Annotated in this window: 48 protein-coding genes, 2 tRNA genes and 1 pseudogene (2 of these 51 only partly in view); 25 read left to right on the top strand and 26 right to left on the bottom strand. The window is 72.4% G+C overall.

Going from position 1 to position 56,202, the window contains the following annotated elements; all coding sequences use genetic code 11:
* The 11 genes from HNQ79_RS16040 to cqsA all read right to left on the bottom strand — a co-directional run.
* On the bottom strand, positions 1–674 hold the 5' portion of the coding sequence (locus HNQ79_RS16040) for a DUF4232 domain-containing protein (protein WP_185031529.1). Its footprint begins 40 nt before the window's first position; only the first 674 of its 714 coding nucleotides appear in the window; its start codon is at positions 672–674; the stop codon falls past the left edge of the window.
* 220 nt (positions 675–894) lie between these two features.
* Positions 895–1,167 carry a WhiB family transcriptional regulator gene (locus tag HNQ79_RS16035; RefSeq protein ID WP_185031527.1) on the bottom strand — a complete coding sequence of 91 codons (273 nt, stop codon included), beginning with the start codon at positions 1,165–1,167 and terminating at the stop codon, positions 895–897.
* 129 nt (positions 1,168–1,296) lie between these two features.
* Positions 1,297–1,995, bottom strand: a complete 699-nt coding sequence (locus HNQ79_RS16030; RefSeq protein ID WP_185031525.1) for an HAD family hydrolase — start codon at positions 1,993–1,995, stop codon at positions 1,297–1,299.
* Between the two features lie 98 nt (positions 1,996–2,093).
* A complete protein-coding gene (locus HNQ79_RS16025; RefSeq protein WP_185031522.1) occupies positions 2,094–2,510 on the bottom strand; it encodes a CBS domain-containing protein in 417 nt (138 codons plus the stop codon).
* 138 nt (positions 2,511–2,648) lie between these two features.
* Positions 2,649–2,996, bottom strand: a complete 348-nt coding sequence (locus tag HNQ79_RS16020) for a hypothetical protein (RefSeq protein WP_185031520.1) — start codon at positions 2,994–2,996, stop codon at positions 2,649–2,651.
* A 115-nt stretch (positions 2,997–3,111) separates the two neighbouring features.
* Complete coding sequence (locus tag HNQ79_RS16015) at positions 3,112–4,785, bottom strand: phytoene desaturase family protein (protein WP_185031518.1); 1,674 nt, start codon at positions 4,783–4,785, stop codon at positions 3,112–3,114.
* Positions 4,769–5,521, bottom strand: coding sequence for a 3-oxoacyl-ACP reductase FabG (gene fabG / locus HNQ79_RS16010; protein ID WP_185031516.1), 753 nt, complete (start codon positions 5,519–5,521; stop codon positions 4,769–4,771). The genes HNQ79_RS16015 and fabG overlap by 17 nt, the downstream gene beginning before the upstream one ends.
* Entirely contained in the window at positions 5,521–6,633 is a 1,113-nt protein-coding gene (locus tag HNQ79_RS16005) for a beta-ketoacyl synthase N-terminal-like domain-containing protein (RefSeq protein WP_185031513.1), read from the bottom strand. Before HNQ79_RS16005 ends, fabG begins: the two co-directional genes overlap by 1 nt.
* On the bottom strand, positions 6,630–8,111 hold the full coding sequence (locus HNQ79_RS16000; RefSeq protein WP_185031511.1) for a beta-ketoacyl-[acyl-carrier-protein] synthase family protein: 1,482 nt from the start codon (positions 8,109–8,111) through the stop codon (positions 6,630–6,632). The genes HNQ79_RS16005 and HNQ79_RS16000 overlap by 4 nt, the downstream gene beginning before the upstream one ends.
* 8 nt (positions 8,112–8,119) lie before the next feature.
* A complete protein-coding gene (locus HNQ79_RS15995; RefSeq protein WP_185031510.1) occupies positions 8,120–8,416 on the bottom strand; it encodes an acyl carrier protein in 297 nt (98 codons plus the stop codon).
* Positions 8,417–8,444: 28 nt separating this feature from the next.
* A complete protein-coding gene (gene cqsA, locus HNQ79_RS15990) occupies positions 8,445–9,653 on the bottom strand; it encodes an alpha-hydroxyketone-type quorum-sensing autoinducer synthase (protein ID WP_221507782.1) in 1,209 nt (402 codons plus the stop codon).
* Between the two features lie 347 nt (positions 9,654–10,000).
* On the opposite strand from cqsA, the gene HNQ79_RS15985 reads away from it, so the two are divergent.
* The 3 genes from HNQ79_RS15985 to HNQ79_RS15975 all read left to right on the top strand — a co-directional run bounded on the left by HNQ79_RS15985 (position 10,001) and on the right by HNQ79_RS15975 (position 13,358).
* Positions 10,001–10,405: a TOBE domain-containing protein gene (locus HNQ79_RS15985; RefSeq protein WP_185031505.1), complete on the top strand. Its 405-nt coding sequence runs from the start codon at positions 10,001–10,003 to the stop codon at positions 10,403–10,405.
* Between the two features lie 79 nt (positions 10,406–10,484).
* Complete coding sequence (modA, locus tag HNQ79_RS15980) at positions 10,485–11,267, top strand: molybdate ABC transporter substrate-binding protein (protein WP_185031503.1); 783 nt, start codon at positions 10,485–10,487, stop codon at positions 11,265–11,267.
* A 138-nt stretch (positions 11,268–11,405) separates the two neighbouring features.
* The gene (locus HNQ79_RS15975; protein ID WP_185031501.1) at positions 11,406–13,358 is read left to right on the top strand and encodes an ABC transporter permease; all 1,953 of its coding nucleotides are present in this window, start codon (positions 11,406–11,408) and stop codon (positions 13,356–13,358) included.
* Between the two features lie 30 nt (positions 13,359–13,388).
* Here HNQ79_RS15975 and HNQ79_RS15970 read toward each other — a convergent pair whose 3' ends face one another.
* Positions 13,389–14,237, bottom strand: coding sequence for an ATP-grasp domain-containing protein (locus HNQ79_RS15970; RefSeq protein WP_185031492.1), 849 nt, complete (start codon positions 14,235–14,237; stop codon positions 13,389–13,391).
* Between the two features lie 275 nt (positions 14,238–14,512).
* Here HNQ79_RS15970 and HNQ79_RS15965 point away from each other — a divergent pair, with 275 nt between their 5' ends.
* On the top strand, positions 14,513–15,592 hold the full coding sequence (locus tag HNQ79_RS15965; protein ID WP_185031490.1) for a serine hydrolase domain-containing protein: 1,080 nt from the start codon (positions 14,513–14,515) through the stop codon (positions 15,590–15,592).
* Positions 15,593–15,620: 28 nt separating this feature from the next.
* Here HNQ79_RS15965 and HNQ79_RS15960 read toward each other — a convergent pair whose 3' ends face one another.
* Both HNQ79_RS15960 and HNQ79_RS15955 read right to left on the bottom strand, forming a co-directional pair.
* Entirely contained in the window at positions 15,621–16,772 is a 1,152-nt protein-coding gene (locus HNQ79_RS15960; RefSeq protein WP_185031629.1) for a methyltransferase, read from the bottom strand.
* A gap of 290 nt (positions 16,773–17,062) precedes the next feature.
* The gene (locus tag HNQ79_RS15955; RefSeq protein ID WP_185031488.1) at positions 17,063–18,316 is read right to left on the bottom strand and encodes a metallophosphoesterase; all 1,254 of its coding nucleotides are present in this window, start codon (positions 18,314–18,316) and stop codon (positions 17,063–17,065) included.
* Positions 18,317–18,524: 208 nt separating this feature from the next.
* Between HNQ79_RS15955 and HNQ79_RS15950 the strand changes: the two genes are divergently transcribed.
* Positions 18,525–19,169, top strand: a complete 645-nt coding sequence (locus tag HNQ79_RS15950; RefSeq protein ID WP_185031486.1) for an ArsR/SmtB family transcription factor — start codon at positions 18,525–18,527, stop codon at positions 19,167–19,169.
* Positions 19,166–20,485, top strand: coding sequence for an MFS transporter (locus HNQ79_RS15945; RefSeq protein ID WP_185031484.1), 1,320 nt, complete (start codon positions 19,166–19,168; stop codon positions 20,483–20,485). The genes HNQ79_RS15950 and HNQ79_RS15945 overlap by 4 nt, the downstream gene beginning before the upstream one ends.
* A gap of 3 nt (positions 20,486–20,488) precedes the next feature.
* On the opposite strand, the gene HNQ79_RS15940 is transcribed toward HNQ79_RS15945, so the two are convergent.
* The gene (locus HNQ79_RS15940; RefSeq protein ID WP_185031482.1) at positions 20,489–21,067 is read right to left on the bottom strand and encodes a GNAT family N-acetyltransferase; all 579 of its coding nucleotides are present in this window, start codon (positions 21,065–21,067) and stop codon (positions 20,489–20,491) included.
* A gap of 319 nt (positions 21,068–21,386) precedes the next feature.
* On the opposite strand from HNQ79_RS15940, the gene HNQ79_RS15935 reads away from it, so the two are divergent.
* From HNQ79_RS15935 to HNQ79_RS15925, 3 genes are all read left to right on the top strand, one after another.
* Positions 21,387–22,493: a mechanosensitive ion channel family protein gene (locus HNQ79_RS15935; protein WP_185031480.1), complete on the top strand. Its 1,107-nt coding sequence runs from the start codon at positions 21,387–21,389 to the stop codon at positions 22,491–22,493.
* A 138-nt stretch (positions 22,494–22,631) separates the two neighbouring features.
* Positions 22,632–22,708, top strand: a tRNA-Pro gene (locus HNQ79_RS15930).
* Between the two features lie 73 nt (positions 22,709–22,781).
* On the top strand, positions 22,782–23,291 hold the full coding sequence (locus HNQ79_RS15925) for a DUF309 domain-containing protein (RefSeq protein WP_185031477.1): 510 nt from the start codon (positions 22,782–22,784) through the stop codon (positions 23,289–23,291).
* Positions 23,292–23,338: 47 nt separating this feature from the next.
* On the opposite strand, the gene HNQ79_RS15920 is transcribed toward HNQ79_RS15925, so the two are convergent.
* From HNQ79_RS15920 to HNQ79_RS15910, 3 genes are all read right to left on the bottom strand, one after another.
* A complete protein-coding gene (locus HNQ79_RS15920; protein WP_185031627.1) occupies positions 23,339–23,953 on the bottom strand; it encodes a LutC/YkgG family protein in 615 nt (204 codons plus the stop codon).
* Positions 23,954–24,162: 209 nt separating this feature from the next.
* The gene (locus HNQ79_RS15915; protein WP_185031475.1) at positions 24,163–25,593 is read right to left on the bottom strand and encodes a LutB/LldF family L-lactate oxidation iron-sulfur protein; all 1,431 of its coding nucleotides are present in this window, start codon (positions 25,591–25,593) and stop codon (positions 24,163–24,165) included.
* Positions 25,590–26,345 (bottom strand): (Fe-S)-binding protein, encoded by a 756-nt coding sequence (locus tag HNQ79_RS15910; RefSeq protein WP_185031473.1) that lies wholly within the window; start codon positions 26,343–26,345, stop codon positions 25,590–25,592. The genes HNQ79_RS15915 and HNQ79_RS15910 overlap by 4 nt, the downstream gene beginning before the upstream one ends.
* 517 nt (positions 26,346–26,862) lie before the next feature.
* Here HNQ79_RS15910 and HNQ79_RS15905 point away from each other — a divergent pair.
* The 7 genes from HNQ79_RS15905 (at position 26,863) to HNQ79_RS15875 (ending at position 34,798) form a co-directional block, all read left to right on the top strand.
* Positions 26,863–28,398, top strand: a complete 1,536-nt coding sequence (locus tag HNQ79_RS15905; RefSeq protein ID WP_268253575.1) for an RNA polymerase sigma factor — start codon at positions 26,863–26,865, stop codon at positions 28,396–28,398.
* Positions 28,399–28,650: 252 nt separating this feature from the next.
* Complete coding sequence (locus HNQ79_RS15900) at positions 28,651–29,073, top strand: DUF350 domain-containing protein (protein WP_185031471.1); 423 nt, start codon at positions 28,651–28,653, stop codon at positions 29,071–29,073.
* Between the two features lie 1,007 nt (positions 29,074–30,080).
* The gene (locus HNQ79_RS15895) at positions 30,081–31,769 is read left to right on the top strand and encodes an ATP-binding protein (protein ID WP_229923630.1); all 1,689 of its coding nucleotides are present in this window, start codon (positions 30,081–30,083) and stop codon (positions 31,767–31,769) included.
* Positions 31,766–32,176 (top strand): roadblock/LC7 domain-containing protein, encoded by a 411-nt coding sequence (locus HNQ79_RS15890; RefSeq protein WP_185031469.1) that lies wholly within the window; start codon positions 31,766–31,768, stop codon positions 32,174–32,176. Before HNQ79_RS15895 ends, HNQ79_RS15890 begins: the two co-directional genes overlap by 4 nt.
* Positions 32,173–32,601 (top strand): DUF742 domain-containing protein, encoded by a 429-nt coding sequence (locus tag HNQ79_RS15885; RefSeq protein WP_185031466.1) that lies wholly within the window; start codon positions 32,173–32,175, stop codon positions 32,599–32,601. The genes HNQ79_RS15890 and HNQ79_RS15885 overlap by 4 nt, the downstream gene beginning before the upstream one ends.
* Positions 32,582–33,196, top strand: coding sequence for a GTP-binding protein (locus tag HNQ79_RS15880; RefSeq protein WP_185031464.1), 615 nt, complete (start codon positions 32,582–32,584; stop codon positions 33,194–33,196). Before HNQ79_RS15885 ends, HNQ79_RS15880 begins: the two co-directional genes overlap by 20 nt.
* Before the next feature lie 36 nt (positions 33,197–33,232).
* Positions 33,233–34,798, top strand: coding sequence for a cytochrome P450 (locus HNQ79_RS15875; RefSeq protein ID WP_185031462.1), 1,566 nt, complete (start codon positions 33,233–33,235; stop codon positions 34,796–34,798).
* A gap of 79 nt (positions 34,799–34,877) precedes the next feature.
* Here the strand turns inward: HNQ79_RS15875 and HNQ79_RS15870 are convergent, their stop codons facing one another.
* Positions 34,878–35,987 carry a terpene synthase family protein gene (locus HNQ79_RS15870; protein ID WP_185031460.1) on the bottom strand — a complete coding sequence of 370 codons (1,110 nt, stop codon included), beginning with the start codon at positions 35,985–35,987 and terminating at the stop codon, positions 34,878–34,880.
* 695 nt (positions 35,988–36,682) lie between these two features.
* The gene (locus tag HNQ79_RS15865) at positions 36,683–37,606 is read right to left on the bottom strand and encodes a phosphotransferase family protein (protein ID WP_185031458.1); all 924 of its coding nucleotides are present in this window, start codon (positions 37,604–37,606) and stop codon (positions 36,683–36,685) included.
* Positions 37,607–37,800: 194 nt separating this feature from the next.
* Here HNQ79_RS15865 and HNQ79_RS15860 point away from each other — a divergent pair, with 194 nt between their 5' ends.
* Positions 37,801–38,703, top strand: a complete 903-nt coding sequence (locus HNQ79_RS15860; protein ID WP_185031456.1) for an LLM class flavin-dependent oxidoreductase — start codon at positions 37,801–37,803, stop codon at positions 38,701–38,703.
* A 123-nt stretch (positions 38,704–38,826) separates the two neighbouring features.
* Here HNQ79_RS15860 and HNQ79_RS15855 read toward each other — a convergent pair whose 3' ends face one another.
* Together HNQ79_RS15855 and HNQ79_RS15850 are read right to left on the bottom strand one after the other, a co-directional pair.
* Positions 38,827–40,248, bottom strand: coding sequence for an NAD(P)/FAD-dependent oxidoreductase (locus tag HNQ79_RS15855; protein WP_185031454.1), 1,422 nt, complete (start codon positions 40,246–40,248; stop codon positions 38,827–38,829).
* Positions 40,249–40,498: 250 nt separating this feature from the next.
* Entirely contained in the window at positions 40,499–41,953 is a 1,455-nt protein-coding gene (locus tag HNQ79_RS15850; protein ID WP_185031443.1) for an FGGY family carbohydrate kinase, read from the bottom strand.
* A 267-nt stretch (positions 41,954–42,220) separates the two neighbouring features.
* Between HNQ79_RS15850 and HNQ79_RS15845 the strand changes: the two genes are divergently transcribed.
* Complete coding sequence (locus tag HNQ79_RS15845) at positions 42,221–43,213, top strand: hypothetical protein (RefSeq protein ID WP_185031441.1); 993 nt, start codon at positions 42,221–42,223, stop codon at positions 43,211–43,213.
* Between the two features lie 63 nt (positions 43,214–43,276).
* Positions 43,277–44,812 (top strand): amino acid permease, encoded by a 1,536-nt coding sequence (locus tag HNQ79_RS15840; protein WP_185031439.1) that lies wholly within the window; start codon positions 43,277–43,279, stop codon positions 44,810–44,812.
* A 360-nt stretch (positions 44,813–45,172) separates the two neighbouring features.
* Here HNQ79_RS15840 and HNQ79_RS33755 read toward each other — a convergent pair whose 3' ends face one another.
* Complete coding sequence (locus HNQ79_RS33755) at positions 45,173–45,817, bottom strand: LuxR C-terminal-related transcriptional regulator (RefSeq protein ID WP_506005063.1); 645 nt, start codon at positions 45,815–45,817, stop codon at positions 45,173–45,175.
* Entirely contained in the window at positions 45,808–47,352 is a 1,545-nt protein-coding gene (locus tag HNQ79_RS34520) for a sensor histidine kinase (RefSeq protein WP_229923629.1), read from the bottom strand. The genes HNQ79_RS33755 and HNQ79_RS34520 overlap by 10 nt, the downstream gene beginning before the upstream one ends.
* Positions 47,353–47,834: 482 nt before the next feature.
* Between HNQ79_RS34520 and HNQ79_RS15825 the strand changes: the two genes are divergently transcribed.
* The 5 genes from HNQ79_RS15825 (at position 47,835) to HNQ79_RS15805 (ending at position 55,222) form a co-directional block, all read left to right on the top strand.
* Positions 47,835–49,235: an APC family permease gene (locus HNQ79_RS15825; RefSeq protein WP_185031437.1), complete on the top strand. Its 1,401-nt coding sequence runs from the start codon at positions 47,835–47,837 to the stop codon at positions 49,233–49,235.
* Between the two features lie 81 nt (positions 49,236–49,316).
* On the top strand, positions 49,317–50,393 hold the full coding sequence (locus HNQ79_RS15820; protein ID WP_185031435.1) for an MBL fold metallo-hydrolase: 1,077 nt from the start codon (positions 49,317–49,319) through the stop codon (positions 50,391–50,393).
* 78 nt (positions 50,394–50,471) lie between these two features.
* A complete protein-coding gene (locus HNQ79_RS15815; RefSeq protein ID WP_185031433.1) occupies positions 50,472–51,377 on the top strand; it encodes a carbohydrate kinase family protein in 906 nt (301 codons plus the stop codon).
* A 113-nt stretch (positions 51,378–51,490) separates the two neighbouring features.
* Entirely contained in the window at positions 51,491–53,554 is a 2,064-nt protein-coding gene (locus HNQ79_RS15810; protein ID WP_185031431.1) for a hypothetical protein, read from the top strand.
* A 90-nt stretch (positions 53,555–53,644) separates the two neighbouring features.
* The gene (locus HNQ79_RS15805) at positions 53,645–55,222 is read left to right on the top strand and encodes a type 1 periplasmic-binding domain-containing protein (RefSeq protein ID WP_185031429.1); all 1,578 of its coding nucleotides are present in this window, start codon (positions 53,645–53,647) and stop codon (positions 55,220–55,222) included.
* Between the two features lie 96 nt (positions 55,223–55,318).
* Here the strand turns inward: HNQ79_RS15805 and HNQ79_RS15800 are convergent.
* Positions 55,319–55,392: transfer RNA gene (locus HNQ79_RS15800), tRNA-Pro, on the bottom strand.
* Between the two features lie 122 nt (positions 55,393–55,514).
* On the opposite strand from HNQ79_RS15800, the pseudogene HNQ79_RS15795 reads away from it, so the two are divergent.
* A pseudogene (locus tag HNQ79_RS15795) lies at positions 55,515–55,766 on the top strand (transketolase); the annotation flags it as partial.
* A gap of 25 nt (positions 55,767–55,791) precedes the next feature.
* Here HNQ79_RS15795 and HNQ79_RS15790 read toward each other — a convergent pair.
* Positions 55,792–56,202, bottom strand: the end of a protein-coding gene (locus HNQ79_RS15790) for an alpha/beta fold hydrolase (RefSeq protein ID WP_185031427.1). It continues 516 nt past the right edge of the window; only the last 411 of its 927 coding nucleotides appear in the window; its start codon lies off the right edge, out of view — the gene reads right to left on this strand; its stop codon occupies positions 55,792–55,794.

Here is a 56,202-nt window from a genome sequence, read left to right as displayed (position 1 = left end):
TAGCCGGTCTTCGCCACGGCGTCGTCGACCGCGATGCCGCCCGGCACGGTGATGGTCCTGCTGCCCTCGGCGGGGCCGTCGGTCGCGAAGAGGTTCACGTAGAAGCTGGTGACGGCGCGGTTCTTCTCGTCGACGCCGCCGTTGTTGATGTGCACGGCTGCGTAGGCGGGGGCGCCGGGCTCCAGCACGACGGGGACACCCGGCTGGCTCTTGGCGACGGCCGGCACGTCCTTGGCGGTCTGGATCCCGCCGAACGCGAGCAGCGGGTACTTGACCATGGTGCAGGCGCGGCCCGAGGTGTTCTTCGCGGTCAGGGTGATGCGGGTGGTGGGCACGCCCTCCTTGGCCGCGGTGATCCTGACGTCGTTGACGGTGCAGGCCGGGGCCTTGCCGCCGGTCTTCTTCGGTGAGGTGGTGCCCGTCTGCGTACCGGTGGTGCCGGCCGTTCCGTTGGCGGGGCCCGCGGCACCGGCGTCCTTGCCCGCGTCGGCCGGCTCGCCCGCGGCCTTGTCCTCCGCCTCCGGGCTCGCGGCGGAGGCCTTGGCTGCCGAGGACGGCGCCTTGGACTCCTCGCTCCTCGCACCGGTGCCGTCGCTGCAGGCGGTGAGGGTCAGGCTCAGGGCGGCGAAGGCGGTCGCGGCGAGGACGGCGGGGCGGCGGATGGAGGTACGCATGTGAGGGCTCCCGTGGAACGAGTCGTTGCGGTCGATGCCTGGTGCAGGCATCTGGTCTGCCTTCAGCTTCGGGCTCCGCCTTGTCGTTCCACTCACGTTCCGCTAACGCTTCAGTGCTGCGGCCTTCTCGCAGGTCAGCACGGACTCCGTGATCCCACGAGGGTTCTGCCCGCTCCGGTACGGCTGAGCGGTCGGCGCCCCGCCGCAGGGCGCCGACCGCTCAGCGGGACGGGGAGGAGAGGAGCCTGGTCCTGGCGCGGGAGACCTCGCGGCGACGGATCGCCGCGCGTTCCTTCTCCCCGGTGCCGCCCCAGATTCCGGACACCTGATCGGTGTCCAGTGCCCAGCGCAGGCAGGTGGCCTGGACGGGGCAGCGGGCGCAGACTTCCTTGGCCCGCTGGGTCTGTGCCGCTCCCGGGCCCTGGCTGCTGACCGGGAAGAACAGTTCGGGGTCCTCCTCCGCGCACGCCGCTTGCTCTGTCCACCGCTCCATGATCAGCGCTCCTTCTCGGGTCGTCGTCCTGGGCCTACGAGCCCCGGCGGGGCCTGCCGGGCGTTGTTGCCCTGTGCGAAGCGAGTGACCGGAGGGTCGGAATTCAAACGGACGGCAGGTCAATTCCGGTCATTCCGTGCGGGCTTCGGTGCTCTTCTCCATACGCGCGACGACGCTGTCGTCGAGTTGGCGCAGCAGGTCGGCCGGGTGGTCGTACACCGCGGCGGCACCGGCCTCCTCCAGATCGGCGCGCGGGATGCCGCCCGACAGGAGGGCGACGGTATGCACACCCGCCCGGGCGCCGGCCTGCATGTCCCAGACCGTGTCGCCGACGAACACCGCGTTCTGCGGCTCGACTTCGGCGATCTCCAGGGCCTGGTGCACGGGGTCGGGAGCCGGTTTGCCGGCCTCGACGTCGTCGGCGCTGGCGATGCCCGCGATGACGTCGTCGGCGTCGATGGCGCGTCGCAGTGCCGTGAGTTCGGGACCGCCCGCCGAGGTCGCGAGGACGATGCGCCAGCCTCTGTCGTGCAGGGTGTGCAGGAGTGCGCTCGCCCCCGGCAGGGCGGGCAGGCGCGCGAAGTACGTGCCGTAGAGGGCCGTGTGGGCGGCGCTGAGCTGCTCGTCCTGGTCCTTGTCACGGTCCTCGCCCAGCAGATGGGCGATGAGGTCGTCCGAGCCGAGGCCGACCGCGTGGTGGATGTCGTGCATCGTCACGTCGTGACCGGCCTGGCGGAAAGCCTCCCACCAGGTGACGACGTGCAGGTGGTTGGTGTCGGCGAGGGTTCCGTCGACGTCGAAGAGCGCCGCGCGCCCCTGTCGCTTCATCGTGTGCATGGTTCCTTTTACTCGACCCTGCTGCCGGGACGTGGCTGCCCGGGGCCCGTGTCGGGTCCCAGGCAGTCTGTGGCCTGTCGGCAGCGGGTTCAGTCGGTGGAGAGGGCTTCCACGAGCTGGCCGGCCTTGGGGTCGGACAGGGCCCGGGCCGCATCCGCCAGGGCGACCACCCCCACCAGGGTGTGGCCGTCGATCACGGGCAGGCGACGGACCTTGTGCGAGGTCATGGTCGCGAAGACCTCGTCCGCGCTGTCGTCGGCGCCGATGGTGACGGCCTCGCCCTGGGCGAGGTCTCCGGCCTTGACAGTGGCCGGGTCCTTGTCCGCGCCGAGCACCTTCACCACGATGTCCCGGTCGGTCAGCATCCCCTTGAGCCGCTCGTCCGTTCCGCAGATCGGCAGGGCACCGACGCCGAGCTGGGTGAGCTTGCGGGCTGCGTCCAGGACGGTCTCCTGTGCGCCGATGCACTCGGCGCCGCCGGTCATGATGTCGCGTGCGGTGGTCATGCGGTTTCCTCCTGTCGGAAGGTTCCTGGTCGGTGTACGGGGTGTGCGCGCCGTCGGGCGGCGCACAATTCGAGTGCCCTCGTCCCGTCGGCGATAACACCCGCGGGCCGCCTCTTCCGCCGTGCCGAACCGCACGGGTCAGCCCCAGCCGCGTACTTTCGCCGCTCCCAGCGGCTCCGGCAGCGCGGGCACCAGGTGGAACGCCGCGTGCAGGTCGGTCAGCCGGAGCACCTTCAGCGCGAGGGGGTGGCGCACCAGCAGGCTCAGTGAGCGGCCCTCGTCGTTGACGACGCCCTGGAAGGCGAAGAGCATGTGCAGGGCGGTCGAAGTCAGCAGCGGGCTGCGCACGTCCGCCACCACCGACCGGTGCTCGCCGGTTCGGGCGACCGCGCACATCCACCGTTGCACCTCGTGCACGTTGCCGATGTCGACCACGTCCTCCAGCACGACGACGAGGTGGGGGGTCAGACGGTAGTGGTGGTTCATGGCGGTGACCTCGTCAGGGCAGGCGTTCCCGTAGCGGCCTCTTCCTGACCGCTGCTGCGTCTACCCAGCCGGTCCGGGTGTACCCCCGGCCGTTCCGTCCCGGCGGGTCGTCGCCTCAGCCGATGCCGGCCAGGCCCCGCGCGTCCCTGCGCGCCCGGCCCCGGGAGATCCGCAGCGGGTCGAAGCCCTCCGTGCGGTGCGGGAACCGCGCCGGGTCGGCCAGGACCGCTCCGGCGCAGACTTCGGCGAGCAGCGGTCTTTGCAGGATGCGGCCGGCGGCGGAGATGCCGCTGAGGGCGGTGCCCAGGATGCCGGCGCCGAAGCTGGAGTTGGCGCCGACCGCGTACAGCCCGCGTACGCCGGTACGGATGCTGGGGCGGCGGCCGTGCCCGCCCCAGTCGTCGAAGCCGTACGGGGTGCCCGATCCGCCCTGGATGTAGCGGTGGTTGGTGTGGGCGGTGGCCGTCTCCAGGTGGGTGATGCGGCTGCGGAACGGGCCGAGCGCCTGCTCGGCGATGTCGACCAGTGCATCGCGCAGGCGCGCCTTGCCCCTCTCGTACGAGGGGTCGCGGCGGTAGCGGCCCGGGGGGCCGCCGAGGGGTGGGACCAGGGTCATGACCTGGAAGTTGCTGTGTCCCGGCGGACAGACGGTACGGCTGCCGGGGTCCTTGAGGGAGCCGAAGGAGAGGAAGGCGAAGGTGGGGTCCGAACCCTTCCGGGCCGCCGCATAGGCCTGCTCGATGTCCGTGTGGGCCCACCACCAGATGTTGGTGTTGGGCATGTCGAGCGGCCGGTCGAGGGCGATGTACGCGGTGGCGACAGCGGCGCGCATGGTGGCCCGGCGGGTGCGTTCGACGACGGCCGGCGAGAATCCGCGACCGCCGCAGAGGCCGAGGACGGTACGGCGGTAGTCGGCGTTGGAGACGACGAGCGGGGCGCGGACCGTTTCGCCTCCGGCGAGGCGCACCCCTGCCACCTGCCGGTCGTCCCCGACGAGGATCTCTTCGACGGGACAGCGGGTGCGGACCTGACCTCCGTACGCCTCGATGACCTCGACCAGCGTGGCGATCATGGTCTGGCCGGAGCCGACGGGGGCGTACGCGCCGCGCAGGTAGTGGTCGAGCATGGTGGCGTGGGTGGAGGTCAGGGTGGTGGAGGGCGGAGTTCCGTAGTTGCCGGACTGGGCGGCGACGAGGGTGCGGGCGGCGGGTCCCAGTGCGCAGTGGTCGTACAGGTCGCCGAGGGGACGCCCGCCCCAGGTCGTCAACACCGCCGACATGGGAACCCGTTGAGCGCCCGGGGGGTGGGTCATGCCGCCTCGCAGATCGGCTGCGACGGCACGCAGGACGCCGACGCAGCGGGTGAGGCCGGTGCGTTCGGCGGGCAGGGCCGCGCAGAGTCTGCTCAGGTAGCGGTCCCAGCCGACGGGCACGTCGACCGTGACGCCGGGAAGGAGGATGCGGTCGAAGCCGTCGGGGTCGAGGGGGCGGAAGGGGACCCGGTCGGGGCCGATGCCGAGGCCCGAGAGGATCGCGGGGAGCAGGCCGTCGGGGCCGCAGTCGCCGACGTAGTGCATGCCGACGTCGAACTCGTAGGCGCGGCGGCGGCGGAAGACCTGGGCGTTGCCGCCGGTCACGTCGTGCTGCTCGGCGAGCAGGACGCGGCGGCCCGAGACGGCGAGGTAGGCGGCGCAGACGAGGCCCCCGATGCCGCCGCCGACGACGACGGTGTCGTACCCGCCGCCCGGAGGGGCGCCGGCGGGAAGGCCGGTGTCAGAGGGCGATGCCACCGTGCACCTCCAGGACGCTGCCGGTGATGTACGAGGCGCGCTGCGACACCAGGAAGGCGACGAGGTCGGCGACCTCGGCCGCGGTGCCGAAGCGGCGCAGCGCGACCACGCCGAGGAGGCGGTCGCGCTCGCGGTCGGGCAGCGCGCCGGTCATGTCGGTGTCGATGAGGCCGGGGGCTACGACGTTGGCGCGGATGCCGTGGGCGCCTACCTCCTTGGCGAGTGCCTTGGTGAAGCCGATGACTCCGGCTTTGGCGGCGCTGTAGTTGGTCTGCCCGGCGTTGCCGTGGATTCCGGCGACCGAGGACAGGGTGACGACGCAGCCGGTGCGGCGCTTGAGCATCGGGAAGACGGCGGCGCGGCAGGTGTGGAAGACGCCGTCGAGGCCGGTGCCGACGACCTGGTGCCAGTCGTCGTCGGACATCAGTGCCAGGGCGCGGTCGCGGGTGACGCCCGCATTGGCCACGACGGCGCCCAGGGGCCCGAGTTCGTCCTCGGTGCGGGTCACCCACGCCTTGGCCTGGCCGGCGTCCGCCACGTCGGCGCGGACCGCGAGCACCCGTACGCCGAGTTCCGTCGCCTCCTTCTCGATCCGCAGGGCGGCATCCTCGTCGGCGCGGTAGCAGAATCCGACGTCCCAGCCGTCCCGGGCCAGGCGCAGCACGACAGCGGCGCCGATGCCCCGGGAGCCGCCGCTGACCAGCGCGACCTTGGCCGCCTCGTTCTCGTCGGGCATCAGACGCCTTCTCCCATGCGCAGGACGGCGGCCGCCGCCACTCCCTGTCCGTCCACCGAGGTGATCACCGCGTGCCCGCCGGGGGCCTGGCCCGCGGAGGCGACCACGGCGGCCAGCTGAAGGGCTGCGGAGGCGGCACCTGTGTCCCCCAGCAGCAGCCCCAGAGTGGGGAGTTGTCCGCAGACCTGCCGGGAGAAGAGCGCGTCCAGGGCTCGGGTCTCCGCCGGGTCCAGGCCGGTCCCGGTGGCCGCCCATACGTCGTCGGCGGCGACGCCGGAGCGGGCCAGCGCTTCGGTGACGGTCGCCCGTACTGTCGCCGCCGGGTCCGTTCCCTCCGGGGTGTGGCGGGTCTCTACGGCGAGGACGGTGGCCAGCGGCGGGGCCGCGGTCGTCATGTCCGCCGGGGTCAGCCGCAGGACCGCGGCGCCTTCGCCGAGCAGGGCGAAGGCTGCGGCGGACGGCGGTGGACCTTCCCCGGGCAGCCGGGGTGCTCCGGCCGGCGGAGGGGGCGTCGCGGCGCGGCTGCGTGCCTCCAGCCAGGCGCGAGCCGTCGTGTATTCCTCCGCGCCGCCGCACAGGACGCTGCGGGCGCGACCCGCGCGCAACAGCCGCCGGGCGTAGAGCAGCCCGAGAAGGGCGGCGGTCCTGCCCGCGGCGAGGGTGGTGTTGGGTCCCTGGATGCGGTGGCGGATGGCGCACTGTGCGGCGGCGCAGTTCATGACGCTGTTGGGGATGACGCCGGGTTCGACGTCGTAGGGGCGCTCGCCGGTGAGCGAGGAGCGGGTGAAGTCCGTCATCGACTGGACGCTGCCGGTGGTCGTGCCGAGGACGAGGGCGGTGTCGAGTCCGCGCTGGCCCCCGCCTTCCGTATGGTCCAGATGGTCCAGGACGGCTCCGACGGCGGTGACGGCGAGGGCGGTGACGCGGTTCATGTGCCGGGTGCCCTTCCTGCCGAGGGCGGTACGAGGCTCGAACAGCGGTACCAGGCAGCCGAGTTGGCCGTGGGCGCCGGGTACGGGTGCCGCGGTGGCGCGCCGCTGGCGAACCCCCGTCGTGAAGTCGGCGGCGGTGTGCCCGTACGGGGAGAGCGCCGACCAGGCGGTGATGTTCACAGTTCCCTTCCTTCGTAACGGCCCAGTACCACGGCGGCGTTGTTGCCGCCGAAGGCGAGACCGTTGTTCTGGACGATGCGCAGGTCCGCGTCGACCGCCTGGTTGGGCACGCAGTCCACCGCGCATTCGGGGTCGGTGGTGCGGTGGTTGATGGTGGGGGGAATGAAGCCGTGGGTGATCGCCAGGGAGCAGGCGATGGCGCCGAGGGCGCTCGCCGCCCCCATGGTGTGGCCGAGCATCGATTTGAGGGAGATGGTGCGGGGCGGGCTGTCGCCGTAGACCCGGCGGACGGCGCGGCTCTCGGTGACGTCGTTGGCCCTGGTGCCGGTGCCGTGCGCGGAGATGAGGTCGACCTCTTCGTGTTTCACTCCCGCGTCGTCCAGGGCGAGTTGGAGGCAGCGGGCGACGCTTTCCTCCTCTGGGGCGACCGGGTGGTGGGCGTCGCAGTTGAGGCCGTAGCCGAGGACTTCCGCGTAGATGCGGGCGCCGCGGGCGAGTGCCGAGTCGAGGCTTTCGAGCAGGAGCAGGCCGGCGCCTTCGCCGGTGAGGATGCCCTGCCGCCGGGTGTCGAAGGGGCGGCAGCAGTCGGGGGCGATGGTGCCCAGGCGGTAGAACGCGGCGAAGGTCTTGCGGCAGAAGGCGTCCGCGCCGCCGCACAGGGCGAAGTCGGCGTCGCCCTGCCGGATGGCGTCGAGGCCGTTGCCGATCGAGTAGTTGCCGGCTGAGCAGGCGGTGCCGATGGTGAGGATCTCGACGTCCGCCAGGCCGAGTTCGCGGGCGACGGCGATGCCGAGACGGGCGGCGGGGATGCGGCGGGCGGCCTGCGCGGTGACCGCGGAGGGTCCGCGGTGCAGATGGGTTTCGGTGATGCGGTCCAGGTCGTACGACTCGCCGTCGGTGGTGCCGACGGAGATCTGGCAGCGTACGCGCCGCAGGTCGCCGGGGGACAGTCCGGCGTCGACGACCGCCATCCGGGCCGCGGCGGCCGAGAACTGGGCGGCCCGGCCGTACTCGGCGGGGTCGATGCGGCGCAGCAGCCGGTGCGGGTCGAAGTCGGGGACCTGGCAGCCGTTGGCGTGGGCGAAGCCTGCGGTGTCGAAGGCCGTGATGGGGCTGACACCGCTGCGCCCGGCGCGCAGACCGGCGGTGAAGTCCGCGGTGCCGGTACCGATGCTGGACAGGGCGCCGAGTCCGGTGACGACGACACGGCGGGGCTCGGGGCGGCCCGCGGGGAACGTCGGAGAAGAGCCCGCGGAGAACCGCGGGGGGCGGCGTCGGAGAGCCCGGGGCGAACCGCCGGGAACGGAGGCGGGGGAGTTGACCGGCGGAGGACCGGGCGGGTACGACGGGCGCGAATCGGAAGGACCGCCCCCGGGGCGACGGGGCGGACGGGACGGCAGCGGACTGGGCGGGTGGGAGGTATCGGGCCTTCGGGGGCGGGACCCCGCGGGCGGGGTCCCCTCACTGCTGGAGGTCATGGATGCGGCTACCAGCCCGCCGTCTCGGCCAGCACCTGCCGCACACCCGCCAGGTGCGCCATCCGCGGCATCTCGTTCTGGTCGATGGTGACCCTGAACTCCTTCTCCAGGGCGGCGAGTACGCCGATGAGGGCCAGGGAGTCCGCACCGTGCTCCTCGACGAACCGGTCCGTTTCGGCGATCTCGCCGGGCTCGATCTCCAGGCGGTCGCACACGATCTCGGTGATGCGGTCGTCGCGCACACCCGTGACGCGGTGGTCGCGCGTGCGGGTGCTGTGGTCGTCGCGAAGGTCGGTTGTCTGCATGGCGGTTGGCCTTTCGTGGGTCTGGGGGTCAGTGGTGGACGGCGGCCGTGCGGCGGGTGGGCAGGCGACGGGTGGACCGCCACTCCCGCAGACCGACTTCGTCCCGTACGGCCGCACACGCGTCGAGCACCCGGTCCAGGTCGGCGGGGGCGAGTTCGCTGTGCACGGACAGCCGGTGCACGCAGCGACGGACGGGCACGGAGGGCGGCACGAAGGCCGCGCCGAACACGCCCCGCGCGTCCAGCGCCTGTTGCAGGCGGCGCACGCCGGGCTCGGTGCCGGGCTGCAGCGGGATGATCTGGCTCTCGCTCGGGGCGATGTGGTAGCCGAGCGCGGTGAGGCCGTCCCGCAGGTGGCGACTGTGCTGTTCCAGGCGCTCCCTGCGGTCGTCGGCGGTACGGAGCACGCCGAGAGCGGCGCTCAGTCCCGCCACGTCGTGCGGCAGAAGGGTGGAGCTGAAGACCGCGCCGAGGGAGTGGTACGGCAGGTAGCCCGCGACCTCCGGCGAGCAGGCGATCAGCCCGGCGCGGCCGGCGAAGGCCTTGGCCAGGCTGGCCGTCCGGTAGGCGACCGCGTCGGTGAGGCCGAGGGAGGGAACGAGTCCGCCTCCCTGGGGGCCGAGGACTCCGAGGGTGTGGGACTCGTCGGCGATGAGGTCGCAGCCCGTGCGGCGGGCCACGGCGGTCAGGTCGGGAAGGGGGCAGAGGTCGCCGGTGACGCTGTAGAGCGTGTCGAAGGCGATGAGTCCGGGCCCGTGCTGACGGATGGTGCGTTCGAGGTGCTCGGTGTCGTTGTGGGCGAAGGGGCGGGCGACGGCGTGGGCGGCGGAGATCCCCTCCCAGAGCGAGGCGTGGGCGAGTTCGTCGACGTAGACGCTGCCGCCGGCGGGGCAGACGGCCTGGATGAGGCCGACGTTGGCGGACCAGCCGGACTGACTGAGCATGACCGAGGGTGCGCCCAGCCAGTGGGCGAGGTCTGCTTCGAGACGGCGCAGCGGGTCGCTGTCACCGGTGAAGACCCCGGACATCAGGGCGCCGTTGCCCTGCGCGCGGAGGCTGCGCACCTGTGCGTCGAGGACGGCGGGGTGGCCGCCGATCGCCAGGTAGTCGTTGGACATGAGGGTGAGGTCGGTGTTCCGGGGAGTCGGCCTGCCGCGGTAGAGGGGGCCGCCCCAGCTCGCCTGCCGGGCATTCCACGCCTGCAACCGCTCCTGGAGGAAGGAGAGTTCGCCTGACACGACACCTCGCACGAGTAGACGGGTCCACTGCCGCCGAGAGCACCACCCGCAGGGGGCAGTGAGGGCGGAGTGATTGACGGGGACGGCAAGACTTTAGGGGCGAAAAGGATTACGGCTGCACCAAGGAATCCTTCGGACATATGTCCAAATCGCCGTTTGAAGCAAGATCATCGCAGCTCAGGGCAGTCGGTGCAGAATCGTTCCTGTTCCGCAGAGGCGTCTGCATTTCACCCCCTTGGGGGCGCAAGCCCATCCCTTTGGGTGTTCCTCCGACGAATCCTGCAACTGCCCAGGCGAATCGCACAGACCTTTGCATCTGCGTTCGAAAGTGGCCTATCTTGCCGCACATGCAGTCCTACACCATCGGTCAGGCAGCGCGGCTGCTCGGCGTCAGCGCGGACACCGCACGCCGCTGGGCGGACGCCGGGCGGCTCGCGACCCACCGCGACGACAGCGGCCGGCGCCTCGTCGACGGCCGCGACCTGGCGGCCTTCTGTGTCGAGGTGGCGCAGGGCGCCCCACAGCACGGTCCTGAGGACGACACCCCGTACAGCTCGGCCCGCAACGCCTTCCCCGGCATCGTCACCGCGGTCAAGCTCGGCGACGTGGCGGCGCAGGTGGAAATACAGGCGGGGCCGCACCGGCTCGTCTCGCTGCTGACCCGCGAGGCCGTGGAGGAGCTGGGTCTGGAGGTCGGCATGCAGGCCACCGCCCGTGTGAAGTCCACCAGCGTGCACATCGACCGCACCTGACCGCTGTCCCGCGACCCGGGCCACCGCGCGTTCGCGGGTACGGACCCCTTCTCCCACCCATCGCCAGGAGCCCGCCCGTATGAAGTCCTCGTCCAGCAGACGCCGTCGCGCCGCGGCCGTCCTGTCCGCCGCTCTGCTCGCCCCGTCGGCCGCCGCGTGCGGAGGCGGCGGGCAGCAGAGCACCGGTGGCGATTCCTCGGTCGCCCTGACCGTGCTCGCCGCCGCCTCCCTCACTGACGTCTTCAGGACGGCGGGCACCGCGTACGAGAAGGCGCACCCCGGCACGAAGGTGACGTTCTCCTTCGCCGGTTCGCAGGAACTGGCCGCGCAGGTCCGGCAGGGTGCCCCCGCCGACGTGCTGGTCACCGCGGACACCAGGACGATGGACGACCTTCGCGAGGACACGGCCGCCCCCACCGTTATCGCCAGGAACCGCCTGGTCATCGCCACCGGTGAGGGCAACCCGAGGAAGATCGGCGCCTTGCGGGACCTCGCGGACAGCAAGCTGAAGGTGGTCCTCGCGGCGCCCGAGGTGCCGGTGGGCAGGTACAGCAAGAAGGTCCTGGACGCGCAGAAGGCCGAGGTGAAGCCGGTCTCGCAGGAGCCCAACGTGCGGGCCGTCCTCAGCAAGGTCGAACTGGGTGAGGCGGACGCCGGGCTGGTCTACCGTACGGACGCGGCGTCGGCGTCCGGCAAGGTCGACGCCGTGGACATCCCGGACGGCCAGAACGCGATCGCCTCCTACCCCGCCGCCGCACTCAGGACGTCGAAGAACGGGGAGGCCGCCGCGACGTTCGTGAAGTGGCTCTCCGGCCCCGACGCGCAGAAGATCCTCGCGGACGCGGGCTTCCAGAAGCCGTAGCGGCGACTCGCCCCGCCCGGTGCCGGCACGCGTGTCCGCTGTCCGGCACCCGATGTCTGGTGTACGACGTACGACACATGATGTACGGACCGGTTCCGCGCGTCATCCGCTGCACGACGGTCGAATCCGGGAAACGCCATGAAACAGCTTCGCCCCCGCCCCGCGTCCCGGCCCCGCACGTCCGGAACCCGTGCCCCCCTGGCGCTGGCGGTCCCCGCGCTGCTGGCCGTCGCCTTCCTGCTGCTGCCGCTGATCGGGATTCTCACCCGTACGTCCTGGGGCGAGCTGGGTACGCACCTGTCCAGCCCCGGGGTCGTCGAGGCGCTCGAACTGTCGCTGGTCGTGTCGTTCTGGTCGCTCGGGCTCTCTCTCCTGCTGGGCGTTCCGCTGGCCTGGCTGCTGGCCAGGACCCAGTTCCCCGGGAAGGCGTTCGTGCGCTCACTGGTACTGCTGCCGATGGTGCTGCCGCCGACCGTGGGCGGGGTGGCGCTGCTGCTGGCGTTCGGGCGGCGCGGGGTGCTCGGGCCGTGGCTGGAGAGCACCTTCGGGCTCACGCTGCCGTTCCACACCACGGGCGCGGTCGTCGCGGCGACGTTCGTCGCGATGCCCTTTCTGGTGATCAGCCTGGAAGGTGCCCTGGGCGGGCTGCGTCCCCGGTACGAGGAGACGGCCGCCTCGCTGGGGGCGTCGCCGGTACGGGTGTTCCTCACCGTCACCCTGCCGATGGTGGCCCCCGGTCTGATCGCCGGGGCGGCGCTGACGTGGGCGCGGGCGCTCGGCGAGTTCGGTGCCACCATCACGTTCGCGGGCAATCTGCCGGGCACCACGCAGACCCTGCCGCTGCAGGTGTATCTCCTCCTCCAGGACCGGCCCGAGGCGGCGACCTCCGTCTCCCTCCTCCTGCTGGTCATCGCGATGGCGGTACTGATCGGACTGCGCGGACGGTGGACCGGAAGCCCGCGCCCCGCCGCCGCGCCCGGCGCCGCTCCCCCGGAATCCGAGCCCTCGGCCGCGGAGACCGCCGCCCGCGTTCCGGCCCCGGACCCCGCCGGGGAGCGGTGGGCGCTGCACGCCCAGGTCACCGGTTTCAACGACCTCACCCTGACCGCCTCCCCCGGCACCACCATCGCCGTCGTCGGCCCCAACGGCGCCGGCAAGACCACCCTCCTGCGCGCCCTGCTCGGCCTCACCCCCCGCGCGCACGCCGCCCTCACACTGGGCGGTTCCGACGTCAGCGGGCTGCCTCCGCACCGCCGGGGCGTGGCCTGGGTGCCGCAGGACGGTGCGCTCTTCCCGCACCTGAGCGCCCTGGGCAACACCGCGTACGGCCTGCGCGCCCGGGGCGTTCCGCGCGCGCAGGCCCGGCGCAGCGCACAGCAGTGGCTGGACCGGCTGGGCGTCGGCACGCTCGCGCAGCGCAAACCCGCCGAGGTGTCCGGCGGGCAGGCCCAGCGCATCGCCCTGGCGAGGGCGTTGGCGTCCCGCCCCCGTCTCCTCCTCCTGGACGAACCGCTCTCCGCCCTCGACCAGACGACCAGGGCCCGTGTCCGGCACACCCTGCGCGCGCACCTGGAGGGCTTCGGCGGTGTGTGCCTGATCGTCACGCACGATCCGGTCGAGGCGGTGTCGCTCGCCGACCGGGTGCTGGTCCTGGACGGGGGCAGGGCGCTGCAGGACGCCCCGCCCGCCGAGGTCACCCGGCATCCGCGCTCCCCGTGGGTGGCGCGCATGCTGGGCCGCAACGCCTGGCCCGGCAGGGCGGCCGAGGGCGGGCTGCGGCTCGCGGGCGGCGGCCTGCTCGTCGTGGCGGATCCGCTGCCGGACGCCGCGGAGGCGCTCGCGATCATCGCGCCGGAGTCCGTCTCCGTGCACCGGGAGAGGCCCGGCGGCAGCCCGCGCAACGTCTGGCCGGGCACGGTCCGTGAGATCACCTCCAGCGGCAGCCGGCTGCGGCTGCTGATCACCTCCGACGAGGCCCCCGACCTGATCGCCGAGGTCACCCCGCAGGCCGCCGCCGAACTGGGTCTGGCCGACGGCACACCGGTCTGGACGAGCGTGAAGGCGACCGAGGTGACGGTCGTGGCACTGTGAACACCCACACCGGGCGTGGGGGTTGGGCGGTCACCCGGTGAGGAAGCGGTCCAGGGAGCGGGTCAGAGCGGCTGCGAAGCTCTCGCGGGCCGCGTCGTCGGGGAGCCTGTCCAGGGACAGGTACGGGTTGAGATCCTCCAGTTCGACCAGGAGGAGTTCCCCGTCCCGGGTGCGGCAGGCGTCGACGCGCTGGATGCCGTGGTCGAGGGTGTTCCAGTCGATGAAGCGCCGCGCGAAGTCGAGGTCGGCCGCGGTGGGCTCGTACGGCTCCAGCACCCAGCGGCGGTCCGGGTGCGGGGCGTACAGGGCGTACTGGAAGACGTCGTCGACGTAGACGAAGGACACCTCGTGACGGAAGTCGACGCACGGCTGGACGAGGAGGTCGCCGTCGGCGAGGCCATCGAGGGCGGCGAGGCTCTCGTACGGCAGGAACCGCAGACCCACCGAGTCCGCCCCGGTCTTGGGCTTGACCGCGTACAGGTCGGCGGCGGGCAGCGTGTGCAGGTCCTCGGCGCGGTCGACGGTGGGGATGGCCGGGAATCCGGACCGGGGGAGATCGAGCAGGTACTGCTTGCCCGCCATGTCGGCGCGCCCGTTCAGCGGGTTGTAGACGCGCGTCCCCTCGTGCAGGGCGCGGGCGCGGAATGCTTCGTACGCCTGCTGGTAGTGCAGGACGGGGCCGCTGTTGCGGACCACGACCGCATCGAAGCCACCCATCAGCCCAGCGGCGTCCAGCGGGTGGCACAGCGCGAGGTCGAAGTCCTCGCGCAGCCGGCCGGACAGGTGGATGTCCTCGTCGCAGTAGCGCCGCCCGCGGGCCTGGTAGGCGAGGTCGGTGACGTAGAGCAGGCGGGGGCGGGGGCCGGGGCGGCTGGGCACTGCGGAACTCCTCGGTGGTAAAAGAGCACCGTAACGGGGTGGGGCGTCCCGCCGTCCGGGGGGGGTTCGGCCTTCCCCTGGAGGCAAGCCTCAGGAGCTGGGATCGCCGGCGTGCGGGGTGTTGGCCAGGAGGACGGTTCGCGGCCCGGGGCGAGTGCCGTCCCGGGCGCAACAGCCAACTGCCTCTACCCGGTACGTATTGGCCCGCCCGAAAGCCCCCGTACGTCGTGAGTGAGGATGATCCAACCGATCTCTGACGCGAGGAGTGCGCACACATGAAGGACACCGGGGACCAGGCAGTCCGATGGGCTCCTGAACGGGAGAGCGGAGATCCGGAGTTGGCGGAACGCGTCCGGCGGGCGGCGGGGGCGGCCGGCAGCTTCCACACCCTGTCCGTGGCGCTGCTGGACTCCGACGGCATACGCTTCGCGGGGCTGGGCGCGGACCGCGCCGACACGTCCGGTCCCGCGACCGCCGACACGGCGTTCGAGATCGGGTCGGTCACCAAGGTCCTCACCGGCATGCTGCTCGCCGCACGCGTCGACGCCGGGGCGGTGTCCCTGCAGCAGCCGGTGTCCACGCTGTCGGCGGGTCCCGGGTTCGCGAACGCCGAGACGGCTTCGGTCACCCTGGACGAACTCGCCTCGCACCGCTCGGGATTACCGCGGCTGCACCGGCGCATCCCCGTGCTGGGCAACCTGCGGGACGCGCTCACCATCCTGAGGGGCCGGGATCCGTACCGGGGTCTGGGGCTGGAGAAGTTCCTCGCGGGCGCGAGAGCCGTCGCGCCCACGGGTCCGCGCGGCAGCTTCGCGTACTCGAACCTGGGGGCGGCCCTACTGGGCCATGTGCTCACCGGGGCCTCGGGCGGAACCGCCGCGGACCGCTATCCGGTTCTGCTGGAACGCGAGTTGCTCGCTCCGCTCGGCATGGCATCGACGTGGGTACGGGAGAACCCGGCCGATCCGCTCACCGCCTCGTGCGCCGTGCCGCATGCGCAGGACGGCCGTAGGGTCGCGCCGTGGGTCTCGGCGGGATACGCACCCGCCGGGATCGGCGTGTGGTCGACGGCTCGGGATCTCGCACGGCTCCTCGCCGCCCTGCTCGACGGCAGCGCCCCCGGTGCGGCTGCCGCACTCCCGCGTCACGAGGCGGACGGGCCGAACCGGATCGGCCTCGGCTGGATGACCCTGAACCGGGACGGCGAGGCAATGACCTGGCACAACGGGGCGACAGGAGGTTCCCGTTCCTTCGTCGGCTTCCACCGGGCGCGGGGGTGTGCCGTGGCTGTGCTGTCGAACACGGACCACGACGTCGATGTCCTCGGTGCGCGCCTCGTGTTCGGCGAGGACTGACCCCGGGCCCGGTCCGCGGCCGTTGCGGTCAGGCAGGCGTCAGACGCCACAGCGAGGTGGTCTCCGCGGCGCGCGCCCGGTGGAGGGGATCGGTGGTGTCCCTGGTGCGGGGGTGGCGGGGGCTGGTGTCGAGTCGGTCGCGGACGCGCAGTCCGGCGGATTCGACGGCGGCGAGGAGTTCGCCGCGGGTGCGCAGGCCGAGATGTTCGGCCAGGTCGGAGAGGACGAGCCAGCCTTCGCCGCCGGGGTTCAGGTGGGCGCTCAGCCCGTTCAGGAAGTCGTGGAGCATGGTGCTCCCCGGGTCGTAGACGCCCTGTTCCACGGCGGAGGTGGGGCGCGCCGGGATCCAGGGCGGGTTGCAGACCACCAGGTCGGCACGGGCGTCCGGGAAGAGCGACGGGGCAGTGGTGACGTCGACGCGGTCGGAAAGGCGCAACCGGTCGATGTTGTCGCGGGCGCAGGCCAGGGCGCGCGGGCTGATGTCCGTGGCGACGGTGCGGGCGACACCCCGGCGCGCGAGGAGGGCCGCGAGGACTCCGGTGCCGGTCCCGAGGTCGAAGGCGGTGAGGGGGCGGTCGCCCGGAGCGGGCAGGGGGGCGCGGGCGACCAGGTCGACGTACTCGCCCCTGACCGGGGAGAACACCCCGTAGTGCGGGTGGATGCGATCCCCGAGGGCCGGTACGTCCACGCCTTTCTCGCGCCACTGCTGAGCGCCGATCACGCCGAGGAGTTCCGTCAGGGAGATCGCGGTGGGCGCCTGCGGCGGGCCGTAGGCCTCCGTGCACGCCTGCTGCACGTCGGGGGCCCGGCGCAGCGCGAGCCGGTGTTCGCCGTCGAGGAGGACGAGAAGGTGGCCGAGGACCCGGGCGCGGTGGGCGCGGGCGCGGCGGTGCCGGTGGAAGGCCTCGGCGGGCGTCGGCGCGTCGGAGGCGGCGGAGGAAGAGCGTTTGGTGGGTTTGCGGTCGATGCGGCGGCCCATCGCCTCAAGGAGCCGACGGGCGTTGTGGTAGTCGCCGCGCCACAGCAGAGCGGTACCTTCGCAGGCCAGGCGGTGCGCGGCGTCGGCCTTGGTGCGGTCGTCGGCCGCCACTGCCCTGCGGGGTGCGGGGGTGGAGTTCTCGGAGTGCCAGAGGGCGGTACGGGAGGTACTGCCCTCCTGCCACTCGACGACCGCGGGCATTGCGCCGGGCAGGTGGGCGGGCGTGGTCGCGGACATCGCGGACTCCTCGAAAGCGTTGCGGCACGGACGCGGAACGCGCATCGACGGGGCGAGGAGCGAAGAAGGACGATTCTACTACTGCTGCGCGTCGCGGCGTGCGGGCAGGAGTTTTCGGGAAGGCGGCCCTGATCCGTCTGGGGCGAGGGCACGCCTGCCACTCGCGGATCGACTTTTCGGCGGACTGTACGTGCACGGACACCGCCGCCGGCCACGTTCCGCACAGACGTACCGAAGAGCACCGGCGGGCGCCGCTACCCCAGGGCTGCCTTCTCCCGGCTGTCCGCACCCAGTGGGGTGGAGGTCCGGGTGCGGTGGGCGAGGCGTGCGGTGCGGGTGGGGACGTCGACGGTGTACGCGTCCACGGTCATCGCCTCCTGGGAGACCCTGAGGACCATGAAGCCGTGGTCGGAGAAGTTCTGCCAGGCCGCCGGATGGCTGGAACGTGCCCGTCCGTCACCGGACTTGGCGAACGCTCCGCAGACGATCTGCCGCGTACCGGCGGTGCGGGCGGTGGGTTCCAGGAGCTGGAGGGTGTGGTCGTGCCCGGAGAGGATGAGGTCGGCTCTGCCGCACACCACTTCCTCGTACAGCTCCTTGAGGTGGATGCCGCGTGTGTAGTGCCCGACGAGAAAGCCGTCGTAGGAGCCGGCGCTGCCGTGCTTGCCGTTGTTGAGGTACGGGTGGTGCCCGAGGACGACCTTCCAGCGGGCCCTCGACGTGGCCAACGCGTCGTCCAGCCAGGCACGTTGGGCCTTCATGTACGGGCCGTCCCAGCGGTAGTACGGGTCGGCCTGGGCGACGGTGGAGGCGACCGGGTTGGTGTCCAGCGCGAAGAACTCGACGACCGGGTCCGCACCGCCCGCGGGGAGCGCGGCGCGGTAGTACCGGCTCGGCATGTACCAGCGGCGGGAGAATGCGGCGTACGAGACCTCGCGGTCGCCGCGCGAGGGGTCGCCCCCGCTGCCGGGGATCAGCCCGGAGCAGTCGTGGTTGCCGAGGACCATCAGCCACGGCACGTCGATACCGGTGTTGGGTTCCTCGAACTTCGTCCGGAACTCCGAGTCGTGTTCGGACTCCGGGCCGTTCTCGTAGATGTTGTCGCCGAGCCCCACGGCCAGCCCGATGCCTTCCGTGCGGCAGACCTGGCGCGCGGCGGCGGCCACGGCGTGCTGGGACTCCCCGCCGGTGCCCGCGTCACCGGTGACGAGCACCGCGAACTCGCCGTCGGCATTCGCGTGTTGCGGGAAGGGGAACTTGTCCGCGCGAACGGGCTGGTGGGCGCCGGCTGATACGGCCCGGCGGGTGCGTGCCTCGGCGGTGCCGCCGCCCGGGAGCACGGCAAGGGCGGCCCCGGCGACCGCACCGCCCAGCAGTGCGCGTCTGCGGACTGCGCTCATGGTGCGTACCCGGTCGCCGGTCGGCCCCGTGGCCGGATCCGGTTCGGCGCGCAGCCACTGCTCTTCGGTCAGGTCCGCCCGCGGCGGTATCGGATCGTCATCGCACATGGCAGCGTTCTCCCACATCACGGCGGTGGGGCGGGCGTCGAAAGAGCGAACGGGAGGCGGAGGTGTCGGGGCGACTTTGTGTGCGGGGCCCGGCACCCGTGCGCTGCGCCCTTCGCTCCGGGCACGCCCGCACTCCGGCGAAGATTCCGCAAAGTAATTTTGCAAAAGTTCTTTGGGGAAGGGCGTCGGGCGTTCTACGCTCCCCGCCATGAACCAGCGCGACCTTTCACCACAGGGCAATCGCGTTCTCGATCCCGAACGCGACGCGGCCGCCCTCAAGGCCCTCACCCACCCCCTGCGCATCGAACTGCTCGGGCTGCTCCGGCAGCACGGCCCGGCCACCGCGAGCGAACTCGCCACCCGGACCGGGGAGTCCTCGGCGTCCGCCAGCTATCACCTGCGGGTGCTGGCGAAGTACGCCTTCGTCGCGGAGGCCGAGCACCGGGACGGCCGGGAGCGGCGCTGGAGGGCCGTGCACGCCCTGACCTCCTGGAACAACGAGGAGATGCGCGCCACTCCGCACAGCCGCGCCTTCCTCGACGCCATTCGCAGGGCGCAGGTGGAGCACCTGGAACGCGCCCTCGTCCAGTACGAGGAGGACCTGGCCACGGGCCGGATCGGCCCGCAATGGGTGGAACCGTCCGGCGTCGAGGACAGCATGCCGCGGCTGACACCCGAGTCGCTCGGCGAACTGCGGCAGGCGATCCAGGACAAAGCGGCGGAGCTGGCGGTCCGCGACGAGGCGGACCCGCGCGCCGAGCGGGTCACTCTCATTCTGGCAGCCCTGCCCCGGGCCTCCGGCAACTCGCCCAAGGACGAGGACACTTCGGCCCTGTCTGAGGGCGCGCCATGAGCGGGGAGACCGTACTCCGCAGCGCGCGACGTCGCTACGTGGTCGTCAGCGGCCTCTTCTGGCTGCCGATCGGGCTGGCGATGGCACCCGGCGTCCTGCTCTTCACCGAGCGCGGGCTGAGCCTGACGGCCGTGGCCGCCTGCTTCGCCGCTCATTCGCTCACCGCAGCCGCGCTGGAGCTGCCCACCGGCGGGCTCTCCGACGTGCTGGGCCGACGCCCCGTCCTGGCCGCCGCTGGGGCGCTCAACGCCGTCGCCTTCACCCTCCTGGGCCTGGGCTCCACGCAGGCCTCGCTCGCCCTGGGCATGGGCCTGATGGGCGCGGGCCGGGCCCTGTCCAGCGGGTCGGCCGAGGCCTGGTACGTGGACACCGTGCAGGCCCACGCGGGCCCGGACGCCGACCTGCGCACCGGCCTGGCCCGCGGCGGAACCGCGATGTCCGCCGCGCTGGCGGTCGGCACCCTGGGCGGCGGGGCGATTCCCTGGCTGCTGGGACTCGTTCCCGCTCTCGACGAGCGGGTGCGCGCGGCCACCGGCCACCTGGTGCTGCCGCTGTCCGTCCCCGCGCTGCTCGCCGCGACCGTCAGCATCGCCTTCGTGCTGTACGTCCTGTCCGCGCTCCGCGAGCCGCCCCGCGAACGGGCCACCCTGCGCGGTGTCCTGCGGGGGGTTCCCTCGACGATCGGCGGCGGGCTGCGGCTGGGGGCCGTCGACGCGACCGTGCGGCGGGTGCTGCTGACCGCCGGTGCGGCCGGGGTGGCGTTCGCCGTGATCGAGCTGCTCTCGCCGGGGCGCACCGCCCGGCTCGCGGGTTCGCCGGAGACGGGTGCGGTGGTCTTCGCCGCGCTGTCCTGTGCGGGGTTCGCGATGTCGGGACTCGGCAGTGCCCTCGCGCCGCTCGCCGCCCGTCTGGCGCGCGGCGGCGAGCGTGCGGTGGCGGCGGCCCTGGGGGTGAGCGGCGGCGGCCTGCTGCTGCTCGCGGTCACCGCGACGTCGTCGCGGCCGCTGCCGCAGGTGCTCGCGGTGAGCGGGTTCGTCCTGTTCTATCTGGGGATCGGCGCGGTCGGGCCCAACGAGAACGACCTGCTGCACCGGCGGGTGGAAAGGGGCCGGCGGGCCACCGCTCTGTCCGTGCAGTCGCTCGCCCTCCAGCTGACGGCCGCGACCGGCGGCCTGGCCATCAGCGGGCTCCCCACCGGGCCCCTGCCCTGGCTCGTCGGCGGTACGGCTGTGCTGGCGGGGGCCCTGTTGTGGATACGGCGCCCGGCAGCGCGGTCCGCCGCCGCGCCACACGCCGCGTCCCTGACGGGGGGCTGACGGTCAGCCGTACTGCGCCAGGCCGAGCTCCCCCACCACCTCGTCCTCGCTCGTCTCCCCGGTCAGCCGGAAACCGAGCCTTTGGTAGAAGCCCTGCGGCCCGTCCTCACCCGGGTGCCAGGTGGCGGTGAGGCGGGTGCCGCCCCGTCGGCGGATCTCGGCGGCGACGGCTTCGACGGCGAACCGGCCGCAGCCCCGGCCCTGCTCGCCGGCGGCGACGTTGAGACGCCACAGCCCGGAACGCAGGTCCGGGACGGCACCCGCGGGCCCGTCCCCGGCCCTCCCCACGCTGTCCACCGAGACGCCGGCCGCGCCGCCACCGACTGATCCCTCGTCGTCTGTCGCGTCCCCGCCCGCTTCGGCCCCGGCGAAGTCGACGTCGAAGAAGGCCATGAGGAAGGCGACGGGACGGTCACCGTCGAGGACCAGCCGGGGCCAGGCCTGTTCCTGATGCACGTACGCCTCGGCGAGGGACTTCACGACGGGAGCCACGAGGTGCGCCTGCTCGGCGGCTACCTCGATCCCGAGCGCGCCCGTGAGGGTGTCGGGGGTGATCTCTGCGAGTCGGAGAGCCGTGGTCATGACGGCAACGGTACGGCGGGAGCCGGGGCGTACGACAGGCTCCCTGCCACGAGGGCGACTTCGCCGTCACCCGGTACGGAACGGGGCGCCGGGGCCGTTGTGCGCGGCCGGCGGCAACAAGCCGTGGCCGCCGCCGGGGGTGGCCGGCGCATGGGGCAGGATGACGCTCGCGCGGGCTGCCCGACAGGTGCCGCCCGCGTGACCGCGCAACCCGGAATGAGCAGGTACTCAAGGTGACGACACCTCATATATACGGCCCTCGTGGGCATTTCGCTTCCCGACCGACGGCCGTCCACTCGGCAGAACGGGGAACGCACTGATGGAGCGAGCCCTCGAACCGAGCGATCTGATCGTCGCGGGCATCGCCGTGGCCGCGGGTCTGCTGGCGGCCCTGCTGCTGCGCACGGTGCTGCGCTGGCTGGGCGAGCGCGCCAGCCGTACCAGGTGGAACGGGGACGACCTGATCGTCGACGCCGTCCGGACCCTCGTTCCCGTGGCGGCGGTCGCCGCCGGCCTCGCCGTCGCGGCCGCCGCGCTGCCGCTGACGCCGCGGACCGGGCAGAACGTGACCCGGGTGCTGACCGCGCTGCTCATCCTGGCAGGGACGGTCACGGCCGCGCGGATCTCCACCGGCCTGGTGAAGTCCGTGGCACAGTCCCGGTCGGGCGTGGCGGGATCGGCGACCATCTTCGCCAACATCACCCGCGTCGTGGTGCTGGCCATGGGTTTCCTCGTCCTGCTCCAGACCCTCGGGGTGTCGATAGCCCCGCTGCTCACCGCGCTCGGCGTGGGCGGTCTGGCCGTGGCGCTCGCCCTCCAGGACACCCTCGCCAACCTCTTCGCGGGTGTGCACATCCTCGCCTCCAAAACGGTGCGGCCCGGGGACTACATCCGGCTCAGCAGCGGCGAGGAGGGCTATGTCGTCGACATCAACTGGCGCAACACCGTGGTGCGCCAGCTCTCCAACAACCTGGTGATCATCCCGAACCTCCAGCTCGCCGGCACCAACATGACCAACTTCAGCCGCCCCGCTCAGGACCTGGAGATCTCCGTCCAGGTCGGGGTCTCGTACGACAGCGACCTGGAGCAGGTGGAGAGAGTGACGTCCGAGGTCGTCGCCGAGGTGATGCGGGACATCGCCGGCGCCCTCCCCGAGCACCAGCCGGCGGTCCGCTTCCACACCTTCGGCGACTCCCGGATCGGCTTCACGGTGATCCTCGGCATCGGCGAGTTCAGCAACCAGTACCGGGTCAAGCACGAGTTCATCAAGCGGCTGCACCAGCGGTACCGTGCCGAAGGCATCAGGGTGCCGTCCCCGGTCCGCAACGTCACGGTCGTCCAGGGCGGCATTCCGGACGGACTCGCGCCCGGAATCCCGCAGCAGCGCCAGGCCCCCGACCAGGAGCCGCTGCACCCCGCTCGCTGAGGACGGCTCTTCGGGTCCTGACCTGCTCCGCCACCCCCGCCGGACCGGCCACGGCGGGGTGCGGTTCTTTCGGCCGCCCAGGTTGAGGTATTGTTCTCATGCGCGCTCAGCCAGGGGAAACCCCAGGTCAGCGCGGACCGGGACGTGGCGCAGCTTGGTAGCGCACTTGACTGGGGGTCAAGGGGTCGCAGGTTCAAATCCTGTCGTCCCGACCAGCGATTTCTCGCAGGTCGGAGCCCGTATCAGAACATTCTGATACGGGCTTTTCCGCATTCCCGGGAGGAAACAGTGACCAGCACGGACGACAGGAACACGCAGCGCGACCGCGACCCCGAAGGGCGCGCCCGCAACGCGCGCCCCCGGGACGGGCTCGGCCGCCCGCTCCCGTACGGAGCTGCGGGGGTGGAGCGCCAGCCGGAAGGGGTGGTCCGCTCCCCCGCCGAGACGGTGCGTGAGGCACAGCGGCTGCTGGACGCGGGCATGCCGTTCCACGCCCATGAGGTGTTCGAGGACGCGTGGAAGTCGGGGCCGGAGGAAGAGGCTCCGCTGTGGCGGGCGATGGCTCAGGTCGCGGTGGGGCTGACCCATGCGGCACGGGGGAACTCGGCGGGCGGCGCGCGGCTCCTGCTGCGGGGGGCCGCGGGCCTTGCCGCGTACGAGGGCTCCAGGACTCCGCACGGGATGGATCTCGACGCCCTCGTGCGGTGGGCCCGGGAACTGGCCGGGCGGGTGGGGGCCGCGGGAGCCGGGCCGGTGGACGCGGGGACGGAGGCACCCCGGCTCGCGGGGGCACGCTGAGCCTGGGCCTCTCTCTTGCCCTCGCCCCGACATGAGCCGACCGGGGTTCAGCTCTCTGCCAGGAGCACCACCTCCAGGGTGCGCGGGCCGTGCACTCCCTCCACCCGGTCGAGTTCGATGTCGCTGGTTGCCGAGGGACCGGAGATCCAGGTCAGCGGGCGGGCCGGGTCCAGACGGGGCATGGCCTGCGGGAGCGAGGCGACGACCTGGGAGGGGGCGCGGACCACGCAGATGTGATGGTCGGGGATCAGGGTGATGCGGCGGCGGCCCTGGTCGGGGCCGCCGTCCAGGACGATCGTTCCGGTCTCGGCGACGGCGAGGGCACAGCCGGTGACCACGCTGCCGATCCGGTCGAGGTCGGCGGCGGTGAGGGCGGCCCGGTCGTGCACGAGGGCGGGTGCGGCGGCGGACAGCCAGTGCGGGGGGAGCCGCGGCGGCACGAGTACGGAGGCCGCACCGCGTTCGGCGAGCAGGCGCGCGAGCAGAGGGGCGATGCCGTCCTCGGTGGTGCGGTGGACCACGGCCCGGTAGTCGGCGAGGTTCTCGTGCAGGAGGTCGAGGACCGCGTCCGGGTCGTCGGGGGTGTGGGTGACGGCGTACGCACGGCTGGGCTCGGGGACGGGCGGGGCGTCGGCGACGGCCGCGCGGATCCGGGCGAGGATGCGGTCGCGGGCAGCGGTGGACGCGGCGCGGCCGGGTCCGGCGGGCGAGGCGTCGCGGCCGGGCCCTTCGCGAGGGGCGGGGGGCGCGTCCGGGGCGGCGGCATCGCGGTGGGCGTGGGATGCGTCGCGGGGGACAGCGGGTGCGTCCGCAGCGGCGGCGCGGTGGGTGGGGCCGGGGGCCGAGGGCCCCTTCGGGGTGTTCGGCTCGCTCATGAGTTGTGGGTCCTCTTCCACCAGTCGCGGAACGGCTCGGCCGGCATGACGGGCAGGTCGCGGGTGTTCGTCCAAGCGGCGGCAAGCGGCAGGCCGCCGAGCTTCTCGGGGTGGAACCTGCGGGTCTTGGCAGCGGCCCTCTCGGCGGCGGTCAGGGCCGCGGGGTGGTTGAGCACCCAGCCCGCCGCCTTGATCGCGGCCTTCTCCAGACGGTGCCCCTTGCCGCCCTGGTCGGCGACCTTCTCGCGCAGGTGGACCAGGACTTCCGGGATGTCGATGGCGACCGGGCACACCTCGTAACAGGCCCCGCAGAGCGTGGACGCGAAGGGCAGCGACGCGTCCACCTCGCTGGTGGTGCCGCGCAGCTGGGGGGTGAGGATCGCGCCGATGGGACCGGGGTAGACCGAGCCGTACGCGTGGCCGCCCGCCCTCTCGTACACCGGACACACGTTGAGGCAGGCCGAGCAGCGGATGCAGCGCAGGGTCTGGCGGCCCACCTCGTCGGCGAGGACGCCGGTGCGGCCGTTGTCGAGGAGGACCAGGTGGAACGTCTGCGGGCCGTCGCCGTCGGCGGTGCCCGTCCAGGTGCTGGTGTACGGGTTCATGCGCTCGGCGGTGGAGGAGCGCGGCAGCGTCTGGAGGAAGACTTCCAGGTCCCGCCAGGTGGGGATCGTCTTCTCGATGCCGACGACGGAGATGAGGGTCTCCGGGAGGGTCAGGCACATGCGGCCGTTGCCCTCCGACTCGACGACGACGAGAGTACCGGTCTCGGCGACCATGAAGTTGGCACCGGAGATGCCGACCTTGGCACGCAGGAACTTGTCCCTGAGGTGGAGGCGGGCCGCCTCGGCGAGGTCGGCGGGGCGGTCGGTGAGGCCGTCGGGGGCCGGGCGGCCCCATTCGCTCATCGTGCGGGTGAAGATTTCCCGGATCTCACCGCGGTTGCGGTGGATGGCCGGGACCAGGATGTGCGAGGGGCGGTCGTCGCCGAGCTGGACGATCAGCTCGGCCAGGTCGGTCTCGTACGCGGCGATGCCGGCCGCCTCCAGGGCCTCGTTGAGACCGATCTCCTGCGTGGCCATCGACTTGACCTTGACCACCTCGCGCTCCCCCGTCGCCCTGACGAGGTCGGTGACGATGCGGTTCGCCTCGTCGGCGTCGGCAGCCCAGTGGACGGTGCCGCCCGCGGCCGTGACCGCTTGCTCCAGCTGGAGGAGGTGGGTGTCGAGATGACGGAGTGTGCGGTCCTTGATCTGCTTGCCCGCTTCACGGAGTTGGTCCCAGTCGCCCAACTCGGCTACCGCTTTGGCTCTTTTGTCGCGAATGGTGTGGGTGGCGTGCCGGAGGTTGGCGCGCAGGGTCCGGTCCTGGACGGCGGCGCGGGCCGCCCGGGGGAAGGAGGGCATGCCGAGGTACGTACCGCTCACAGCAGGGGCTCCTCTTCGGTGCTCGCCAGGATCTCGGCGAGGTGCAGGGCGCGAACGGGGGCGTCCTGGCGGCGCAGCATGCCGCCGAGGTGCATCAGGCAGGAGTTGTCGGCGCCGCACAGGAAGTCGGCTCCGGTGGACACCGCGCTGCGGATCTTGTCCTCCCCCATCGCGGCGGAAACATCGGAGTTCTTCACGGCGAAGGTGCCGCCGAAACCGCAGCACTCCTCGGCGCCCGGCAGTTCTCGCAACTCCAGCCCCTTGACCGCTTCGAGCAGTTTGCGGGGGCGCTCGCCGAGCCCGAGCATGCGCACCCCGTGACAGGAGGGGTGGTAGGTGACGGTGTGCGGAAAGTACGCGCCGACATCGGTCACGCCCAGGACGTCGACGAGGAACTCGGTCAGCTCATAGGTGCGCGGGACGAGCGAGTCGGCCGTCCGCGAGAGGTCGCCGCCCCGGCCCTCCTTGGTCTGCAGCCGCCCGATCCGGGGATAGTTGTCGCGGATCATGGCCGCGCAGGAGCCCGACGGGGTGACCACGTACTCGTACCCCGCGAAGGCCGCCGCGGTCCTGCGGACGAGGGGTTCGGTGTCGCGGCGGTAGCCGGTGTTGTACTGCGGCTGCCCGCAACAGGTCTGGGCGGCGGGGAAGTCCACCGTGACGCCGAGCCGCTCCAGGAGCTTCACGACGGCGATTCCGGTGGCCGGGAAGACTGCGTCGTTGACGCAGGTGACGAAGAGTGCGACACGCATAGGTCGGAGGATATGCGGGCCGAACCCGTCCGGATAGGGCACTGATCAAGATCGTGTGATCGCGGTGGTGCACTCCGCGCCAGGCGCCCCGCGCGCCCGGCCGCCCGTTTCGCGCGTCCACCCGCCGGGTCTCCGCGATACCTGTGCGGCCCGCCCCCTCTCGCCCGTACGGCCCACTCGCCCTCCCCCGCCCGGGGGAAATCCGGGCTACGGGCGCGAGCCACGGGGAGGAATGTCGCCCGGGAGTACCCTTGGGGATTCCACGCGGCCGGCGAGGCGGCCCCTCACCGGGCAGTCGCACGGCCGGGAGGACCCCTTAAACCTCGGGGGCCGGACCGGGACAGCAAGAGTGGCTCAGGTCACTTCGGAAAAGACGTAACGAAACAGCGCGGGCGCGCGATGAACCGACAGGTGCCGTCGCGCAGCCAGGCTTTCCGCTCCACACAGATCCACCCGGAGGCCGGGCTGCGGCCTCGCCCCGCCATCACCTTGTATTTCTCGCTACGAGAGGCTCTTCGTGTCGCTCAGTCCGTCCCGCCCGTTCCCACAGGAGATCGCCGAATCGCCGTCCTTGGTCTCGCTCATCGAGCGCGGCAGGGACCAGGGCCACATCAATGGCGACGACGTTCGCCATGCCTTCGAAGCGGACAGCATCCCGGTCGACCAGTGGAAGCGGGTCCTGCGCAGCCTGAACCAGGTCCTCGACGAGGAGGGTGTGACGCTGATGGTGACGGCGGCCGCTGCCGCCAAGCCCGCGAAGGCCGCCAAGCGCGCCCCGCGCAAGACCGCCGCGGCCGGTGAGACCAAGCCCGCCGCGAAGCGCACTGTCGCCAAGAAGGCCGCCGTCAAGAAGACGACGACCGCCGCGAAGGCCACCGCCGAGGTCGAGCCCGTTGCCGCCGCCGAGGACGACCTCGACGAGGCGGCGGCCGCCGTCGCGGACAAGCCCGCCCCGAAGAAGCGTGCCGCGAAGAAGACCGCGGTGAAGAAGACCGCCGCGAAGAAGCAGACCGACGAATGGGCGGGTGACGGCGAGGAGGAAGAGGAGACCCCCAAGCCCGGCACCGCCGGTTACGTCCTGTCCGACGAGGACGACGAGGACGCGCCGCCGCAGCAGGTCGTCGTCGCCGGTGCCACCGCCGACCCGGTCAAGGACTACCTGAAGCTCATCGGCAAGGTGCCGCTGCTCAACGCCGAGCAGGAGGTGGAGCTCGCCAAGCGCATCGAGGCGGGCCTCTTCTCCGAGCACAAGCTGGAGGACGGGGAGGGCGAGGGCGACGAGCTGACCCCGACCTTCCGCCGTGAGCTGGAGATCCTCGTCGAGGACGGCCGCCGCGCCAAGAACCACCTGCTGGAGGCCAACCTCCGCCTCGTCGTCTCACTGGCGAAGCGTTACACCGGCCGCGGCATGCTCTTCCTGGACCTGATCCAGGAGGGCAACGTCGGTCTGATCCGTGCGGTCGAGAAGTTCGACTACACCAAGGGCTTCAAGTTCTCGACGTACGCGACCTGGTGGATCCGCCAGGCGATCACCCGCGCGATGGCGGACCAGGCCCGCACCATCCGCATCCCGGTGCACATGGTCGAGGTCATCAACAAGCTGGCGCGGGTCCAGCGGCAGATGCTCCAGGACCTGGGCCGCGAGCCCACCCCGGAGGAGCTGGCCAAGGAACTCGACATGACCCCCGAGAAGGTCATCGAGGTCCAGAAGTACGGCCGCGAGCCGATCTCCCTGCACACCCCGCTGGGCGAGGAGGGCGACAGCGAGTTCGGTGACCTCATCGAGGACTCGGAGGCCGTTGTTCCGGCCGACGCGGTGAGCTTCACGTTCCTCCAGGAACAGCTGCACTCGGTCCTGGACACCCTCTCCGAGCGCGAGGCGGGCGTGGTCTCGATGCGCTTCGGCCTGGCGGACGGCCAGCCCAAGACGCTGGACGAGATCGGCAAGGTCTACGGGGTGACGCGTGAGCGCATCCGTCAGATCGAGTCCAAGACGATGTCGAAGCTGCGCCACCCCTCGCGCTCGCAGGTCCTGCGCGACTACCTCGACTGAGCGGTGTGGGCCCGCCGGGCCCGGTGGGGGCGGCGGGTCGGCGCCCGGGGCGAGTGGTGGATCGGGGCGGGGCGCACGACGGCCCGCCGGTCCGCCGCTCGCCCCGGGCGCGTCAGCCGGCGAATTCCTCGGCGGGGCCACGAAGTTTCCGGCGGCCGCATGACGGGTTGCGGTACCCGTGCGATAGGTTTTGCGTCTCCTGCCACCCGTGCACCTCACCTGTGCACCTCACCCACGGGGACTGCTTCTCACATGGAAGACATCGTCAACGGAATCGGCCGGACCGCCGCCTATGGCGCTCTGGGCGTCGTGCTGCTGACCCTCGGCATATTCCTGGTGGACGCGCTGACCCCGGGCAAGCTCGGCAAGCAGATCTGGGAGGACCGCAACCGCAACTGCGCGGTCCTGGTGAGCTCCGCCCTGCTGGGCATCGGCGGCATCGTCTTCACGTCGATCTGGACGACGTACGACGACTTCGGCAAGGGCCTGGCGTCCACGGCGGTCTTCGGCGTGCTGGGTCTGGTGATGATGGCGGTGGCGTTCTGGGTGGTCGACGTGGTCACCCCCGGCAAGCTGGGCGCGACGCTGGTGGAGCAGGAGCCGCACCCGGCGGTGTGGGTGACCGCGTCGTGCAACATCGCCGTGGCGGCGATCATTTCGGCGTCGATCGCCTGACCTTCCGGCCCGCGGCGCGCTCCGCCTCCGCCGGCCGGGCGGGCGCGGAGCGCGCCGCTACGTCGTCGCGCGCCAGGCACCCGGCGATCCGCCCGTGCTCCTGGGGCGGCTTTCCCCGCCCGCCCCGATCGTCGAGAACGGCCTGTGGGTAGCGGCGCGCTGTCCACTTGAGCCAGGCGGGGTACACCCCTCGGGCGGGCGCCGGGCCGGCCGGAGAGCAGCGGGGCATGCCAGGCCGTCGCCGTGCCGGTCGAGGGCGTCGTGCGGCGCCCTGGGACAACGAGGGCTCCGTGCCCCTCGACTTCGGTGCGAGAGAGCGCAGTTGGGCCGGAGCGCCGGAAGCCGGGGCGAGCAGTCCGGGAGCGGCGACGACGGCGGCCGGATCGCGGCTGAGGACGCAGCGTTTCCGCGAGCGGACCCGCCCGGCATCGACGTCGGTTTCTCGCGGGTCCCCCAGGACGAGAGGCCACCGTACCGCTGGCACCCCCGCTCCGAGGTCGCCCCGCGCTCCCTCCGCCCCGCACCGCCGCCGAGTGGGACACCCGCCGCCCCGGGGCCGTCGCGCCCCGTCACCCTGAGGCCCGGCCGCCGTCACTCCTTCGACTGGACCGAGTCCCGCCTCCTCCCCGTGCCGGACGCACGCGGGAGACCGCGGAACGGGCCTCGCTCGCCACGGCGCCAGAAACCTTCCTGCGACGTCCTGTTCGGTCTCCGAAGTGACGGGACCGGCGCGCGTTATCAAGCCTCACCGGTCAACGTCCGGCTCTTGGGACTCTTTCCTCCCATCCGGTGACTCGGTGTGCACAAGCGAGCGCCGAACGTGCAAAGTCGGTGAGTCTATGCCTGGGACGGCGATCGGTGCAGGGGGTTGGAGGAACCGGCCGGTGCACCGACTCCGTCGGGCTAAGCTCGCTGCGCAACGAGCCGAGTTGATGTGAATTCATGCGCTTGTTCCCCTATGTGGCACTTGATTGAACACGCCCCCAAAAGACCGCCAGAGGCTATCCATGGTTCGGGTTGAATCCCCCCCACGTCAGGCAGCACACCAGACACCACAGACGCGCCCACCGGAGCCCTCCTTCGTGCGGCCGATCGCGCTCGCGGTCGCCCTGACGGTCGCGGCGACGGCCGGAGCCGTCTTCGCCGTCACGGAAGCCGCGCGGATACCCGTGGTGTGGGCCGGCGCGGTGGCGACCGTCGTCGTCGCCGCCCTCGTCGCCGAAGTCGTGCGGCGCGGAAGGGCGTTGCGCCATGCGCACGCGGACCACGCCCGGCGGCAGGCCGCGCTGGAGCGCCGGCTCGCCGAGCACGACGACGAGACCGTGCGGTTCGCCAAGGAACTGATGCCGGCCGCGATCAAACGGCTGCGCTCGGGCGAATCGCCCGCCGAGGTCATCCGCGACGTCGTCGACGCGGACGAGCAGTACCGCGATCTGCCTCACGCACAGCGCCAGTTGCTCCGTACCGTCCTGGAGATCATCGACCTCGAAGAGGCCCGACGGGAGTCCGCACAGCGCGCGTTCGTCAACATCGCTCGCCGTGTGCAGGCCATCGTCCACCAGCAGTCCAGCGAGCTGCGGCAGATGGAGGAGGACCACGGGCGCAATCCGGAGGTCTTCGACGACCTGCTGCGCATCGACCACGGCACGGCCCTGATCGGGCGCCTCGCCGACTCGATCTCGGTGCTCGGCGGGGCCCGCCCGTCCCGTCAGTGGCCGCGCGCCGTACCGCTGTTCAGCGTGCTGCGCGGCGCCATGTCGCGCATCCTGGAGTACCGGCGCGTCGACCTGCACTCGATCGCCAAGGTCGCCATCATCGGCACCGCCGTCGAGCCGCTCATCCACGCCTGTGCCGAGCTGCTCGACAACGCCACCCGCTACTCGCCGCCGCAGACCCGGGTGCACGTCACCGCGGTCGAGGTGCAGACCGGCATCGCCATCGAGATCGAGGACGGCGGCGTCAGCCTCAGCGAGGAGGCCCGCAACCGGGCCGAGAACATGCTGCTCCAGGCCCAGGCGGGCATCGACCTCAACGAGCTCGGCGACACCCCCCGGCTCGGCATGGCCGTGGTCGGCCGGCTGTCGCAGATGTACAACCTCCAGGTGTCGCTGCGACAGTCCGCGTACGGCGGCGTCCGCGCGGTCCTCATCGTGCCGCGCGACATCGTCACCACCGGCCCCGCACCGGGGATCGCCCACGGAATCGGCGCCTCCGCCGTGCCGCGCGGCGGCAAGAGCTCCGGCATGACACCGGAGGAGGCCCGGGCGCCGCAGCGCAAGCCCCGCCCTGCCGCCGTACCGCAGGCGGCCCCCACGCCCCCGCCTGCCCCGGCGCCCGCACCCAGGCCGGTGGCGATGCCGAGGTCGGCCATGGAGGAGGACGTCCCCGTGGTCACCGAATGGACCGAGAACGGGCTGCCGCAGCGCCGCAGCCGGGGCCGCGCGCCCCTCGGTTCCCACAACCTTCCGGCGCAGGAGCGCCAGGCCGCCGCGGAGGCCGCGGCAGCCGCGGCGGCGGAGGCCGAAGCGGCCGGCCGGCCGCGCAAGGAAGAACCCGAGCCGGGCATCTGGCTCGAAGCATTCACCAAGGCGGCCAACGGAGTGCCGCTGGATCCGCCGGCCGAGACGGACGGTCCGCCCACGCGAGCGGCCGACGGCAACATGGACAGCACGTGGGACAAGGGAGATCTGAAGTGATCCAGCAGCGGGCCAACTTGGACTGGATTCTCAAGGACCTGGCCACCGGGGTGCCGCAGATCCACCAGATCGTGGTGCTCTCCGCGGACGGCCTCCGCATCGCCCGGCACGGCGGCGATCCCGATGTCGCCGACCGGCTCGCCGCCGCCTGTGCCGGGCTCCAGAGCCTGGCGTCCGCGGTCGCCGCGGAGATCCCGGACAGCGACGGCCGGATGAGGATGGTTGTCATCGAGGTCGACGGCGGCTTCTTCTACCTGATGGCCGCGGGCGCCGGAGCCTATCTCGCCGTCCTCGCCGACGAGACGGTGGACGCGGGAATGGTGGGCGCGCGGATGCGCGACCTGGTCGTACGGATCGGAGCCCACCTGACCAGTCCGCCCCGGCAGGACGGGCAGCGCACCGTATGAAACACCAGCCCCGCCGAGAACGCCGGGAGAAACTTCCCGACCCCCCGCCCGGTTCCGGGCCCTTCTCCGAGCCCGTCCCCGAGCCGGGCTCGGAGAAGGGCGACCCGGAGCGGCTCTACGTGATCACGGGCGGCCCCGACGGCGGCGACCGGGCCGCGCTCGACCTCGTCACCATGGTCGTCGCCTGCTCCACCCCTTCGCCCACGGTGCAGCCCGAGCAGGCCGCGATCCTGCGGCTGTGCCGGGCCCCGCTGTCGGTGGCCGAGATCTCCGCGTACCTGCGGCTTCCCTTCAGCGTGGTCACCTCGCTGCTGACCGACCTGCTCGCTACCGAACTGGTCGAATCGCGCGCGCCCATCGTCCGCGCCGTCCTCCCCGACCGGTCCCTTCTCGAAGCGGTGATGCATGGACTTCAACGGCTCTGACACCATCACGGGCCCCCGGACCGAGGACGTACTGCCCAGCACTGCCACCGCCGCGGTGAAGGTGGTGATCGTCGGCGGGTTCGGCGTCGGCAAGACGACGATGGTGGGTTCGGTCTCCGAGATCCGCCCGCTGACCACCGAAGAGACCATGACCCAGGCCAGCATCGGGGTGGACGACAACTCCCGGATCGAGGGCAAGACGGCCACCACCGTCGCCATGGACTTCGGCCGGATCAGCATCAGCGAACAGCTGATCCTGTACCTGTTCGGCACCCCCGGCCAGGAGCGCTTCTGGTTCCTGTGGAACGGCCTGTTCGAGGGCGCCCTGGGCGCGGTCGTCCTGGTCGACACCCGCCGGCTGGAGGTCAGCTTCGACGTGATCGGCCGCCTGGAGGAGCGCGGGGTGCCGTTCGTGGTCGCCGTGAACACCTTCCCGGACGCCCCGCACCACCCGATGGAAGCCCTGCGGCACGCGCTCGACCTGCCCGACGAAGTGCCGATGGTGAACTGCGACGCCCGGCAGCGGGCGTCCAGCCGCGACGTGCTGATGACCCTGATGCACTACCTGCACACGCTCGCCGCGCAGCGCGCCTGACGCCCCCCAGACCTCTCTTCCCGCACAGGAGTTGCCGTGACCTCCCCCTTCGACCCCTCCCCCGCCCCGCCGCCCGAGTGCCCGGCGCACGCCGGGTCCGGCGCGCTCGGCGAGTTCGGCCCCGGCGGGCTGCGCCGGATCTACGGCCCCGCGCACGAGAAGGACCCGATGGGTCTGTACGAGAAGCTGCGCGCCGAGCACGGCCCGGTCGCCCCCGTCCTGCTCAACGAGGACGTCCCCGCCTGGCTGGTCCTGGGCCACAGCGAGAACCTGCACATGACGCGTACCCCGTCCCTGTACTCCCGGGACTCGCGCCGCTGGCGGCTGCTCCAGGACGGCACCGTCACGATGACCAACCCGCTCGCCCCGATCTTCGTGCACCAGCCGATCTGCGTCTTCCAGGACGGCGCGGAGCACGAGCGCCAGCGCGGCGCGATCACCGACTCCATCGCGCGCATCGACCACCGGGGCGTACGCCGCTTCATCAACCGGTTCAGTAACCGTCTCGTCAACGACTTCTGCGAGGACGGGCACGCCGATCTGGTCAGCCGGTTCGCCGAGCACCTGCCGATGATGGTGATGTGCCAGATCATCGGCATGCCCGAGGAGTACGACGAGAAGCTGGTGCAGGCGGCACGGGACCTGATCAAGGGCACCGAGACCGCGATCGCCAGCAACGAGTACGTGATGGCCGCGCTGTACCGGCTGGTCGCCCGACGCCGGGCCGAACCGCAGGAGGACTTCGCCACCTGGGTGGTGGAGCATCCGGCCGCGCTGACCGACGACGAGGTCGCCCAGCACCTGCGGCTGGTGCTGATCGCCGCGTTCGAGACGACCGCCAACCTGATCGCCAACGTACTGCGCATGGTGCTCACCGACCCGCGCTTCCGCGCCCAGCTCAGCGGCGGTCACATGACGCTGCCGGAGGCGGTCGAGCAGACACTCTGGGACGAGCCGCCGTTCACCAACATCCTCGGCCGCTGGGCCGCCGGGGACTCCGAGCTCGGCGGGCAGAAGATCAAGGCGGGTGACGCCCTGCTCATCGGCATCGCCGCCGCCAACACGGACCCGGTGGTGCGCCCCGACCCGCACGCGTCCATGCAGGGCAACAGGGCACACCTGGCGTTCAGCGGCGGTCCGCACGAGTGCCCGGGGCAGGACATCGGGCGCGCCATCGCGGACACCGGGGTCGACGCGCTGCTGATGCGCCTTCCCGACCTGCAACTTGCCTGCGAAGAGGACGAGTTGCGGTGGCAGAGTGCGTTGATGTCGCGTCATCTGATCGAGTTGCCGGTCTCGTTCGCGCCGCGTCCGCAGCAGGAGGTGTCCGGGCCGACGGCCCCCACGCCGCGCGGTGAGCCGCGCCAGGACTGGCAGGTCGGCACGCCGCCGAGGAACGTCCCGCAGCAGGCCGCCGCGGCCGGGCCGATGCCCGTACCGGCGCCCGCCGCCCCGCAGCCGGGCGGGTCCGTCCAGCAGCCGGGCCCGGTGCCGCCGGCACCGCCGTCCGAGCCGCCCGCCGCAGTGGTGCCGGGCCAGCGCCGGGGCTCGGCACCCGTGCGGATGTGGCGCAAGCTGGCGAGCTGGTGGCGCGGCTACTAGAAGAAGGGGCGGCAGGGCGGCCCACCTCGGTGGGCCGCCCTGCTCCCGCTCCCAGGAGGCCCGGCCGTGCCGCCCCCGGTCAGGCGGCGTGGCGGACCGCCCCGCGCTGGGCGCCCAGTTGGTCCCACCACCAGGAGATGGTCGGCAGGTCCAGCGGCTCCGCGCTGTCGTCGGCGGGGCGGTGCTTCCACCAGCCGAAGGGGCGGGTCGCCGCGCCGGGTGGCGCCGGGACCGTGTAACGGGGGCATCGCGACGCCCAGTCGAGGTGCCCGCGCACGAACTGCCCCAGGTCCTGCACGTAGCGCCGCAGTTCGGCGCCTCCCTCGCTCAGCACTTGGGCGCGCAGCCGCAGGAAGAGGACCATGACCCGGTCGCGCATCTCGACGGCGCGGGCCAGTGCCTGTTCGGGGCCGCAGTCCAGTTCGTTGCTCAGGACGTCGACGAGGTTGAGGTCGTCGCCCGCGCGCAGCAGTTCCTTGTTGCGCGAGTACAGGTCGTTGTCCCAGCTGACGAGGGTCCAGGTGATTTCGGTGAGGGCCCGCACCCGGGGGTCCTCCAGGTCCTCGTCGGGGACCGAGTAGCCGGCGACGATCTCCATCATGGCGGTGGAGGGGGCCATGCCGATGGCCTGCATCCACAGGGTGACGTAATCGTTCAGCGACGGCAGTCCGGGGGCGCGGCGGCAGGACGCCTCCCAGACCAGGCCCGAGGTGTAGACGCGCATGGCGTCGATCCAGCGACGCAGCTGGCGCGGCGTGGCGTACCTCTCCAGCTCCAGGCGCAGCGCGCGCAGTGCCGCCGCGTGCCGTGACTCGCCGGGGGACGGCACACCGGGCGCTTCGACGGCCCGCATTATTCGCGCGGTCTCCTGGGCGAGGTGCCCTGCGGTGGGCCGGGCCTCGTCGCAGACACCGTCGTCGAGGGAGAAGAGGACGGCGTGGAACTTGGCCATCAGGGTGAGCGGGGCGAGGCTGCCGTAGGGCATGGTCGCAGCGGTGAGGCCGCCGAAGTCGCAGAGGGCGAGCCGGCTGCGCTGCTCCTCGTCGGTGTCCAGGTCCTGCCGGTACATCCAGTCGACGGTCAGCTCGTTCAGCACCCGCGCCGCCGGGTGCGCGGCGGGTGGCACCGGACAGTAGAAGGGGACGCTGGGCAATTGCGGAACAAGCCGGTGATCCGAGGCGACAATCATGGGAAATCCCCCTGGAGTCCAGGTTTCAACGTGCGGTGCGGTGTTCTGATCTGCGCTGGGTCCTATATGCCCATGTCCGATCGTCAATAACGATGCAACTGCATGACAGCTGACGCCCGTTGAGCGCCGGGGGTCCGGACGCGGCGGAATGCCGGGATCCGGGCCCTCGGCGCGCCGTGGATGATCCCTGAGGGGCGCGCGGGGTTGGCGGGGCGGATCTTTACCCGCACCCCCCTTGCCATCGGCGGCACGGGCCCCGCTGAATACGTCGTTCCGGTGCGCGGACGTCTTCTGGGAGCCACCGAGGGGCTCCGCATGGTGTCGGCGTCCTCGCACGGACGGCGCTCTGGCGGATTTTGCCCTTGTCATGAGCCCCATGTTCGAAACCGTATGTCCCTTACCCGCCCGTCCCGTCGGGTTCCGCGCCCTGTGCACGCCGCGAAGTGCGCTGGGGGCGCCCGCCGCGATCCGCGTCCGCCGGGTGGCTCTGTTCGAATGTGCCGGCAGCCGCGGGGCCCACCTGGGAACCTCCGGCGGGTCGGAGCACCGGTTCCGCCCGGGTCGAACGGCGTCCGCATGCCGTGTACGCGCCGGTGGGGTGTCAACAACGCTTGGCGGCGAAGGGACGTCCGTGTCGCCCCGCTTTCGCGCGACACCGGCCTTGCGCGGCGTCGGCCTGCACACGCTGTGGGCTGTCACACGGTCCCGAACCAGGTTTCGGCGACGGAGTCCCAGGTCGGCTCGGGTGGCTCGGGGAGTTCTCGGAAGTACCAGGTGAAGTTCGAGTAGACGTGCAGCAGGGCGTACGTCAGAAGCAGACGCGGGTCGAAGGCGGCGCCGTACGCCTTCTGGAAGCGGCCCATCAGCCCCGGCTCGCCGCGGGTGAGGAAGAGGCCCACGGCGACGAGGTCGTACGCCGGGTCGCCGATCATGGCGGGCTCGAAGTCGAAGAGGCCCGTGAGCTGCCAGGTCTGCGGGTCGACCACGAGGTGCTGGCGCATGAGTTCGGTGTGCAGCAGAACGCGTGGCGGATCGGCGGGCAGGTGCACGCAACCGAGGAAGTCCGGGATCCGCGCGGTCCATTCCTCGGGCAGCTTGCGGGAGCGCTGGCGCTCGACGGCGCCCGACCGCTGCCGGGCGAGGAAGGCGTTCCAGTCCCCGGGGCCGAGCGTGTCGGCGAGCGGTGCGGGGTCCAGGGCGTGCAGTGCGGCGAGTGCCTCGCCCGCCTCGGTGACGATCCGCTGCCGGTCGGCCTCCGCGCTCCGCGGCCAGGCCAGGGAGAGGTCCTCGCCGGGGAGTCGGCCCATCAGGACGTAGCGCCAGCCGTTCTCGTACGTTCCGCAGTCGTGCAGCTCGGGGGTGCGCACCGGAAGCCGGCCCTGGAGGTGGGACAGGACCCGGGACTCGACGACGGCGTCGGCGGCGTCGACTCCGGGGAACAGTTTGAGCACGTGGTCCTCGCCGACCGCGTAGACGGGCAGCGAGCCCGCCGCGTACCGGGTGAGCGAGGCTCCCGCGAGGCCGAGGCGGGTGGCCAGGTCCGCGACACCCGGCCGCATGGTCGCCTCGTCGAGGACGAGGGCGTCCCACTCTTCCTGGGTGTTCGCCTCGGGCAGCATGAAGCGGACGTTAAACCGGTGATCGGCACGGCGGCAACCGTTCTGGCGTCCGGCCGCGCTCGGCGGCGACAGCCCCTGGCCCCGGTGCCGAGCTGCCGACGGTGCGGACCCGCGGGCGGCCCGGCCGCGAGTCCGTAGGCCTCGCCCTGAATCCCCGTTGCCCGTGCGGGAGTCGGCGGGTAGGAATGGGGGCCATGACGACTCTCGGCGCGGTCTTCCGTCCTCAGCTGGCTCCCGAACGGCTCCGTCCTCTCGTACGGGCAGCAGAGGAGGCGGGGCTGGAGGAACTGTGGCTCTGGGAGGACTGTTTCCTGGAGAGCGGCATCGCCGCCGCGTCCGCCGCCCTCGCGTGGACGGAGCGGCTGCACGTGGGCGTGGGCCTGCTGCCGGTGCCGCTGCGGAATGTGGCGCTGACCTCGATGGAGGCGGCGACCCTGCACCGGCTCTTCCCCGGCCGCGTGACGCTCGCCGTGGGGCACGGCGTGCAGGACTGGATGGCACAGGTCGGCGTGCGGCCCGCTTCGCCGCTTACGCTGCTGCGCGAGTACCTGGACGCGATGCGGGCGCTGTTGCGGGGCGAGCAGGTGACGGCCGACGGCCAGTACGTACGGCTCGACAAGGTGGCGCTGGACTGGCCGCCGGCCGGGGTGCCGCAGGTGCTGGCCGGGGGTGTCGGGCCGCGCACGCTGCGGCTGTCCGGCGAGTCCGCGGACGGAACGGTCCTGGACGCGTCGGCCTCTCCCGACGGGGTGCGCCGGGCGCGCCTGCTGATCGAGGAGGGCCGGGCGGCGGCGGGCCGCACGGCGCGGGGGCGCCACAAGGTGGTGGTCTACCTGCTGACGGCGACCGGCGCCGGCGCGGCGGACCGGCTGCGGGCCGAACTGGTCCGCGAGGGCCGGGAGTCCGTGCCGGACCTCGGCGTTGCCGGTGACGCCGGAGCGGTCGCGCGGGCCGTGCAGCAGCTGGCGGACGCGGGGGCGGACACGGTGGTGCTGCAACCGACGGCGGACGAACCGGACCCGGAGGGCTTCGTGCGCTTCGTGGCGGGGGAAGTGAGGGCTCTCGTGCCCCGGGCGGCACAGTCGGCTGCGGGGTAAGGCGGTGCCACGAGTGTGCCGGTCGGCGTCGGCCTCGGCGGGGCGGTCCCCCGGGTGGTCCGGCCGGCTGTGGCACCGCCGGCATCGTGATCTCTGCCGGCTGACGCGCGGCGCGGCCTCGGACTAGCCGGTTTCGCGGGCCCGCTCGGCCGTCGCGCGGGCCCGCTCGAACAGGGTACGGACGGTGGCACCGCACTCGGCGCCCCGGCAGTGTCCGGATTCCACCCGGGTACGACGCCGCAGACCGCCCCGGGAGCGGGCCGGGACCGTGGCTGTGAGGGCGTCGCGGATCTCGCCGCGGGTGACGCGTTCGCAGGGGCAGACGATGTCGCCGTACGCCGGGTCCCGGTCGATGAGATCGGGGCGCTGGTGGGGGCGGGGGAACGCCTCGCCGATGTTGGGCATGCGCACCGGCTCCAAGTCATTCGGTGCGCCGGTCACTTGCAGCCCGGTCTCCTTGAGCAGTCCGACGACGTACGCGGCGATGCCCATGGAGGCGCTCAGGCCGGTCGAACGGATGCCGCCGACGGTCACGCAGCGGCGGTCCGGGTGGGCGCGGATGCGGTAGTCGTCGTGTTCGGTGGCGGCGCGCAGACCCGCGTACGAGGTGATGACCTCGGTGTCGAGGAGAGCGGGCATCAGGCGGCGTCCGTGCTCCAGGAGGGTCGCGATGCCCTCCGGGGTCGTGTGGTGGGCGCTCTTCGCGTCCGGGTGGCCGGTGAGGTCTTCGGCGGTCGGACCCAGGAGTACGTTGCCGAAGACGGTGGGGGTGATCAGGACTCCCTTGCCGAGTGCGGTGGGCACCGGGAGCAGGATGTGCCGGACCAGCGCGCGGGACGGCTTGGCGAAGACGAGGAGCTGACCGCGGCGCGGGGTGACGGTGAAGTCCCGGATGCCGAGCAGGCGGTCGACGTCGTCGGCGCGAAGACCGGCGGCGTTGACGAGGTGGCGGGTGCGCAGCGGTCCGCGGTTGGTGTCGAGGAGGTGGCCCCCCTCGTCCGAAGTGATGTTCCGGACAGTTGTGTCGAGGCGCAGGTCGACTCCGGCGTGTACCGCTTGGGTGGCGTACGCGAGGGTGGTCGTCCAGGGGCAGATGATGCTCTCGTCGGGTACTTCGAGCGCACCGAGCGCGCCGGGGCCGAGGTGCGGTTCGCGGGCGTACAGCTCGGCGGGAGCGAGCGTGCGGGTGGTGTCGACGCCGTTGCGGGCGGCCTTGGCGGCGAGGGCGGGGAGGGCGGCCAGCTGGTCCTGGTTCCATGCGACGAGGAGAGCGCCGACCCGCTCGACCGGGATGCCTGATTCGCTCGCGTAGGCGTGGAGCCGGCGCTGCCCGTCGCGGACGAGGCGGGCTTCGAGGGTGCCGGGGGCGGCGTCGAAACCGGTGTGCAGGATGGCGGTGTTGGCCTTCGACGTGCCGTTGCCGACGTCGTCGGCGGCGTCCAGGAGAGCGATACGGAGACGGGGATACCGGGCGGCCTCGCGGGCGATGGCCGTACCTACCACGCCGGCGCCGATGACGGCGAGGTCGTAGGGGGCGGGGGTCATGGGTTTCCTTCCGGGTGGCGGTGGTTGTACGGAGGGGCGCGGGCGGGCTGCTGCGCGGCGGGTGGCCGGGCGCGGGGGCACGGGACGGTCCACGGCGGGCGACCGGCTGTGGAAGCACGGGGTGCTGCAGGCGGGCGGCCGTCTGCGGCTTCGCGGGGCGGCCCGCGTTCCGCGACGGGCAGGGTCCGTTGGCCACCCGTTCCGCCCGAGCCCTTCGCAGGCCCGCCCCCGGCTCAGTGCCGCACGCCGGTCAGCCGACCGCGTCCCGGAATCTCTCCCGTCGCTCCCGCGCCTCTCCCTGCCCGATGCGCGGTTCGTACACCGCCGACGCCCGGTGCACGGGTACCACGTCGGTGACGTCGAGCCGCGCGTCCAGGCCCAGCCGGGCCACCGCGGCCACTCCTCTCGCCGTCGCGTCGGGCATCTCCGCAACCTCCACCGGGAGTTGCAGCAGATCCGCCTGTGCCTGCATCAGCAGCGCCGACCGGGTGAGTCCCCCGTCCACCCGCAGCACGGCCGGCCGCGCCCCCAGGTCCTCGCCCACCGCGTCCACGAGTTCCGCGACCTGCGCCGCGATCCCCTCGCACAGGGCGCGCACCAGGTGACCCGCACCGGTGTCCAGGCCGAGGCCGGTCAGCGAGCCGCGCGCGTCGCTCCGCCACCAGGGCGCGGCCAGCCCCGCCAGGGCCGGTACGAAGGTCACTCCCCCGCTGTCGGGCACGCTCCCGCCGACCCGGTCCAGGTCGTGCGCCCCCGCGATGACGCCCAGGTCCGTCAGCCACCGCACCGCCGAGGCCGCCGTGTAGACCTGACCGTCGAGGCAGTAGCTCGTGCGGCGGCGCAGCCGCCAGGCCACGCAGCCGACCAGGCCGGACGACGGGCGCACGGGGCGGCCGCCCGCCTGGGCGAGCAGGAAGGCTCCGGTCCCGTAGGTGCATTTCACCGCGCCGGCTTCCGTCGCTCCCTGCGCGAAGAGGGCCGCCTGCTGATCCACGAGGAGTCCGGTCAGCGGGATGCCGGGGCCGAAGGCGCGCGTCGTCCCGACGCACACGTCGGAGTCCACGACGTCCGGCAGCCGTTCGTCGCCCAGTCCGAACACGTCCAGGGCGGCCGGCGACCACGCGCCCCGGTCGAGATCGAGGAGCTGGGTGCGGCCCGCGGTCGCCGTGTCGGTGACGAAGGCCCCGGTGAGACGGTGGACGAGCCAGGCATCGCTGGTGGTCACCACTCCGACGCGGGTGAGATGGCGGCGTATCCACGCCATTTTCGGTGCGGCGAAGTACGGATCGAGGGGCAGCCCGGTGAGGTGCGACAACTGCTCTGCGTGTGCGCGGAGTTCTTCGCACAGTGCGCCGGCCCGGCGGTCCTGCCACACGAGGGCCTCGGTGTGCGGTTCGCCCGTCGCCGGGTCCCAGGCAAGCACCGTCTCGCCCTGGTTGGCGAGGCCTACGGCCGCCACCGGTTCGCCCGCCGCGGCCAGCGCCTTCCGGCCGGCCTCCACCACGGAGGCGTACAGCTCGGCCGGAGCGACCTCGACCCGCCCGCCGGGCAGGTACCGGGGGTGCACAGCGGCTTCGCCCGTCCCGATCACCCCGCGCTCCGGGCAGACGACGAGCGCCTTGGTCCCCGAGGTGCCCTGGTCGACGGCGAGCACCGGCCCGCCCGCCGCCCGCCCGCGCACCGTCGAGCCACCGGCCGCGCCCATTTCCGTACCCCCGCCATGATCGTCGCCAGGACGTCAGCAGCCTGGGGCAGTCCAGCCGCCGCCGTCAAGAGCGGCAGGAGACGAGGGCCCGCACTTCCGGCGCGCACAGCACCCATTTCTCGCCAGGTACGGAAAAGGCTGGACCGGAATACCTTATTCATGGTCAACTACACGGCGACCAGCGCCGGTTGAGCCGTGCCCGCATGCGCCGCCGCAGGGGCCTGCCACGATGCCCCTATCATGACCGAGCCGTAAGGACCAGTGACGATGTCCAGCGACGAGTTCCGGCCGGTGTACCACCCGGCCGGTCACGACGCCGAATTACGTGCGGTCGTACAGGAGTTGCGCACCGGCCGGTGGATGTCGATGCGGAACCTGCTGGCCGACACGGCCGACTGGGCCTCGTGGACGCGCCGCACCCAGGTCCTGGCCGCCGCCGCGGCCGGCACCGACACCGTGCACATCTGGCGCACCGAGGAGCCGCACAGCGCGGCCGCGACCGTGATGCACGCCAGGGTTGCCGTGGAGCGCGCCGTCCGCGCCCACCGCGACAGGCATCCCGAGACCGCGAACCTGTGGCACGAGGCGTGGGAGGCCTGCCAGGTATGCATCGGGCAGCTGCCCGACGATCCGGTGCCGTGGGTGTGCCTGCTGGCCCTCTCCCCCCTCGACCGGGGCAGGCGGATGCCGGAGCACCGCGTACCGCCACCGGGCCCCATGCTGTTTCCGGGGCCCTGGGGGCTGCTCGGAGAGGTCGCCAAGCGCGACCCCGACTGCCGTGAGGCCCATCAGCGGATGCTCCAGTTCGTGTACTCCAGGAACCCCAGGGGTTCGCTCCCCGAGGCGGTGAACTACGCGCGCTGGGCCACCGCTTCGGCGCCCGCGGGGTCTCCCGTGCATGTGCTGCCGCTGTACGTACGCGTGGAGCGTTACCGCCGCGAACGCGGCCAGGACCGGGCACTGGACCTGCACTGGGTGACCGACGACGCGATCCGGGACGCCCTGGCGGGGCTGCGGAACTGGTTCGAGTACGCCGATCCGGCCGATTCCTCGCTGCTCGACCTCAGTCATCTCGCGCACGCCCTGTGGGGCGCCCATCAGTTCAGCGAGGCGGCCCGGGTGTTCCGGGCGCTGGGCCCGTACTACGCACCGGTGCCGTGGACCTACCGCATGCGCGACGACCACGACGACATCGCGCAGGGGGCGCAGGAGCTCTTCCTGCGCGCTCGTTCGCGGTGTCTGCACGCGCCTTCTGCCTGACCCGGTTGCCCGACACCGCACCCGCGGAAGCCGAGCAGCGCCCGTTCCCACCGGAGGAAGAGCATGACCATGTCCCCGCCCAGACGACCTCGTTCGGGTACGCCCGAGCCGCGCGACGAGGAGCAGCGGCTGCGCGAGCTCGGCTACCAGCCGGTGCTCGCCCGTCGGATGGGAGGCTTCGGGAACTTCGCGATCAGCTTCTCGGTGATCTCCGTGCTGTCCGGCTGCATGACGCTGTACGGCTTCGGGCTGGGAACCGGCGGGCCCGCCGTGATGATGTGGGGCTGGATAGGCGTCGGCCTGTTCGTCCTGTGCGTGGGGCTCGCGCTGGCCGAGGTGACCAGCGCGTATCCGACGTCCGGCGCGCTGTACTACATGGCGGACCGGCTGGGCGGCCGCAAGTGGGGCTGGTACACGGGCTGGTTGAACCTGCTGGGCCTGCTGGGCGCGATCGCGGGCATCGACTACGGAGCGGCGCTGTTCACCGGCGCGTTCCTGAACCTGCGGTTCGGTTTCGAGCCGACGCCCGGTTCGACGATGCTCATCTTCATGTGCATCCTGCTGCTGCACGCCGTGCTGAACCTGTTCGGCGTGCGGCTGGTCAGTGTGCTGAACTCGATCAGTGTGTGGTGGCACATCGCCGGCGTCACGGTGATCGTCGGAGCGCTGGTGATCGTGCCGGACCAGCATCAGTCGGCGGAGTTCGTCTTCACCGAGTTCGTGAACGACACCGGGATCGACAGCCCGATCTACGTGGCCGCGATCGGGCTGTTGCTCGCCCAGTACACGTTCTCCGGCTACGACGCCTCCGCCCATCTGTCGGAGGAGACGTCGAACGCCTCGGTGAGCGCTCCGCGCGGCATCGTGCGGGCCATCTGGGTGTCATGGATCGCGGGCTTCGCCCTGCTGGCCGGGCTGACCTTCGCCATCCAGGACTACGCGGGCACGGTGGACAGCGCGACCGGGGTGCCACCGGCGCAGATCCTGCTGGACGCGCTGGGTTCGGGCGGGGCGACGGCGTTGCTGCTCGTGGTGATCGGGGCGCAACTGTTCTGCGGCAACGCGGAGGTCGCCGCGGCGAGCCGGATGGTGTTCGCGTTCAGCCGGGACAACGCGCTGCCGGGGTCGAAGCTGTGGCGCAGGGTCAGCAGCCGCACCCGGACGCCGGTGCCGGCGGTGTGGCTGTCGGTGGGCGTGGCCTGCCTGCTGGCCGTGCCGTCGCTGTACTCGGCGACGGCGTACGGCGCGGTGACCGCGATCAACGTCATCGGGATCACCCCGGCGTACGCCATCCCGATCCTGCTGCGGCTGCGGGCGGGCGACCGCTTCGAGCCGGGCCCGTGGAACCTGGGCCGCTGGAGCAAGCCGATCGGCTGGACGGCCGTGTCGTGGGTGGCCGTGGTGACGGTGCTGTTCCTGTTGCCGCAGTCGGCTCCGGTGACGTGGGATTCGATGAACTACGCGGTGGTCGCGCTCGCCGCGGTGCTGATCCTGGCGACGGCCTGGTGGTACGCGGCCCGTAAGTCGTACGGGGTCCCCTCGGAGGCGGCGTACGGCACCCAGCGGGAGCGCGAGGAGATCGCCGAGGGCATCGTCTGACGGGCTCGTCGGGCGGGCCGGCGCCGGGCGGTGCCATGCGGAGCCGCCCGGCGCCGACCGGAACGCCGGAGCAAGGCGTGTTCCCGGGGCGTCCGGGGCAGGTGGTGAAGCATGGGCTCCGGCCGGGTCCGTCTCTTCGGCCGTCCCCGTCCGCGCCGCGCACATGTGCCGGACGTAAGGGTTCCGGATCTCAGGGCTGGCCCTGATGTCAGATCCCCCGCCCCCTGCCTATGGTGTTCTCACCAGCACCGTTCCGGGGGCGACGACGGGGGAGGCACGGGGGTCTCGGGGGAGACGTCACACCCGGAACGGTTCGCTGGGAACTCTTGGCAGAGGGCCGTTCAGGCCCGCGGAGTGGGTTCAGGCTCGCAGGTACGTGAGCACGGCCCGGACTCTGCGGTGATCGTGCAGGTCGGTCTCCAACGCCAGCTTGGCGAAGATGTTGCGGACATGCGTCTCGACCGTCTTCGCGCCGATGACCAGGTGGCGGGCGATGGCGTCGTTGCTGCGGCCCTCCGCCATGAGTGCCAGCACTTCGCGTTCCCGGGCGGTGAGTTCGTCGAGCGGGCCGGGGGCGCGCGGCGTGTCGATCAGCCGGGCCACCACCTGCGGGTCCAGCACGCTCTCGCCCGCGGCGACCCTCTTGAGCGCGGCCGTCAGTTCGTCGATGTCGGCGACCCGCTCCTTCAGCAGGTAGCCGAAGCCGCGCGGGTTGTCCGCCAGCGCTCGTACGGTGTCGGTCGTCTCGACGTACTGGGACAGCAGCAGGATGCCGGTGGCGGGGTGCCTGGCGCGGATCGCGGCGGCGGCGAGGAGGCCCTCGTCGGTGTGTGTGGGCGGCATCCGGATGTCCAGCAGGACGGCGTCCGGCCGCAGTGCGTCGACCAGTGCGGGCAGCCGTTCGGCGTCGCCGAGCTGCGCGGGGACCTCGAAGCCCGCGTCGGTGAGGAGTCGCACGATCCCCTGCCTGAGGATCGCCGAGTCCTCGGCAACAATCACCCGCACGGAAGCTCCGCCCTGATTCTGGTCCCGCCACCTGCGGGAGAGTCCACGTGCAGTATCCCGTCCACGGCGGCGAGCCGGTCGGCCAGCCCCCGCAGGCCGCTCCCGCGTGCGGTGTCGGCGCCGCCGATCCCGTCGTCGACGGTCTCCACGACGAGGCGGCTTCCGTGCTGCCGGGCGGAGACGCTGACCGCGCGGGCGCGGGCGTGCTTGGCGGCGTTCGCGAGGGCTTCGCAGACGGTGAAGTACGCGGTGGACTCCACCACCGGGTCGTAGCGCCGGGGCTCGGCCGAGACGACGACGGGCAGGGCCGCCTGCTGGGCGAGTGCGGTGAGCGCCGGGCCCAGGCCCTCGCGGGTGAGGACGGCGGGATGGATGCCGTGCGCGATGCCGCGCAGCTCTTCGAGTGCGAGCGTCAGGCTCTGTTCGGCCTCGGCGACGGAACGCCGCAGGGATGCGTCGGGGTGGTCGGCAAGGCCCTTGTCGACGCGGCGCAGCGCCATCAGCGCGAAGACGAGACGGGCCTGCGCGCCGTCGTGCAGGTCGCGTTCCAGGCGGCCGCGCTCGGCGTCGGCGGCCCGCACGATCCGGGACGTGACCTCCTTCGCCTGGGTGCGCAGCGACACGTTCTCCAGGGCCAGGCGCAGGGCCGCGCCGACGGCTTCGAGGAGTTCGGGGTCCTCGTCGAGCGCGGGGTCGTGGTGCAGGAGGGCGAGCGGGGTGCCCCGTGAGGAGTCGACCCGGGTGCGTCCCCTGCCCCGGGCCGCACGTGCGGTGCTTGTGGCGCGGCTGCGCGCCAGGGTCTCGGCGCGGGGCTCCGCGAGGATCTCGCCCTCCCCGTCGACGTACTCCCCCTTGTCCTCCTGCCACAGTCCCAGCCGCAGTCCGGGGTCGCCGAGCACGCGTCCGAGCACGTCGCGCAGCCGGTCCTCGTCCGGGTCGGTGCCCAGGTCGATGACGAGGTCGCCGACTTCGGCGCGCTGCAGGCGCATCCGCAGCAGCCCGGTGAGGAAGGCGACGGGAACGGCGACCTGGGCGACGTCGGAGAGCAGGACGACGACCTCCTGGAAGGCGCCGGCCGGGGGCTGCGGCAGCAGCAGTGTCAGCAGGTCCCACAGGAGGAACACGGAGGCGATCACGATGGCGATCCACGCGGGCAGCAGCGCCCTGCGGCGGGCCACCGAGGCCTGCTGCCAGCGCCGCACGATCGCCACGACCAGGAAGACGGAGAGGATCCAGCCGACCCCCCGGTAGGCCCCGTCGACGGCCGTGAAGAGACCGCTCAGCGCCGGCACGTGCAGCAGGTTGGGACCGCAGTCGCCGCAGGAGAGGTAGGTGGCTTCCACGGCGACCCGCGCCGGGTCGTAGGTGAGGGTGCGCAGGAGTCCGCCGACGGCGACCAGGGCGTAGGAGAAGACGGTGAGGCGGCGGGCGAGGGCCGAGGCGAGCCGGCCGTCGGGGAAGGAGAGGACCAGGTGCAGGAGGACCGCCATGTTGAGCGCCTCCCACCAGGCGCCCAGCGCGAACAGCGCGGGCACCCCCGTGCCCTGGAGGGTTGCCGACGAACCAGGTGACGCCCTCGGCGACCATCAGCAGTCCGGTGCGGTTCGCGGGCCGGTGCCACCAGGCGGTGAGGCCGCCGCCCGTGTACGCGAGGCCGACGGCCACGTCGCGGGCCACGTCGACGCCGCTCGCGCCCGCGCGCAGGTACGCCCAGGAGCCCGCCGACGCCATCGCCGCCGCGAGCAGGGCGGCCGCGGCCATGCGTATCCGGAGCCTGCCGGGTGCCGTGCGGGGGTTCGTCTCGTGCTGCCTGTCCACGGCCCACACGGTAGGCCATGGACCGTAGGGGGCGGTCGGCCGCGGGGAGGGAGTCGGTGCCCGTGCGGGCCGCCGCCGGGCCGGCCGCAGGGGACGCAACGGCGCGGGGCCCCGGGACCGCCGCCCGCACGGCGGCCTGCGCGCTTCACCGGGCCTTCCCCGGGCAAGAGCTTCCCATCACACCCACGGAGGCATCCACATGACGTCAACACCCGGACACGCAGCGCAGGTTGACGAGCCGGAGGGCGGCGGCCTGAAGCGGGTCCTCGGACCCGGACTGCTGATTCTCTTCGTGATCGGCGACATCCTCGGCACCGGCATCTACGCCACGACCGGGAAGGTCGCCGGGAAGGTGGGCGGCGCGCTGTGGCTGCCGTTCGTCATCGGCTTCGTGGTGGCGGTTCTCACCGCCGCCTCGTACGTGGAACTGGTGGGGAAGTATCCGAAGGCCGCCGGGGCCGCGCTGTACACGCAGAAGGCGTTCAAGGTCCCCTTTCTGACCTTCATCGTCGCCTTCATGGTGATGTGCTCGGGACTGTCCTCGGCGAGCGCCGCGGCGCGCGCGTTCAGCGGTGACTACCTGGCGGAGTTCACGACCGCGATACCGGCGACGCTCGTCGCGATCCTGTTCGTCGTCGCGCTCGCGGCGCTCAATCTGCGCGGAGTGTCGGAGTCCGTGAAGACGAACGTGGTGCTGACGATCGTCGAGCTGGCGGGCCTCGGCGTCATCCTCGCCATCGGCGCGTACGCCGTACTGACCGACGGCGGGGAGCCGGGGCGGCTCACCGAGTTCGAGACCGGCGACGGTACGGGCTACGCGCTGATGACCGGCATCCTGGGCGCCACCGCCCTGGGCTTCTTCGCGTTCGTCGGCTTCGAGGACTCGGTGAACATGGCCGAGGAGACGAAGGACCCGCAGCGCACCTTTCCCCGCGCGATCTTCATCGGCGTGGCCGTCACCGGCACGCTGTACGTGCTCGTCGCCCTGGTGTCCTCGCTGCTGGTGGACAGCCGCACGCTGGGGAAGTCGAGCGGTCCCCTGCTGGAGGTCGTCAAGGCGGGCGGCCTGGACTTCCCGCCCAAGCTCTTCGCGCTGATCGCCCTGTTCGCCGTCACCAACTCGGCACTGATCAACATCATGATGGCCTCGCGGCTCTGCTACGGCATGGCCAACGAACGGATCCTCCCCCGGGCCATGGCCCGGGTCCTCCCCCGCCGCCGGACCCCGGTGGTCGGCATCGTCTTCGTCTCGCTGCTGGCGATCGGCCTGGTGTCGACGGGCGAGATCGCCGGTCTCGGCGACACCACGTCCTTCCTGCTGCTGTGCGTGTTCGCGGTGGTGAACGTCGCGGTGCTGGTGCTGCGCAAGAGCCCGGTCGAGCACCGTCACTTCCGTACCCCGACGATCCTGCCGGTACTGGGCGCGCTCGCCTCCCTGGTGCTGGCGAGCCCGCTCGCGGACCGGCCCGCCGAGGTGTACGTCCGGGCCGGCGTGCTCCTCGCCATCGGCATCGGGCTGTGGGCCCTCAACAAGGCGGTCATGCGGTCCGGCGGCGAGGCCGAAACACGTGCGGAGGACGCACGCGCAAAGGAGGGGTGAGGCAATCTGGAGCGGGGGCGGCGCCCGCGACGGGGCCGCACCCCTCGACCACCCTCCCACGCAAGGGAAGCGGAGCCTCTCATGGAACAGCAGCGCACCTCGGCACCGGACCGGGCCGAAGGATCACCGCTCCTGCCCGACCAGCCCGCCGACTGGACCGAACCCGGCGCCCACCGCGTCGGCGACCACGTCCACCGCATCCCCCTCCCACTCCCCCTCGACGACCTCGCCGCCGTCAACGTCTACCTCGTCGAGGCCCCGGACGCCCTCGTACTGATCGACTCCGGCTGGGCCGGTCCGCGGACCGAGGAGGCCCTCGGCAAGGCGCTGTCGACTCTCGGGTACGCGCTCGGGGACCTCACCCAGATCCTGGTGACCCACGGCCACTGGGACCACTACACCCAGGCCCTGGCGCTGCGCGCCGCACTCGGCGTGCACGTCCGCGTCGGGCGCGGTGAGCGGCACTCCATCGAGGGCCTGGACCTGAGCGGCAGCGCCCACCCCCGGCAGACGGCACGGCTGCGGGCCTGCGGGGCGGGGGAGCTGGCGGACCGCGTCGACGCGTTGCCGGTCACGCCCGCGGAGCGGTCGATGCCGTTCGGGCCGCCGGACACCTGGCTGGACGACGGCGAGCACATCCACCTCGCCGACCGGCGCCTCAAGGTGATCGCCACCCCCGGCCACACCCGCGGCCACGTGGTCTTCGCCGATCCCGCGGCGGGTCTGCTGTTCGCCGGCGACCACGTGCTTCCGCACATCACCCCGTCGGTCGGCTTCGAGGCCGTACCGGAGAAGTCCCCGCTCCGCTCGTACCGCCGGTCCCTGCGGCTGGTGAGGGAGTTGCCGAACGCTCTCCTGCTGCCGGCGCACGGGCCGGTGTCCGTCGGCGTGCACGCCCGCGTCGACGAACTCCTCGCCCATCACGAGGAGCGCCTGGACGCCACGTTGCGCGAGGTCCGCGCGGGGGCCGCCACCGCCCACGCCGTGGCGCGCGCCCTCCCCTGGACCCGGCGCCGCCGCCCGCTGGACGCCCTGCCGGACCTGCACCGGATGCTCGCGATCCTGGAGACGGACGCCCACCTGGACGTCCTCGCCGAAGCGCGGGCGGTGTCGTACACCTGGGTGGAGGGGGTGCGCCACTTCGCCGTACGGGCGTGATCCCGCGCCCCGCCGGTGTCCGCCCGTACCATCTGCGGGTGTCCGCCGCCCCCCGACGGGCAGGAGAGGAAGAAGACCGTGATCGTCGTCGCAGGTGAGGCCCTGATCGACCTCGTGCCGCAGCACCGGGGCGACCCACTGTCCCCGCTGCAGCCGGCGCGGGGCGGCGGCCCCTACAACACGGCAGTGGCGCTCGGCAGGCTCGGCGCCCGGGTGTCGTTCTGTTCGCGGATCTCCACCGACCCCTTCGGGGAGTCCCTCGTCGCGCGGCTGCACGAGGAGAAAGTGGACACCGGCCTCCTGCAGCGCGGCCCGGAGCCGACCACGCTCGCCGTCGCCTCGCCCGGCCCGGACGGCTCGGCGGCGTACGGCTTCTACGCGGAGGGCAGTGCGGACCGGCTCTTCGAGACGCCCGCCGCCCTCCCCGCCGCCACCGAGGCACTGCTGTTCGGCACGTGCTCCCTCGTCCTCGAACCGGGAGCCGGAGCGTACGAGGCGCTGCTGCGGCGCGAGGCCGGACGCGGGGCGTTCGTCGCGCTCGACCCGAACGTGCGGGCCGCCCTCATCGGGGACCCGGACGCCTACCGGGCCAGGTTCCGCGACTGGCTTCCCTGCCTCTCGCTGCTGAAGCTCAGCGAGGAGGACGCGGAGTGGCTGGAGTACGACCCGGCGAGCCGGTCCGCGGCAGGCCCGGCAGCGGTCGTCCTCACCCGGGGTGCGGAGGGGCTGACGGCGTTCGTCCGGGGCGGCGGGGAGTTCTCCGTGCCCGGTGTCCGGGTCGACGTCGTCGACACCATCGGCGCGGGGGACACGGTGAACGCCGCCCTCCTGCACGCCTTCTCGGCGCGCGGTCCGCTGACGGCGGACGCGGTGGCCGCGCTGGACGGCGACGGGTGGCGGGACGTCCTGGGCTTCGCGGCCCGCGCTGCGGCACTGACCTGCTCGCGGGCCGGCGCGGAACCGCCGTACGCGAACGAGCTGTAGGACCGTGCCGGGCGCCGCCGGGCAGCGGGCCAACTGCGGCAATCCCTATGCCGTGCCGTGGAGTTCGTGACACGATACTGCCTCCGCGATCACTCCTGCCGCAGGGAGACCGGATGCCCCAGGGTTCCAGCACGCCCCCCGCCGGCCAGGCGGAGATCGCCGCCTTCGTACGGGAGTGCTGGCGGCGGAAGTCGTCCCGGCCGCTGCCGCTGGTCGTCCTGCTCGGACGGCCAGGCAGCGGCAAGACGCATGCCCTCGACCACTTCGCGCACGAGGCGGCCGGCGGCATCACCGCACGCATCGACTTCGCTCCGCTGCCCGTCCAACGCCCTTACGAAACCGCCCTGCTGCTGGCCTTCCAGCTCACGCGCAAGCACCCCGGGGTGCATCCGCCGCGCTTCCCGCGGCTGATGCTGGGCCTGCTGGCGCTCAACCTGAGCGATCTGCCGGTGGACAACCGCGACGCCGCCCGCAAGCAGCTCAAGGCGGCCCTCACCAGTGCCCGCAGCAGTACCGCGGTGGGGGCGGCGGAGACCGCGGGCGGGGTGCTGGACAACCTGGGCCTCTCCCCCGTGCCGAACCTGGAGCTGGCCGCCGGGCTGCTGGTGCGCGGCTTCACCCATCTTCCGGCCGCCACCGTCCTGAACCGCGCGCTCGCGTCGTACGGCCAAGGCAGCGCGCAGGCCGGTGTGGAGGCGCTGATAGACCTCAACAGACGTGCCCGCAGCGGGATCGAGGCCGACACGGAACTCGTGGACCGGATGCTGTGCGAGGTGTTCCTCGACGATCTCACCGCGTCCTTCGCCAAGCGCAGCCGGCTCTACAACTGCCTCGCCCTGCTCGACAACATCGACCGTCCGCACGTCACCCGCTTCCTGCAGACGCTGTGCCGGCTGCGCGCGGAGAAGGCCCGTGCGGGCACGTACGACCCGCTGCTGATCGTCGCGACGGCCGCCACCACCCGTGCCGTGCCCGGCCCCGGCGACGGCAGCCCCGACGATCCGCACATCCGGCGCTGCGACGCCCTGAGCTACGCGGCGTGGCGGCCGCGCCCGGACGGGCCGCCGCCGGACTGGTGGTGCCCGGTGCGGCTGCGCGACCTGGAGGAGGTCGAGGTCGCACTGGAGGCGACCCGGTACGAGCGGGAGCGCTCCCGGGAGAGCGGCCGGCCGGAGGCCTGGGTGCTGCCCAGGGCGGCCCCGCTGATACACCGGCTGACCTACGGGCACCCGTGGAGCGTGCGCACGCTGCACGACGTGGTCGCCGCGTTGCGCGACGGGCAGGCGCCGACCGACGGCGACCTGCGGGGGCTGCTGCGGGCACGTCCGCCGCGGGCGGGCCTCCCGGTGACGGACGTCGTGCACGGGCGGCTCCTCGCGGGACTCACGGCGGATCAGCAGGAGGCGGCGCTGCTGGTGGCCGCCGCCCGGACGCCCCGGGCGGCGGTGAACGCGGGCCTGCTGAACGACCAGCCCGAGCATGCGCGCGACACCCTGATGCGGGAGCTGCGCGAGCGGCTGTGGCTGTCGCGCCGGGTGCCGGAGGACGCGTACACCAGGGGCGGGCGCGGGCCGTCCGGCTATCTGCTGACCACCGCGGGCAGCCGGGGCGAGCCGGCCGCCGACTCCACCTACGACACCCAGCCGGTGCTGCATCCCTGGCTGCGGCTGCTGCTGCTCGAAAGGCTCTCCGCACCGCCCAGCGGTTCGCTGGAGAGGTGGCGTGCCCTGCACTCCCGGCTCGCCTCCTGGCACCAGCGTCAGCACCACCCGCTGGACTGCCTCTACCACCGGCTTGCCAAGGGCGAACTCCAGTCGCTCGTCGACCACTTGGCGCGTGGAGTGGGCGCCGCCGACCTGACGCCCTGGTTGCGCGAGCTCTACCACGTCACGGCCGCCCCGATGTACAGGGCGTGGCTGTCCGACGGACCGCCGCGCCGCCAGGCGAGTGAGCTGGCAAGGGAGTTGGCCCCGGACGCCTACGCGGACCAGACGCTGGGTCGCCCGCTCGCCGAACTGTGCGCGGCGCTGTGGCTGGCGGGCGATCCGCGCAACCGGTTGCCGCTCGGCAACCCGGAGCTCAATCACAAGATCAGTGCGATGCTCCGGCAGGTGGCGACGGCGGCCGACGCGGACGCGGACACACTGCTCGACGAGGCGATCCGCTACACCGACTGACCCGGCCCGGCGCGCTCGCAACGGCGCCGATCGGCCCGTACCGACGTGGAAGGGCCCGGCTCGCACGGGACCTTGGGAGAGGGGCACGCCATGCAATGGCCGCGCAGGAACCCGGGACACCGCTCCGGCTGGGTGGGCGAGCTGCCCCCCTGGTGGAAGCGCTGGCCCGGAAACGCCCTGTGCCTGCTGGGCGCGGTGGCACTGGTCGCCGGTGTGCTGATCTGGGGGCCGTGGCGGGAGCCGCCGGTGGACACCGCCTGCGCGGCCGGCGTGCAACGCGTGGAAGGTGTCTGCGTCGGCGTCACGGACGGTTCGTTCGCCTTCGATCAGAAGAACCTCGGCGACGTCTTCGAGAAGATCCGCGCGGAGAACGACAGGGTGTCCGACGTTTCGTCGAAGAAGGGCGGCCCGAGCAATGTCGGCATCGTCTATCTGATGAAGATGGTCCCCGACGACAAGGACACCAACACCCCCGACTCCGTACGGCACGAGATCGAGGGCGCGTACGCGGCGCAGCACGAGGCGAACCACTCGTCGAAGTACGGCGACACCCCGCTGATCAGGCTGCTGCTCGCGGACATCGGCGACGGACCCGCGCAGAGCGCCGCGACCCTGGAGCAGCTCCGGCAGCGCACGGCCACCGACCGGCTCGTGGCCGTCGCGGGCCTGGGCACCAGCACGCGGGCCACCGAGAGCCTCATCCGGACCATCACCCGGCCCGAGTCCGAAGACGGACTGCAACTCGCCGCGGTAGGAGCGGTGTTGACGGCGGACACGCTGAGCAAGGTGCCGGGTCTGGTGCGGGTCGCCCCGGTCAACTCGGACGAGGCGGCCGCTGCGGCGGCGTTCCTCGGGCAGCGGGAGTACGCGAAGAAGCGGGTGCTGGTCATCCAGGACGAGAGCGCCAAGGACCAGTACACCAAGACCCTCGCGGCCGGTTTCCTGGCCGCGCTGCCCAAGAACCGGCTCGCGGGCCGGACGGAGCTGTACGACTCGTCGCAGGGCGGGGTGGCCACGGCGTTCAAGACGCGGATGGCCAACATCTGCGCCAAGAAGCCGGACGTCATCTTCTTCGCCGGACGCGGCATCGACCTGCCGCGCTTCCTGGCCCCGTTGAAGGACCGGCCCTGCACGGAACCGCTGCTGGTCGTCTCCGGCGACGACGCCTCCCAGACCGCGCAGGCGAAGGGGTTCGACGACATCAAGGGCACCCTGAGCGACGGCAACGTCCGCCTCGTCTACACGGGTCTCGCGCACCCGGGCGGCTGGGAGCGCATGCCGGAGGCCTTCCCGGGATGGGGGCGGCAGACGTTCGGCGAGGGCGGCGTGTACCGCGCCCACTTCAACGAGGAGGCGCTGGACGACGGGCAGGCGATCATGGGCCACGACGCGGTGATCACCGCGATCTCCGCGGTCCGGGTCGTCGCCGACGCCTCGGAGACCAACAACGGCAAGGTCAGCGGTTCGGAGGTCATCCAGATCTGGCGCTCACTGCACGGCGTGAAGGCGGTCAGCGGCGCGAGCGGACTGATCTCGCTGGGCAACGACGGCTCCCCCGAGCGCAAGGCGGTACCGATCATCGAAATCGGCGCGGACGGCTCGGTGCGTACGCTGGCGGTGACGGCGCGGGGCGGGAAACCGCTGACGGAGAAGGACCCGGGCCAGTGAGAGGGCGGCCGGGGACGGGACGCGGGAAGGCGTGAACGCGCAGCAGGGGCCGTCCGAAGACGGCCCCTGCTGCGTGCGGAACATCCGACATCTCTGTCGGGACGACAGGATTTGAACCTGCGACCCCTTGACCCCCAGTCAAGTGCGCTACCAAGCTGCGCCACGTCCCGATACCCTCTGACCTGGGGTTTCCCCTGGTTGAGGGCGCTTGAGAACAATACCGCACATCGGGACGTGGTGGCGAACGCCTTTGCCCGACCTCAAGTCCGGTCGATGTCGCACGGTCGTCTCCATGACGACTTCCACGCAGGAGACGCAGCAGCAGAAGACGTACGGGTACCCGGATCTCCGGCGCCTGAGGGGGCTGATGACGGGTACCGAGTAGCACAGCACCGCCGCGACCTCCACCCTGGACGGGCTGTGGGTGCTCCACGACCGGGTGTTGCGGGTGTCGCCGGCGAGCGCCGCGGACCCGGGGCGGGACAGGTTCCTGCTGTCCCACGGGCACGGGCCGAGGGCGTACTGGGCGGTGCTTGCCGCGAAGGCGCCCGCGCGGGGGCTTCGCCCGGTCAGACGTGCTTGTCCAGCCAGGCCGTCAGGTCCCGGTGCACCTCGTCCCGGTTCGTCTCGTTGAGGATCTCGTGGCGGGCGCCCTCGTACGCCTTCAGGGTGAGGTCCTCGACGCCCGCGTAGCGCAGGTCCTCCAGGAGTTCGTACACGAGCGTCATGCCCTGGTGGCAGGGGTCCTCGGTGCCGACCGCGAGGTGAAAGGGCAGGTCGGCGGGGATGCGGGCGATGTTCTTCGGGTCGTTGAGCTTGCGGATGCCGTGGATCCAGTCCAGGGCGAGGCCGGTACTGAAGGCGAAGCCGCAGCGTTCGTCGGCGGTGTACGCGTCGACCTCGGCCTCGTCGCGGGAGAGCCACTCGCTGCCCGTACGGCGGGGGAAGGCGTCGTTGAAGGAGGCGAACCGCTCGGGGAT

It is taken from the genome of Streptomyces candidus (assembly GCF_014207445.1).
Classification (GTDB): Bacteria; Actinomycetota; Actinomycetes; order Streptomycetales; family Streptomycetaceae; genus Streptomyces; species Streptomyces candidus.
This window is presented reverse-complemented; position numbering and strand designations above follow the sequence as displayed.

Excerpts from the sequence above, each read along its gene's own strand:
- HNQ79_RS15825 (WP_185031437.1), top strand. The coding sequence starts at position 47,835 with ATGACGTCAACACCCGGACACGCAGCGCAGGTTGACGAGCCGGAGGGC.
- HNQ79_RS15860 (WP_185031456.1), top strand. The coding sequence starts at position 37,801 with ATGACGACTCTCGGCGCGGTCTTCCGTCCTCAGCTGGCTCCCGAACGG.
- HNQ79_RS15955 (WP_185031488.1), bottom strand. The coding sequence starts at position 18,316 with ATGTGCGATGACGATCCGATACCGCCGCGGGCGGACCTGACCGAAGAG.
- HNQ79_RS15935 (WP_185031480.1), top strand. The coding sequence starts at position 21,387 with ATGGAGCGAGCCCTCGAACCGAGCGATCTGATCGTCGCGGGCATCGCC.
- HNQ79_RS15945 (WP_185031484.1), top strand. The coding sequence starts at position 19,166 with ATGAGCGGGGAGACCGTACTCCGCAGCGCGCGACGTCGCTACGTGGTC.
- HNQ79_RS15995 (WP_185031510.1), bottom strand. The coding sequence starts at position 8,416 with ATGCAGACAACCGACCTTCGCGACGACCACAGCACCCGCACGCGCGAC.
- HNQ79_RS15910 (WP_185031473.1), bottom strand. The coding sequence starts at position 26,345 with ATGCGTGTCGCACTCTTCGTCACCTGCGTCAACGACGCAGTCTTCCCG.
- HNQ79_RS15960 (WP_185031629.1), bottom strand. The coding sequence starts at position 16,772 with ATGCCCGCGGTCGTCGAGTGGCAGGAGGGCAGTACCTCCCGTACCGCC.
- HNQ79_RS15900 (WP_185031471.1), top strand. The coding sequence starts at position 28,651 with ATGGAAGACATCGTCAACGGAATCGGCCGGACCGCCGCCTATGGCGCT.
- HNQ79_RS16030 (WP_185031525.1), bottom strand. The coding sequence starts at position 1,995 with ATGAAGCGACAGGGGCGCGCGGCGCTCTTCGACGTCGACGGAACCCTC.
- HNQ79_RS15880 (WP_185031464.1), top strand. The coding sequence starts at position 32,582 with ATGGACTTCAACGGCTCTGACACCATCACGGGCCCCCGGACCGAGGAC.
- HNQ79_RS16020 (WP_185031520.1), bottom strand. The coding sequence starts at position 2,996 with ATGAACCACCACTACCGTCTGACCCCCCACCTCGTCGTCGTGCTGGAG.
- HNQ79_RS15950 (WP_185031486.1), top strand. The coding sequence starts at position 18,525 with ATGAACCAGCGCGACCTTTCACCACAGGGCAATCGCGTTCTCGATCCC.
- HNQ79_RS16025 (WP_185031522.1), bottom strand. The coding sequence starts at position 2,510 with ATGACCACCGCACGCGACATCATGACCGGCGGCGCCGAGTGCATCGGC.
- HNQ79_RS15885 (WP_185031466.1), top strand. The coding sequence starts at position 32,173 with ATGAAACACCAGCCCCGCCGAGAACGCCGGGAGAAACTTCCCGACCCC.
- HNQ79_RS16000 (WP_185031511.1), bottom strand. The coding sequence starts at position 8,111 with ATGACCTCCAGCAGTGAGGGGACCCCGCCCGCGGGGTCCCGCCCCCGA.
- HNQ79_RS15975 (WP_185031501.1), top strand. The coding sequence starts at position 11,406 with ATGAAACAGCTTCGCCCCCGCCCCGCGTCCCGGCCCCGCACGTCCGGA.
- fabG (WP_185031516.1), bottom strand. The coding sequence starts at position 5,521 with ATGCCCGACGAGAACGAGGCGGCCAAGGTCGCGCTGGTCAGCGGCGGC.
- HNQ79_RS15805 (WP_185031429.1), top strand. The coding sequence starts at position 53,645 with ATGCAATGGCCGCGCAGGAACCCGGGACACCGCTCCGGCTGGGTGGGC.
- HNQ79_RS15855 (WP_185031454.1), bottom strand. The coding sequence starts at position 40,248 with ATGACCCCCGCCCCCTACGACCTCGCCGTCATCGGCGCCGGCGTGGTA.
- HNQ79_RS15870 (WP_185031460.1), bottom strand. The coding sequence starts at position 35,987 with ATGATTGTCGCCTCGGATCACCGGCTTGTTCCGCAATTGCCCAGCGTC.
- HNQ79_RS15985 (WP_185031505.1), top strand. The coding sequence starts at position 10,001 with ATGCAGTCCTACACCATCGGTCAGGCAGCGCGGCTGCTCGGCGTCAGC.
- HNQ79_RS15845 (WP_185031441.1), top strand. The coding sequence starts at position 42,221 with ATGTCCAGCGACGAGTTCCGGCCGGTGTACCACCCGGCCGGTCACGAC.
- HNQ79_RS15895 (WP_229923630.1), top strand. The coding sequence starts at position 30,081 with ATGGTTCGGGTTGAATCCCCCCCACGTCAGGCAGCACACCAGACACCA.
- HNQ79_RS15940 (WP_185031482.1), bottom strand. The coding sequence starts at position 21,067 with ATGACCACGGCTCTCCGACTCGCAGAGATCACCCCCGACACCCTCACG.
- HNQ79_RS15965 (WP_185031490.1), top strand. The coding sequence starts at position 14,513 with ATGAAGGACACCGGGGACCAGGCAGTCCGATGGGCTCCTGAACGGGAG.
- HNQ79_RS15820 (WP_185031435.1), top strand. The coding sequence starts at position 49,317 with ATGGAACAGCAGCGCACCTCGGCACCGGACCGGGCCGAAGGATCACCG.
- HNQ79_RS15810 (WP_185031431.1), top strand. The coding sequence starts at position 51,491 with ATGCCCCAGGGTTCCAGCACGCCCCCCGCCGGCCAGGCGGAGATCGCC.
- HNQ79_RS16035 (WP_185031527.1), bottom strand. The coding sequence starts at position 1,167 with ATGGAGCGGTGGACAGAGCAAGCGGCGTGCGCGGAGGAGGACCCCGAA.
- HNQ79_RS15840 (WP_185031439.1), top strand. The coding sequence starts at position 43,277 with ATGACCATGTCCCCGCCCAGACGACCTCGTTCGGGTACGCCCGAGCCG.
- modA (WP_185031503.1), top strand. The coding sequence starts at position 10,485 with ATGAAGTCCTCGTCCAGCAGACGCCGTCGCGCCGCGGCCGTCCTGTCC.
- HNQ79_RS15850 (WP_185031443.1), bottom strand. The coding sequence starts at position 41,953 with ATGGGCGCGGCCGGTGGCTCGACGGTGCGCGGGCGGGCGGCGGGCGGG.
- HNQ79_RS15865 (WP_185031458.1), bottom strand. The coding sequence starts at position 37,606 with ATGCTGCCCGAGGCGAACACCCAGGAAGAGTGGGACGCCCTCGTCCTC.